This window comes from Metallibacterium scheffleri (assembly GCF_002077135.1).
Classification (GTDB): domain Bacteria; phylum Pseudomonadota; class Gammaproteobacteria; order Xanthomonadales; family Rhodanobacteraceae; genus Metallibacterium; species Metallibacterium scheffleri.
This window is the reverse complement of record NZ_LDOS01000002.1, coordinates 972,497-1,028,691: the sequence shown is the minus strand read 5'-3', so window position 1 is coordinate 1,028,691 and position 56,195 is coordinate 972,497. Positions and strand designations below refer to the sequence as shown.

Here is a 56,195-nt window from a genome sequence, read left to right as displayed (position 1 = left end):
TCGCTCCCCACACCTGCCGGTTGGTGAGCCTCGCGGGTGCTCTTGCTCGTCGTGCGCGCCGGTGTGATTGTCTGGTCATACATGGTGCTGTCCTCGCTGTTGGTTCTGCCGGTTGGAGCCGCCTCACTGAATCGCGAGGCGGCCCGAACCCGACAGGGCGAGCAGGCAGCGGGCATGACAGAGCGCGCGCAGCGCGCGTCCCGCAGGGTTGGCGTGACCGATGCAGGCGCGGGGCCAACGAGCGCGCGGCTTCAATCGGCAGTGGCAGCGAGGAAAGCTGGACCAGCGATCACGGCCTCCAAGCGCGCTTCGCCGTGCGATCCGCGCGTCAATGAAACCCACGTGCAGCCCGCCCGCCCGGCCAGCGATTCGAGCACGCGCAGCGCGCCGCCTGACGCGCGCAATATCAGATAAAAATCGCACCAGTCCGAACCGCTCGCGCGTCGCGGATCATCCGGCGGTCGCAGCGTGATGCCGACCTCCTGCAACGCAGCGGCAACATCTGGCGCTGCGTCGCGATCGCGCTGCAGTTTGCCGCTGCCAGACGTGATCCAGGCGAATTCCGTGCCATCAAGCGCACCATTCGTAAGGGTTAGGATGTGCCTCAACTCGCCCTGTCCGGCAAAGTGATACACGCCGGGTTCGTCCAGCGCGAGCGGCTCGTGTTCGTGATCGTTTTTCATGGTCTGCTCCTGGCTCAGAAAAAATGGCTATGCAGATAAAATCCGGCGCCCAGCGCCGCGCCCACGCCCGCGCATGCCGCCGATGCAAACCCAACAGCGACGCGGTGCCGGTCTGGCAGCACCAAGCCGCCGCCGGCCACCACGGCCAGCGGCACAGCCGCGGCGATCGATGCGGCGACGATCGCGCAGGAGTCGAGGGTCGGCCGCGTGATGTTGCGCAATACGGCGTAGCCAACGATCAGCGCGCTGACGATCAGCAGGCGCATGCGTGCGTCGTCCTCGCCGCTCGCGCGCCCCGCAGCGACGCCTGCGAACGCGGCCGCAATGCCTGCGGCGATCGCGATGCGAAGGCCGCGATCGGGCACACCGGCGAACTCGAGCGCCACGGCCGCGAGAGGCCAAGCCAACAGGATTGCATCAACGCGCATGGCCGCGCGGATCGACGTGCCGCGGTTGGAACCGCCTGCGAGTTCGATCGCGAAAAATGCAACAGCCAGCGCGATCGCGATCGCGACGGGCGCGACAGCGTAGAAAAGCCAGGCGGCAGCGAGGGCAATAGCAAGCGCGCAAACGAAACCGAAAAATGACATTGCATCACTCCAATGTTGGGCCGTCGCGGCCAGTGCCAGGCCTGAAAAACAAGCTGCCGAAATTGTCGGGGTTGTCGTCGTCGTGAGCGGTCTCCGGCTGCGTGTCCGGCTCCTGCTCCGGCTCCGCCTGCGCGGCAGGCTGTACGTCAGGCGCGGCCTGTGGCTGTGCAGCAGGCAATGTGCCCTGGCCCCATGCGAGGCTCGGGATGGCAGCCGGACAGCGCGGCTTATAGGCGGAGAGCACGACGCGCGCGACCAACTGATACAACTCATCACCGGCATGCGCGATGAGTTCGATTGCCAGCACACCCGGCTCGATTTGCGTGGCATTGAGGCCCGTCAGATCAGACGGCATCAGCACAGGCAGCCTGTCATACGTGGACGTTTTGCCCTGCACCGCACCCGCGGTCGCTGTGGATTGGATGCGCAGAATCTCGCGTTCGCCAATCGTCCGCGCGATTTGCTCTGCGGCTGGTGGAGCGCAGCGCAGATACAGGCGCAGACCCTGCATGCTGAGCATTGGCGCAGACGCTTCGCGACCAACCTCGGCGGCGAGCTGATCGGCATCCTGGAGGCCGAGAATGACTCTCATGCCGCGTGAGCGGCCAACCTCTGCGATGCGTTGTACGGCCTCGAGTCCAGCCGGCCCGAGTTGGCGGGCCTCGTCTAAAATCAGCCAGGTCGCGCCTTCCGCGCTGGCGGGTTTTTCAGGCAGCGCCGACGATGCCGCGAGCGCTGCAATCACCGCGAGCATTGCCCCGAAAATCGCGCGCGAGACTTTCTCGAATTGCATGTTGTTGTTGAGCAACACCAGCGCGATTTCTGTATCAGATTCTCCCAGCATCCAGCGACGCAACGAGAACAGTCGCGCGCCCGGATGTGCGCGCTGAACGGCCGCGAGCTGGAGGATGAAGCGGCTCGATGTGCCGAGAATGGAGAGCATCGACAATTCGCCCTGGCCGAGTTCCGCATTCGGATTCGGATTCGCGAAAACGGTCGGTAGCGCCTGTATCACCAGCGCATCGCCGATCGCGGCACGCTTGATCAGATCGCGCGGCGTGGCGCTGATTTCTGCGGCCAAACTCGCCCAGGTCCACGCCGCCCCGCCGGCCATGTTCGCTTTGATCAATCCACCCAACAACAAGGCACCACCCTGATGAAAGCTCAGGTTCTTGCCTGCCGTTTTGCTATCCGCCCCACATACTGTCGAGGCGAATTCATCCACCAGCGAGGCGTCGAAAAAATCGGCCGCGGCATCCCACGTCGATGCGCGTTCGTCCCATGGACCGAGTAGCACGCAGCTCGCTGCGTCGAACCGCGCGGCAGTGACGTCGCCCTTTGGATCATGCGCGATGACCCTGTCGCCGCGCGCTAGCGCCTGATCGAGCGCGGGGTAAATCACCGCCAGCGATTTGCCGCCGCCCGTCCCGCCCAGCAGCAGCGTGTGCTCGGTCTCGGTGCGTCGGGAAATCGGCACACCCGCGATGCTGATTCCGGTTGCGCCGCCCTTGCCGCCATTCCTGGTGCGTCCGGCCTCGCGCGCCGCGAATGCACGCGCCGCCGCTTCTGGATCGCGGTAGAACAGCGCCCCTCTGCGGTGTTGCTCGGATGGCTGGCGCGCGAAAAGCCAACCGCCGGCGATGCCGCCGACAAGCGGGGCGAGCAGTGCCAGCGCATGCAGCGCGAGCTTGAATCGGTCCGGGTCGGCGGGCCAGTGGATCAGCGCGGACCAGCCGCGCGCTGCGCCTGTGGCGAACAGAAACGGGCCGGCGACATACATACAGAGTGTGCTCACGGTCGCCAGGCCGGCGAGCATGCCGAGCAAACCGCCGATGATTATTTCCTCGGCCCTGACCGTGAGATGCGGGATTTTATGCGCGCTCATACGTCACCCCGACAACGCGAACGGCATCGCCGTCCAGTGAAATCGCGACAGCGCTATATCCGGCGTCGCGTGCAGCCACAGCGACGGCAGATGCGGCACGGGCTGGTGCTGGCGCTGTGGCTGCACGGGCTGGCGCAGGCGCGGCGATTGCCGCAGGCGCTGGGGTTGGTGTGGGTGTGGGTGTGGGCGTGATGGCGTCGAGGAGCGTGGACACCGCGACGATGGCACCGCCGACGATCGCGACCCAGCGGATGATGTGCGTGCTGTGGTGGCCGTTCGTGCTCAGTTTCATGATCTTTCTCCGTGTGTAGTTGCCTGCGAGGTCGAAAATGCGGCCCAGGCGTGCGCTGATCCGCGCGCGCGCGGGGTCGATCCATTTTGCGAAGCGCGCGGCGGTGTTCGTGTTCCAGTTCATGTCGATTTCTCCTGCCCTCTCACCCGCGAGGGGCTACCGGGCGATTAGCCCCAGCCCGCGCCTCGATCCCGCGTGCGGTCGCGGTCGGTTGGGGCGTCCTCGGGCGACCACTCGGGGCCGCTGACGTCGTGAGCGGCGGATTTCTCCAGCGTCACGCCGGATTGCGCGGCCGCGCGATCGATGTCCTGGGTATATAGAGTGAGGTCGTCGCGCGCGCGGGTGAGAGATACATACGTCTCCCTGTCGCCGTGCCGGCCGGCCTCAACGTTGTGATGAATCTTCACCGCATCGACCGTCACGCCCTGCGCGCTGTACGACGTGCTCGCATACGCGTGGTCCAGTTTCTGGCCCTCGGCCGTGTCGAGTTTGATTTGCTGGCCGGCATCGGTTCGGAGGTCGATTTGCTGGCCGTCGCTGGATACGGCAACGACGGTCGCGCCGCTGCCGTTTCGCACGCGCAACCCGTCGTCCAACGGGCGATCGGCGTGGGTTGCGCGATGATTCTCGATCCAACGGATGCGGTCGCCGATCGCAAGCGCGCGCACTTCGCGCGTGTACGCCTGGAGCTGGATTTTTGCCGGGTCGATGGTGCGTTCGCGGCCGCTGTTGTCGCGCACGCGGAGCAGGTCGCCCTGAGCCGCAACGACCTGCCATTGGCTACCGCGCGCGAGTTGGGCGCGTGCATAGTCGCAGCGCACTTCCACGATTTGGCCGGGTTCGTAGCTCGATGAGCGTTTGGCCTCGACCGCCGACAGATCGGCCTTGCGCAACGTTGACACCTGCACGTCGTCGCCGAGATCGCCGCGCAGGTGCAGGCCGCCGCGCACGGCCTCGTTGATCGCCACCCTGTCGGCGTTGGTGCTGGTGATAATCAACGCCTTGTCGCGCTGCTCGCGCGGCATCGCCGTGAAGTCGCGCGCAAGGCGCGCGATGACCTGTTGATTATCCGCGCGCGCAGCTTCACGCCGCTGCTCTCGTGTGGCGTCGGCGGGTAGTGACGTCTGCGCCGAACGCACCTCAACTGTGCGCAGACCCCGCACGGCGGAAGCGTGGTCGCCGGCGAGCACTCGCGCGACCGCAGCTTTAGCCTCGTCGGTACGTTGGCGACGGATCGAGGCCGCGCCCAGCGTGGCGACGGGCATATGTGCCTGGCCGCGCGCGAATGCTCGGCCGGCTTCGACGCTCTGGTGCTGGTAGTGATCGCCCAGCGCGATCATTCGCGCGCCGGCGCGTTCGGTGGTTGAGAGCGCGGCCAGGAACTGCCTGGACCCGGCCTGACCGGCCTCGTCCATCACGATCAGAACTTTTTGATCGCCGGCCGCCGTGCTGTCGCGCTCGGATTCGAGTAGCCAGCTCGCCGTCGTGGTGCTCTGTATGCCCGACTCGCGTTGCATCGTTGCCGCTTGCTCCGCGCCCGAGCTGTGCCCGATCACGCGCCAACCCTGGCTCTCCGCGGCTTCGCGAACGAACGCAAGCAAAGTGGTCTTGCCTGTGCCGGCGAGACCTTGCACGCCCTGATAGCGGTCGTCGCCGGTGAGAATCATTCTCGCTGCGCCGCGTTGTTCGTCGGACAGCGCAAACCCGCGCGAACGCTCGAATTTCGCCAGCGCCTGATCGAACTGGCAGCCGGTCATCACTTCGCGATGATCGCCGCGGCCTGACTCAAGCCCTGCGTCGGTTTCGCTCTCCACGGCCAGCGCGTCGCGCGTCGTGATCCGACCGTCCTCGCCCCGGATCAGCTCACCGCGCGCGAGCGCATCGGCCATGGCACTCTCTATATCTGTCCACGTGCAGCGACCCGCGCTCGCGCGCGCAGCCTCGCGGTTGATGTCGGCCGGGCGCATGACTGATTCGCGCTCATTCAGATGCTCCGCTGCCTCGCGCACTGAGTCGCGGGCGATCCGGGCTACGTCCCAGGCGCTCGGGGTGGGCGCAGCCTGGTCGCGGTGGGCGGGTGTGAGGCCGAATGCCTGCGCCTGCGCCTGCCAGCGGGCGGCGTGAGCTTCGCGGGTTTCCGGGGTATTTTTCGGCGCCCGCGTTGCGAGCGCGGCGACCTGGCGGGCCTCCGCGCTTGAGCTTTCGCGGGTTTGGCCGCGGGCAGCTAGCGACGCCTCGATTTCGCGGCTGCGGGTGCTGAAATCGGCCAACTGCTCCGGGGAGTAACTGGCGATTTCGACGTGGCCGGCGCGGTCGTGCCGGACCGAATAGCCCAGCGCCTGGAGTTCGCGGGACAAGGTCGCGTGGTAGACGGCATCGGCGGCCGCGCGGTGCTCGAGCAACCGCTCGTTTGAGACGCTGCGGGCGCGGCCGCCGTGGTCGTGGGTCACGTTGGCGACGAGCAAATGGGTATGGAGCTGCGGGTCGCCGCTGCGACTCGATACGTGGTCGTAGGCGGCAATCGTGAGGTTGCCCGTGGCGACGTGCTGGCCGTTGATTCGGGCTGCCGCGCCGTAGCGCTCGAGGTACGCCACGACGGCCGAAACGGCGCGGCGGTGAGCCTCCTGCACGGCGCCGTTACTATGCACGAGCGATTCAATGCTGACGGATTTAGGCGCACTAACCGCAAAATCCCAGCCGCCGCGGTGTTGAAAATCGCCAGCACGGTTAATGCCGAGCTGGCGCGCATTACAGTCGGCATCGCGGACCTTTCCCGCGAGTTGATCGCGTAGTGCATCGCGACCAACCTCGCCATGCAAATTTTGGAGCACAGCGCCGGCGCCCAGCCAACGCGACGGCACGCGGCCGGCACCGTCGTAGTATTCGGCCGCCTTGGCAAGATCGGCGTAGTAGTCGGCAGCATCCGAGGCCGACGAGATTGCGGAAAACGAGATCATTTGGCACCGCCTTGCGCGCCCGCGGCGCGATCGATTTTGGCGGCCAGGCGCGTGAACGCGGTGGCCATAGCTGGGCCTGTGGGCAGGTTTGGCAGGACGGCTAGCGCCCGCTCGATGCCCGCCAGGCGGTCGGCCAGCGCGAGGGTTTCGAGGCACCGCAGCCGGGCATAAACCGGCACCGTCAGGCCCGCTTTTGTGGCCTCGGATTTGAGCTGCCGGAACTCCGCCTCGGCGAGGCGGAAATGGATTTGGCGACGACGCATGGTGACTCTCCCGCGGGCGCGAAATGCGCCCCTTCCACCCGAGAGGGGCTACGAGACGGCCAGAGGGTCGCGAGGGGTACTCGCCACGCGAGCTGATAGCGCCTGAGAGCTAGGCGTGGCGCGGGTTTGCGGGCAGGTCTGGTAGCAAAGTCGAAAATGGCGCGGTAGCGCCTGAGAGCAAGGCGCAGCGCGGCTTTCACACACCCGCAGGGATGCGTAGTGTGTGCGCCCGCTCTGCTCCTCGGGCCTAAGCCCATGCAATGGGCGGCCCAAGTGCGCTCTGCCCGCCCCACCACGCCGTACCGGCGCGGCGGGACCCTGGGCAGTCGCAGGGGCACCTGGACGCGCAACAAGGGGCCAGGCAGGGCCGGGGCAGCCAGCCAGGGGCCAGAGCGGGGCACCTCTCCCGGTGGCTGCGTCCGGCGGGGAGAGGTCCAGAGCTAGCGACCGGTGCCACCCGATCCGATCCGCGCGGGCGGGTCCAGCAGGCGTCCAGCCTCTTGATTGCGGGGTACGATTCGCGCCCGCGCCAGCCGGTGCGACCGTCCGGCCAGACCTCCGGCGGATCGCCCGGCAGGTGGCCGGGTGGCCCGGCGGCTCGGCGTGCCGGCGATCCTGAAAAGGACATTTTCAGGTAGGGAACATGTCTTTTATCCTGTTTTGTTACGCATAACGCCGTGATTATCAGGCCAGCCCGAATATAATGCGCTCTGCATTATGTCTGGCGGTGATGTTCTCCCGCGCCTTTTATAATCAGTCGCAAGGCCTCTGAGATAATCGCAGCGACCCGGCTCCGGCGGGCGGGCTGGCAGGGCAGAGCCGGGGCAAGGCAGACAAGGCCAAGGGCAAGGGCAAGGGCAAGGGCAAGGCGGCCAAGCCGCCCAATCCCTGCCGCTCCGCGGCGGGCGTGCATCCTGCACAGCGGCGTCGTCCTGGCGCCGGTGCCAGCTCCAAGCTGGCACCCCTCGCTGGCGCTCGGGGCCGCTTCCAGCGGCGGTTGGCGAGGGGTGAATCTGCCTAGCCCAGTACCGGCGCGGAACGGGCTGGCGTGGCGGAGCGGCGGGGTCCAGAGCAGGCCAGAGCAACGGCAACAGCGGGCCTTGAGTCCCAAAGCTGCGGATCGCAGCCCAGTACCGGCACGGTTCAACGGCGAAGCGGCGGCGGGTGCAGCCTCAGAGCAAGGGCAAGAGCCGAAGTTCATTTCGGATGCGTCCGACAAGTCGCGGCATGCTGCCGCACATCCACCTTTCCCTTTCCGGCCGCTCTGGCTCTAGCGCTGGGTCCAGCATGGGCTGATGGCCGTGCCATGTTTCGGATTCAGCCGAGTTTTGGACTCAAGGCCGCCGTTGCTCCGCTCCGCTCTGATGCCCTGTAGTCGGCTGAATCCGGGTGTTCCCAAAATACTATATAGACCCATATAGTATTTTGGGAACACCCCGGCCAGCGGCCCGGCCTCACGGGCCGCCACTGTTGGCCGCGCGCACCGCCGTCACCACCGCTTCGCGCCGCGCGCCGTGTCCAGCCTCGTGCAACGCCGCCAGGACGCCGCGCACGCTGACCCTACCGCCATCAACCTGCACAGCCGCGATCGCAACAGCGATCGCCTCGGCGCCTCCCAGCGCCGGCCTGCCGCGTGCCGTGTTGTGCACTTCATTGGGCCACCGCGATTCAACCTCCAACCCGTGCCGCATCAGCGCCTGATCGATCGCTGGATCGTCAATGCCACCCCACAGTTCTATTCGCACCGTATGTGCCGTTCTGGCCGCCCTGGCGCGGCCGATCGCCTGGATCAGATCACCGGCGTAGCGATCAATCAGCCAAGCCCTTACGCGCGCATCCACGGGCAGCGGCGGTCGCCCTTTTACAGCATCAAACTCGCCGACCGCTTCCGGCCATTCTGCTGCATCACATCCCGCCGTGATCGCCGCCGCGCGCGCGAGCGCCCATTCGGCGACCATCGACCCCTCTGCACCATCACTGCTGGCCTCGTCGGCCACAAGGCCCAACAACGGCAAACCAAAAATGCGAACTGACCGACCGCACCAGTCGTTGTGCCCGCGTTCGTGTCGTCCCCACCAGCCGATCGCAGCGCCGGTTTGCGTCGCAAATTGCGCTGCGCACTGCGCTGCAATTTCAGAGTTTGTCTGCCCCGCCGCGCGCGCGGCCGCGACGTCGATGCCCATTGCGTCGGCACCGGCATGGACCACGTGCGCAAGATGCACTAGATGCGCCCACGCTCCGCCGCTCGACTGTGCCGCTGCTGCACAGTAATCGCGCCAGCATGCCCGCGCGTAGGCGGGAAATCCTTCGCGCCCGGCCAGCCCGCGCGCGTAGCTCGGGCCAACGATGCGCGACACTTGCACGCGCTGATGCGCAACCACGCGCACCACGTTGCCGCCCTGCCGCTCAATGATCGCGCGCAGCGTCGCGGGCAGAGTCGCATCGAGATAAATTGTCGATCCACGTTTCCGCGCCCACTCCAACACCACCGCCGGCTCGTAAAAAGTGATGCCCGCCGCCGACACCCGCGCAACGCCATCGCGCAGCGACGCGGCCAGCGCCACTAATGCGCGAAGCGGCATCGACCAGCTCAATGCATCGCCCGACGCATCCAACGCGATCCTCTCCCAGCGTGCGACGCCGGCGGCGACTTGATCGGCCAGTTTGGCACGCGCGAGTAGCGCGACAAGCGTGCCCGCCGCAGGCAACTGCCGCTGCGCGATTGCCGCGATCGCGCAGCGGAATACTCCATCCGCGATGCCGCACAAATCGATGATGCCCGCCCAGGCTGCACACTCGTCCGCCCGGCTTGGCACGTCGGCCCAGCGGCGGACATATTCCGCCCCGCGCGAGCGCAGCGCGGCGATGTTCGCCAACCATTGATCAATGTCGCCGACCCGCGCCGATACCAGCTTGCCCAGCGGCACGGCCTCGTCCACAACGACCAGCCGCTGCCGCTTGCTGCCATCGGGTAGCACGCGCATTGCGAGCGAATCGCTCATCGCGCCTTGCTGCGCTACGACGACGCGCGCCGATTTCACTGCCGGCAGGCCCTGATACAGAAAGTGGCAGGGTGAGGCGACGAATTGTTGTATCAGCAAATCCTTCGCCTTGAACCACGCCGCCGCGCGTTCCGCGCGAGCGCCGCCCGCCGCGTAATCGACGATGCGACCGTGCGGGCATTCCCGGCACACAGACACTGCCGGCCGGTGATTGCGTTCGCCTGCGCGCTCGACTTCGCCTGCACGGTGGCAAAGCCACGGCGACAGCTCGGGAGCCTCTTGCACAGCGTCGGCACTCTGTCGCGCGATGTACCGCGCCGCCTCGCCGCCGGCATCTCGGATCGCGGCGTCGATGTCGTCGCGCAATTCGAGCGTCCGCGTGAGTATGAGTAAATCGATGTCGAGCGCTTCCGCCTGCGCGCCCAACTCAGCGAGCGCGCGGGTTTTGCCGACGCCGGTTGTGATCTCCGCACCCAGCGCAGCCACCCGGCGTACTGCCGCGCCGACCTCGCCGTCGTCGCCAGCGTCCGCGCGTTCCGGCGATACCGCCGCCGCGTGTCTCGCGGCATAGTCGCGCAGCTCGCTAACGACCCGAGCCGCGGCGGCATCGGATGATATAATTTGCTGATGATGTTGTTGTACATCATCTGCGATGATGATATTCTGCATTTGCATGAGTAGCCCCTCATGTGTGCTCGAACGCCTCGCGCCCCGGATTGCCCATCCGGGGCGCACCTTTTTTGTCGATCAGAGATCGATCGCGCCCGCCCTGGCCGCGCGTTCGGTATGCGGCCCGGTCCTGCGCGTGTATCCGCGCGAGCAACCGAGCACCGCGCGCAGCTCGATCAACCGTGCCTCGCCCGACCCTGCGAACAAATCGAGCTGCTGGCCGACGCCGCTCATGGCCTGCCTCCGCCCAGCGCAACGCGCTCGATCGGGCAGTGCCGAGCTGCGCGCCGGGCGTACCAGCCCCAGTCGTCCGCCACGGCCGGCGCCGGCCCCGAACCCGTGCCGCCCGCGCCGCAATAGACCAGCCGCAGCGCACGCGCTTGCCGCACCATTCGGCGGCGCGTGGTCCGCAACAAATTCGCGGCGACCCGCGCAAGATCAGTCGGATCGCGTGGATCGGGTTCGCGATGCCCACGCGCGGCGCGTGCCGCCCGGTGCTCTGTGTCGCACGTCGTCAGCCAGATCACGGTGGCCATTTCGGCGATGTGCGACCCGCGCGACTCGGGTCGCACCCGGCGCCCCTCGACCGATGCGGCGAGCAGCCGCGCCGCGGCCAGCATGATGTCGCCGGCGATTACCGGCGCCGGTCCGAGCGGGCAATTTTTCGCACGCGATTTCCGCGGGCGCGGCACGCGCGGCTTGGTGACGGCGTTCATGCGCCACCTCCAACGCGTGCGCTGGCCGATTTGCGCGGACGACCTGGGTCACGGCGTGCCGGAGCAGCCGTTTCCGTATGGACGTCTGGACGGCTAAACCCAACCGCGTAACGCGCGATGGCGTGGGCGGGTACGACCCAGCGGCCGGCGATCTTGATCGGCTGGATGCCGAGGCAGCGCAGCGTCGCGACGTCGCGGCCCGTGTGGGCCGGGGAGTGGTTGCCGGCATCAGGACAGCCGGTGACGATGGCGAGCGCCTGGCGTGGGACGTAGCCCACGGCGCCATGCTGCGAGAGGATCGCCGCGGCGGCGGCGGATACAGTTTGAGTTTCCATGTTGTGGTCCTCGTGCTGAGGGCCACCGCGCACCGCGAATACGTATCAATCAGATTGATTGATCAGGCGCCAAAAGGCCGCCACGCAGCGCGCGGCGGCCCGGATGATTGAGTTACATCGGGTTACGCCGCGGTGTGCGCGGCGAAGCGAGGAGCCGGCAGGGTGCGGGCCGACAAGGTGGCGGCGACAATGCCAAGTTGTGCGCGCAGGCGCGCGCAGACGTCACGCGCGGACAACGCCGCGCGGCTGAGTGACACCAGGACAGCCTGCGTGGCCTGGGCGAGTCCAGCCAGAGCCAATGCGGTGAGTGCGCCCAGCGCCAGCAGCGTCGCCCCTGCAATTAGCTCAGAGCAGGCCGCGGCGGCCGTACGGATCGCCGCCAACAGTGCCGTCGCAAGCAGGCCGCCACGTCGGATCGATCCGACGATGCCGGAAACGGTGCCTGCGGGCGCCAGCACGAGTGCGAAAGGGGCCAGCAAAAGCAAGGCGGGCGGCGCGTGCATGCCACACGCGTGTGCGCCGATCGCGCCCAGTGCGATCACGCACAGCGCCATCAGCGCGGCGGCGACGCGCTCGCGCGGTGTGGGTGTTGCTGCAGAGGATGCGGCGTGGTGCATGGGCGGAGTATATGCCACCTGCACACGCATAGCAAGCCAGTGGGATAATACATCAATTAATGTATAATCGCAAGGGTTGTTTATTGTCTGTATTTTCTGGTACCGATCAGACCGCCCCGTATCGCCGTGTCCGCCACGTGTCCAGCGAGGACGGCTCACGGGTGGCGAGTGGATGGTTAACTTAGGGCGGTCGTGTCCACCTTGTGTCCAATCGTGACCAAAAAAAGCCCATGAGCCATCCGAGTTCGTTCGTAAGTTCTTGAAAGTGGCGGCCCCGGCCCGATTCGAACGGGCGACCTTTCCCTTAGGAGGGGAACGCTCTATCCAGCTGAGCTACGGGGCCGCTGTGTGTTGTTCCACGTGCGTCGACGATTCTGCCATGCCACGCGTGTCGGCAGGAGCATCCGCGCGTGACTCGAATCTGCCGGAAAAGAAAAGGCCAGCACCTGGGCTGGCCTTTTCTTGTGTATCAAGTGGCGCGCCCGGAGAGATTCGAACTCCCGACCACCAAGTTCGTAGCCTGGTGCTCTATCCAGCTGAGCTACGGGCGCGCAGCCCGCGGGAAGGCAATGGCACAACCGGCGGGAACCACGGATTATTCCTGCAAGGCGTATGTACGTCAACAGCACAGCGAGAAAAACCAGCGCGCGTGCATTTTATTAAGCGGCCGAATTTCAGGCGTGGTCGGTGGCCAGCGCCGGGTCGAGGCTGTCCAGCCGCAGCCCCCCCACGGATATGCTCAGGCGCGAGCCTTGCGCGTACCAGTCGCCCAGCACGATACGTTCGGCGGGCTGCGCGTCGAGCATGAAACGGTGCACGGCCGGGCGATGCGTGTGTCCATGGATCAGGCGCCGCACGCCGGCTGTGCGCATGGCTCTGGCGACTGCCTCGGCATTGACATCCATCAGCGCCTCGGGCGTGTCATGCGTATGCGCGCGACTGCCGGCGCGGGCCTGCTCGGCGAAGGCGCGGCGCGTATCCATCGTTTGCGCAAGAAATTGCCGCTGCCACTCGGGTGCACGCACCTGGTCACGGAACGCGAGGTAGGCATGGTCATCCGTGCACAGTGCGTCGCCATGCATCAGCAACGTCGGCACGCCAGCGATGGCATGCACGCTGGCGTCAGGCAACAGGCACATGCCGCTGCGCGATGCGTAGTCCCGGCCAAGCAGGAAATCGCGATTGCCGGCGATGAAGAAAATCGGCACATCCGTATCGGCGAGGCCGCGCAACGCGTGCGCGATGCGCGCGGGCAACTCGCTGTCGTCGTCATCGCCGATCCATGCCTCGAACAGATCACCGAGGATGTACACGGCCTCGGCGGTGCGTGCCTCGCCGGCAAGAAAATGCTCGAACAAGCGCGTGATCTGCGGCCGCGCCGGGTCCAGATGCAGATCCGAGACGAACAGGCAGGCCAAGATGCTCAACCTGCCGGATGCATCGCGCCCGGTTTGGCTCGCGCGGGCCTGGCCATTGGCAGCGCCGCGTCGGCGGGCAGTTCGGTCATGCTTTCAATGACGGGCAGCGGCCGCGGCACATCCGCGGTGAACGGCCCTTGCGGTCCGGTGGGCAGATTGCCGATCGCGTCGACCACATTCATGCCCTCGATCACCTTGCCGAACACGGTATAACCCCAGGTGGCACCGCTCTGGTCGCTGATGAAATCCAGGCGCGGGTTGTCCACCAGATTGATGAAGAACTGCGAGGTCTCCGAGTTCGGATCGGCGGCGCGCGCCGCGGCCACGGTGCCACGCAGATTGGAGAGCCCGTTGTCAGCCTCGATCGGGATCGGCGGGCGCGTCGGCTTGGGCTGCAATTGGCGGTCAAACAGTCCGCCCTGGATCAGAAAGCCCTTGATGACGCGCTGAAATACCGTACCGGCATAAAATCCGTCGTGGACGTAGGTGAGGAAATTGGCGACCGTTTTCGGTGCCTTGTCCGGATAAAGCTCGATGACAAAGGAGCCGGAGCTGGTTTTGACCAGCACCCGCGGTGGCGGCGCGATAACCGAGGTCGCGTTGGCGGGAGCGGTTGCCGAAACGGCTTTCGCCAGCGGCGCCGCAGGGCGCGCCACAGGCTGCGCCAGGGACAGACAGGGCAGGGCGAGCAGGCACAGGGCGAGCAGGGCAAGATCCAGCGGGCGGGACAGTCGATGTGACATGGCGATTCTGGTTCGAGAAGTGTGTGCGGATGATAGGCCGCTGGCGCGCCAGCCGGATCAAATGCGTTCGAGTTCCAGCTTGAGACCGAGTTCAGCCAGTAGCGCGCGTTCCAGATCGAGATCGGTGATCGTCAGCGGATGCGCCTCCAGCCATGCCATGGGCAGCGCCAGATGCAGGCGTTCGCCCTGCGCTTGCAGACGCAGTGGCGGCAGTGCTTCGGAACGCCGCGCGCGGCGCATCAGTACCGCCAGACGCAGCAGGCTGGTGATGCGCCGCGCGAACACGCGCAGCCGCGGCGGTAATGCGTTGAATGCGGCCTTGTCGGGCTTGCGCCGGTGCGATTCGACAATGCAGGCCAGCAATTGCTGTTCGTCGCGCGAGAAACCCGGCAAGTCGGCGTGGCGCAGAATGTAGCCTGCGTGGCGATGGTGCTGGCTGTGCGCGATGGCGAGTCCGATTTCGTGCACGCGTGCGGCCCAGTCCAGCCATTCGGCGGCGTCCTCACCCAAGTCCCACTGCCCATCGATGGCTTGCAGCAGCGCCTGCGCGGTGGAGTCCACGCGCGCGGACTGGGCTTCGTCCACGCCATAGCGGCGCGCCAGTGCCTGAATGCTGGCTCGGCGCGGATCACTGCCGGCGGCGCGGCCCATCAAGTCCCATACGATGCCGTCGCGCATTGCGGTTTCCACCGCCAGCATGCGTTCCAGGCCGAGGTTCTCGAAGGCAGTTTCAAGAATCACCGCGCCGCCCGGGAAGATCGGCATGCGCTCCTCGGATAGCCCGGGCAGGCGCAGGCGATCGATGTGTCCGGCCTGCAGCATCACTTCGCGCAGTCCCACCAGCGCGGGCAGGGTGATGCCGTGTTCGCTCAGGCCCAGCCCCGAGACCACGGCTTCGATGACCTTGATCGTGCCGGACGATCCAAAACATTCCTGCCAACCGGTTTCGCGATAGTCCATCGCGAATTGCTGCAGCAACACGCCGATTTCCTCGTGCGCGTGCTGCCAGCGCTTGCGCGTGATCTTGCCGCCCGGGAAAAAGCGCAGGCTCGAGGCAACACAGCCCACCTGGATGCTTTCCGCGTGCAACGGTTCGAGCTGATGGCCGATGATGAACTCGCTGCTGCCGCCGCCGATGTCCACCACCAGCCGGCGCTGGCGCGAAGCCGGCAGGCCGTGTGCGACACCGAGAAAGATCAGACGCGCCTCCTCGCGGCCGGAGACGATCTCGATGGGCTGCCCAAGTGCGCGCTCGGCCGGGCGCAGAAATTCCTGTGGATGCAGCAACTGGCGCAGTGCGTTGGTGCCGACCGCGCGTACATGCTGGGGGGCCACCCCGGCCAGACGCTGGCCGAAACGGGCCAGGCAATCCAGGGCGCGCTGCCGGTGTTCCGCATCCAGGCTGCCGTTGGCATCCAGCCCGGCGGCCATGCGTGTGGTCTCGCGCAGACGGTCGATCAGGCGCGGCACACCGTGCTCGTAGCGCGCGACGACCATGTGGAAGCTGTTGGAACCGAGGTCCACTGCCGCCAGGAGTTCGCCTTCCTGCATCTCACCGCCGGGGTGTCGGCTCACCAAGGATCTCCGGATCGGTCACTGGCGAATTCTGGCATGGACGCAGCGCCAGCGGTCGATTGGCCGTCGTGCAAGATGGAGCATCGATGGTGCATCAGGGTCGCTACATGACTTGCGGCCGGTTCGATGCGCACGGGGTTTCCTGTACCCTACGGTACGCGACATCCCGTCGCACGGTTCAAAGACAGCGCAGGCCGGATCAGCGCGGAACATCTTCAGCGGGGAGCGGGCCCGGATGGGCGAAAACGAAACGGATCGCATGCTGGTGGAGCGTGTCCAGCAAGGCGATACCCGTGCCTACGATTTGCTGGTGCGCAAGTATCAGCACAAGATCGTGGCGCTGGTTTCCCGCTACATCAACGACTGGACCGAGTGCGAGGACATCGCGCAGGAAGCGTTTATCCGCGCGTATCGCGCCATTGGCTCATTCCGCGGCGAAAGCCAGTTCTATACCTGGCTTTACAAAATCGCGGTGAACACCGCCAAGAACCACCTGGTGTCGCAGGGTCGGCGTCCACCCACCGACGATATCGCGATCGAGGATGCGCAACATGTGCACAGCGCCGAAGCGCTGCGTGATTGCGCCACGCCGGAACATGAGTTGCTGCGGCAAGAAATTGAACAAACGGTGTTTTCCACGGTCCAAGCGTTGCCTGAGGATTTGCGCATGGCCATTACTCTGCGTGAAGTCGAGGGCATGAGTTACGAGGAAATCGCCGAGGTGATGAACTGCCCGATCGGCACCGTGCGTTCGCGCATTTTCCGTGCGCGCGAGGCGATCGAGCAAAACCTGCGACCGCTGCTCGACGATCGTTGATCGATTGCAGCGGCTTGCCGGCCCGCCGCGGTGATTCGCAACCGGATTTGCACATGCATCACCACTTTCACGACCCGATTCAACAATGTCCAGCCATAATTCGATGTCAGGTGCCGTCATGAGCCATGATCCTAGCCACGAGGAGTTGTCTGCCTTCATGGATGGTGAACTCGGCCGCGAGCCCGCGCGGTTCCTGTTGCGCCGCCTTGATCGCGATGGCACCGCCATGCGACGTTGGGACGGTTACCACCTCGCCCAGGCCAGCATGCAGCGCAGCCTGCCGTTGCTGGCCAGCGCGGGTTTTGCAACGCGCGTCGCTGCGCACATCGCGGCACAACCGCTGCCCGCGTCGTCGGGAGCCCCGTGGTTGCGCTGGTCTGCGCGTGGTGCCATCGCCGCTGCGGTCGCCGTGGCGGCCCTCGTGCTGATGCCGCCGCAGTCCGAACTCGGCACGATCGCCACGGATGCCCAACTTGCGGCAGCGCCCGCGCCAGCCTGGCTCAGCGCACGGGCGGAGTCCCACATCGATGGTTCCACCACTTATCGCATGACGGGAGCACGTCGCGACACCATGGCGATGGCCGACCCGCTGGCTGCCAGCATGGATACCAGTGCCTTGCCGCAGGATGACGGCGTGCTGCCATATCTGCTTTCGCCGCAAGAACATCGTCGCTATCAGCCGGTCGACGCAGCCGATCGCTGAGCGTGTTTTCACGCACGGCAACACAATCCGGGCCCGCGCAAGCGGGCTCGTTCGTTTGGGCAGTTCTTTGCCGCATGCGCAAGGGTGCACAGGGCCGCTTGGTGCAAGGGTCAAAAAAAAGGGTATCCAAAAGATCTGGTTGAGCACCGCTCTGCAGCATCGCGCCCGAATCTCGAAGAATGTGGTTGACTTCGTGACGTGGTGAGCAATGGGCGGCCATGCTGCGGTACCGGCAGGCACACCAACCATCGCCCGTTCATCAATCTCACGCAATCGTATGGCTTCGGGTAGTATTTATGTGGCCGAGGGGGGGAGTAAATCGCTCCGCACGACCACTTGCGCAGGGACTCTCGGATGAGTGCGGCAGGTTCGGCAGCGGGGTTTCGTCTGTTTCGGCCCGAGGCGCTGGAGGCGCAGCGTCAGGCGCTGCTGGGTCGCATCCTGATCAACACACCGCTGGCGCACTGGCTGGTGGCCGCCACGGCGGCGGTACTGGTCGCGGCCTTGTTCTCTTTCCTCTGGTTCGCCCATTACACGCCGCGCATTCATGCGCACGGTGTGCTGGTCGTTGCGGCGTCGCCCGCGAGCCCAGCACTCGACGCCCAGTTGCTCGTCCCGGCCGGCACCATCGCCGCCGTGCGGCCCGGTCTGCGCGTGCGACTGCACTATGACGTCTATCCGGACACGGATCTGCGTCAACTGGGCACCGTGGCGCGCATCGATCCGGTACCGGTCGGCGGCGCCGAGGCATCCGCGCTGGCTGCTGGACGCGGCGCCACGTTTTATCGCGTGGTGGTGCGCCTGCTGCGCCCTGCGGCGAGCAGCACGCTCGGCGCCACGCTGACGCCGGGCATCGTGCTGCGCGCGCAGATCGCGCTGCCGCGCCGGCGCCTGTTGGCGTGGCTGGTGCAGGGCGATGACCCGTCCGCCGCGCACCCCAAGGCGCCGCACATATCGCCGCACCCCGCGGGCGCGGCGACGCCATGAGCGCGACCGCCGCCGACTCGGCCCTGCCCGGGCACGGTTTCGGCCGTCGCCGACGGCTGCCGATGCTGCTGCAAACCGAAGCGGCCGAGTGCGGGCTGGCCTCCGCCGCCATGGTCGGCTGTTTCCACGGCCACGACATCGATGTGCCCAGCCTGCGCCAGCGCGAGTCGCTGTCATTGAAGGGCATGACGCTGACCCAGTTGATCGCCGTGGCCGGGCGCCTGGATCTGGCCGCGCGCCCGTTGCGCGTGGAGATGGAACACCTGCGGCACCTGCGCACCCCGTGCATCCTGCACTGGGACTTGAATCACTTCGTGGTGCTGAAGCAGGCGACAGCCAAGATGCTGGTGATCCACGACCCGGCGCAGGGCGTGCGCCGCATGCGCATCGAGGAAGCCTCCAAACACTTCACCGGCGTGGCCTTGGAGCTGTGGCCGGCAGCCCAATTCAAGGCGCAGAAGGCGCGCCAGTCGATCTCCATCCAGGGCCTGATGGGCGACGTCCACGGCCTCAAGCGCGGCCTGACCCAGGTGCTGCTGCTGGCCCTGGCGCTGGAAGGCCTGGTGCTGGTGGGCCCGTTCTACCTGCAATGGGTGATCGATCAGGTGCTGGTGACGCACGATGCCAGCCTGCTGGGCGTGCTGGTGCTGGGCTTTCTGCTGCTGACCGTGTTCCAGGTGGCCGTGACCGCGATGCGCGCGTGGTCGATCGTCTGGATCAGCGCCACGCTCAGCGTGCAGTGGGTGGGCAACCTGTTCGGGCACCTGCTGCACCTGCCGCTGGCATTCTTCGAGAAGCGCCACATCGGCGATGTGGTTTCGCGCTTCGGCTCGGTGCAGACCATCCAGCAAACCCTGACCACGCAGTTCGTCGGCGCGGCGCTGGACGGACTGATGTCGATCATCACCCTGGTGGTGATGGCGTTCTACAGCGTCTGGCTGACCGCCTTGGTGCTGGGGGCGTTCGTGCTGTACGCGCTGCTGCGCTGGGGCATCTTCCGCCCGCTGCGCCGCGCCACCGAAGACCATCTGGTCTATGCCGCGCGCCAGCAGAGCGATCTGCTGGAATCGATCCGCGGCATGCAGCCGCTGAAGCTGGCCAACCAGCAGGATCAGCGCCGCGCGCGCTACGCCAACACGCTGGTGGACACCACGCAGCGCGCGATCGCCATCCAGCGCTGGAACATCGCCTTTCAGGCGGGCAACGGCTTGGTCTTCGGCGCCGAACGGGTATTGGTGATCGGCCTGGCGGCACTGCTGGTGCTCAGAGGCGAATTCAGCGTCGGCATGCTGGTGGCCTTCGTCGCCTATGCCGACCAGTTCACGCAGCGCGCGGGCAACCTGATCGACCACTGGAACGAGTTCAGGATGCTGGGTCTGCACGCCGAGCGCGTGGCCGATATCGCCCTGACGCAACCCGAAGCCCAACTGCACGGCACGTACACCGGCCCGGAGCCCGAGGCCCGGCTCGAAGTGAAGAACCTGAGCTTCCGCTACGCCGAGGGCGAACCGTGGGTGATCAAGGACCTGAACTTCAGCATCGCGCCCGGCGAGAGCGTGGCCATCGCCGCGCCCTCGGGCACCGGCAAGACGACCTTGGCCAAGCTGGTGCTGGGCCTGCTGGAGCCGACCGAGGGCACGATCCTGTACGGCGGCATCGACCTCCGCACGCTGGGCTTGGCGCGCTATCGCAGCTTGGTGGCGGCGGTGATGCAGGACGACACACTGTTCGCCGGTTCCCTCGCCGACAACATCAGCCTGTTCGATCCCGAGGCCACGCCGCTGAAAGTCGAGGCCGTGGCGCGGCAGGCACAGATCCACGACGAGATCGTGGCGATGCCCATGGGCTACCAGACCCTGGTGGGCGATATGGGATCGAGCCTGTCCGGTGGGCAGAAGCAGCGCGTGTTGCTGGCGCGGGCGCTGTACCGCAAGCCGCGCTTTCTGGTGCTGGACGAGGCGACCAGCCACCTCGATGTAGCCAAGGAGCGCGAGGTCAATGCCCTCGTCAAACGCATGCAGCTCACCCGGTTGGTGTTGGCGCATCGGCCGGAGACTTTGGAAAGCGCTGAACGCATTATAGCGTTGAAGCGACGAAGGTGAGCACAAATCAGTCGCCTTAAGCCGAATCAGGCTAGGTGAGTGAGGCCTAGATCCCAGGGGCCAAAATCTGGGTTTAATTCTAGAGGATTATGAATATGAATAGCAATAAGATATCGAAAGAGTTCATCGACGACAAGCGGCTGCGTCCGTTGACACGATCTCAAGGCGTGGTACTTACTGAAGAGCAAGTTGAGCAAATAGCTGGAGGCTGTGATTCTCACACGCAATTATCCATCAAGTACTCGGGTGGTCAATGGACTTTCGGGCCGGATGGGTCCGGCGATTGCTAGGAATTTCCGAACACATCCAACGTGAAAATAGGTAAGTATTCCCCGACTCTGTCGGGGAATACTTACCTTGGTTAAAGCGTTTATTGAACAATATGAAAACATCATCTGACTGCTGCTATTTGAAGCGAGAGAATTCGCTTGGAACAGCCGGATTACTTCTCACCCGTCAGGGGTCGATCCACGCTTATCCGATTAATTGTCAGGGCAACAACTGACAGTGTTCACTGAGCACAGGGAACAGCAACATGTGCTGGTCGCGGCAAGCGTTTGGCAGCAAACGGGATAAGCATGGTTCGATCATAAGATTCAGCGAGATGAAAAAGTTGACCGATAAGCTGCATTCCGCCCAAATGCCGAGGTTAGAAAATAAAGATGGCTCCAATGCGTACAGTCCTAATATTTGGACAACTGGAAATGGCTTCGGCTGCAGTGGCGTGGGGCTTGCGTCAATGCGGGGTGGATGTTTTGTTACAAGAAACAGTGTCGAATGGCGATCTAAATTCCTTTTCAATATGGATAAGAGCAAACGAAGTTAGACGCACGATTTCGCCGAATGCAGTTTGGTGGTATCGTCCAAGTTATCCAATAGTCCCACTCAATGTCGAGCAAAGTGATATTGATTTTGTTAAAAGAGAGTGGGTAGCCTACCATCAATGCGTAGTTCGTGACCTACTCAATAAATCAGCATTCTGGGTTAACCCTCTAGATAATGCATTTGTATCAGAGAACAAGGCTTATCAACTCCATATTGCAAATAAGGCGCAAATGCAAGTTTTGCCAACATTAATATCTACCGATTACAAGGATATTATATCTTTTGCCAGAAAGCATAAAGAAATTATTTTTAAACCATTTACGCCTCATTTATGGATAACACAAAAATCCTTTGTCGCTGCATCCGTCGCCGCATCGCCAGGTATACTTGATCTTAAAACGTTTAACGCAGAAATCGCATCGTTGTGTCCTGCAATATATCAAAAAAAAATTGATGCCTGCGCAGATATCCGTATAACGGTGATTGGTAATCATTATTTTGGAGTCAGAATTGAGGCAGTACACCCGCTTATTCGTTCGACGCCCGGTATGTGGCGGCAATTTTTCGGGTCTAGAGGAGTCAAGTTGTCCGTATATTTAGTGTCTAGTTCTTTGCGCAAAAAGATAAGGACATACATGAACGCAATGGGCATTGTCTATTGCGCTTTCGATTTCATTGAAGACTCAATCGGCACCTTGCATTTCCTTGAAGGGAATCAATCGGGCCAGTTCTTGCCCTGTGAACTGGCACTTCCGGAGCTACCAATGTTGGCGGCTTTTGTGGCGATGTTATTTGCAAGTAGTAAGACTTTTGACTACGACTCAATAGCAAGTAGAATATCGCTAGAAAAATTTATAGCGTCCGTCGACACGCAAGAAATCTCCAAGGGAACGAAATTATCGCCGGAATATATTTCGCGTGAATGACACGGAATGTTTTTTTAACACAATTTTGAATTTTTATCAGTTATCGCCTATCGGAAAAGAAGAGTATGACTGCTATGCAGCGCTACCCTTGGGTTCAAATTGTTGCATACGCGCTGCTAGCGGTAGCTGCGGCGAGTACCTCATTGGCGCTTTCCAGTTTGGGGGTGATGAACAATCCGCACGTCTCAGGCGCAGGTCCCGGTTATCGTTACGGCTCACTTGGCATTGAACGCAGAACTGGACCTGACTTTAGACTCGGAACAACACTTATCGATCAGCTGTCCCGCGTGTTACCTGGAAGTATAGGTATTGGCGGTGCATTAGGGGATAGCCTAGACTTTAAAATCCATAAATCTAGGGCAACTACGACTAAGATTAGCATCCAGTATATTGCTGGTAATTACATGCAGATGCTGCATCTTCAGCCGCAAGCAGGACACCTTTTGACTACTGCCGACGTGCGCGATGGTTCGCGCGTCATCGTTATAAGCGATAAAATGGCGCGACACTTGTTTGGCGGCGCAGCCAAAGCGATCGGGCACACACTCGAATCTATAGGCTCTGGGTCTACACCAGGTGTTGGTCTTCGCGTAGTGGGCGTACTTCCAGATACATTTGGTGGGATATGGATCCACCACGATACTCAGGCGTGGGTACCGTTTACTCTAATGCCCGCTTTTCACGGATTTGCACTCCCGTCTATCCGTGGTAAAACCGCAGACGAGATGTTTTCCCTTAGCGGGATGGCGGTGATGTTCAGTGCACCGAAAAATTGGACTCGGATTGAATTGCAGTCGAAGTTGCAACAAGCATGGCTTCGCCTTCCTGCTTCTGTTGTTCCTAATGGCGCACTAGGCTTGCTTGCTTGGCATCCATATTCAGTGTTTCCTTATGCTCGCCTCGCTGCGGCCCGACGTATTCACCTCTATCTCGAACTAGCAATTGCAGCGCTATTTTTGGCAACGATTAACGTATTCACATTAAATTGGCTGATGTTAATGCGGCGGCGTGATGCGTTGCAGATGGAGATTATCTTGGGTGCGACACGCTTGCATTTGCGTCGGCGCTTTTTGCAATCTACTGCAATCATTGCTTTGTTGATGTTGGTGTTAACAACATTGCTAGCAGCATCGGGGTACTTATTGACTAAGCATTTATTGCCGGTTAACTCACTTTGGTCAATGTTCACGGCGCAAGCGGTACTTGTGCGGCTAATTTGGATACTGCCATTGCTAGTTTTGATTGTGGTAATAGCACAGGCTTTTCCTCTAGCGCCGTTTGTTTTTCGCCCGCGGTTCAGTAGGTTGCAAAACGCGAGCACGCCGCTGGCAGATCGCTACATTGGTGTGGTCATATTGATAATGGAAATGCTGTTAGCAGCGGTGATGAGCTGCGCTGCAGCGTGGGCTCTCGTCAACGCGTGGCAAATGCAGCACGCAGAGTTGGGCATGCTCAACGCTCCAACGAGCGTTGTGTCAATTACAGCTAAGCCTGAAGCCGCACCTTTCAAGTTATCAATAGGATCGGCTGCTGAGAACGCTAATAACTTGGCGTTAATAGCTGTAGAACAGGCAGTAAATGGGGTATGGCCTAAAGCTAAGGTCGGTATCGGACCATTACCATCCAACCGCAAAGAAGGTTTGATGCACACAATACATGCCGGCAGTCGCGCTACGGCGGTATGTCAGCATTATGCAACCCGTGGCTGGATCGATGCTGCTGGCGTGCATTTGCTCGCAGGCGTCAATTTCAACTCTGTTGTTGCGCAGCCTGATGCGTTGCTGATAGACTCTCACGTCGCACGCAAACTATTTGGCAGTGCCCAGGTTGCCATTGGAAAGGCGATAGACGGTGTGGAGTTCACCGACAGGCCGCAGCGAGTGCTCGGTGTTTTTTCGCCTTTGCGATTAAATGGCCTGAACCATGCTCCGTGCCCTCTGGTTTTGTTGAATTTGCGCAGCGAGCGCGGTGCAGGTTTCCATTTATTCGGTGGCAATTTATTTATCCGCCCTGAGGTGCCGTTATCGCGCCAGGCGTCGTTACGCTCAATGCTTGATGCTGCATTTACCCGCTCCGCTCCGTCGTTAGAAATTAAGTCGATCCAGAGCGACAGCGCTATTCATGCTCAACTTGCTGCCCCGCAAACCCGCCAAGCCGAGATTTTCGCATTTATCGCACTGTTCGCTTGGGCGATCGCGCTCTCGGGCGTGGCCTCGCATTTGCGCCTGTATCTGGCGATGCGCAAGCGCCTGGCCGCGATCCGCTCCGCGCTGGGCGCCGGCCCGCGCCGACTGTATGGCGAGGTTCTGGGCGGCACGCTGGCCTTGGCTCTGGCCGGTATCGTACTGTCGCTGCTGGCCGCGCCGTGGTTGGCGCAGCAGTTCGCGTTCCTCTCCGGCGCGCAGATTTCACCCTTCGGCGCGGCCACCTGGATCGCCTTGGCCGTGCTGCTGCTGGCGGTGTTCCTGGTGGCGCACTTCCCCGCGCGCCGCGCCGCGCGCGCCGAACCGGCGGCGAGCCTGCATGAGCTGTGAGGGCGCCCGCTTGACGTTGCCGCCGCGCCGCGCGAGGGTGCGCGGCAGGCCCGCCTGGGGCGGGCGCCGCAGGGACTGCCCGTGCCGATGAACCGCGACCTGCGCCCCGACCTGTTCGAGACCATGGACGTGCGCCGCGCGGCGGTGGCGCGGCCGTGGTGGCGGCGCCGGCTGACCTGGGCGCTGGTCGCGGCCGCTGCCTTGATCGTGCTGGCGGTGTGGGCGTGGCGCTTGACCACGCCGGGCGTGGCGCAGGTGGCGCGTTCCGAGGTGTGGCTGGGCACGGTGACGCGCGGGCCGTTCGTGGTGCAGGTGCAGGCCGCGGGCAAGCTGGTGCCGGCCGAGTCGCGCTGGGTGGCGGCGCCGGCGTCCGGCATCGTCGAGGCCAGGTATGTCGAGCCGGGGCAGGCCGTGGCGCTTGGCGCGCCGTTGCTGAAACTATCCAACCCGCAGGTGGCCAACGCCGCGCAGAGCGCGCTGGCCGACTACGCCGCGGCGCGGGCCGACCTGCTGGCCAAGCAGCAGTCTCAGGAAAGTACGGTGCTGGCGCAGCGCTCCAGCATCGAGGCGATGAAGGTCAATGTGGAAAGCGCGGCGATGCACCTGAAGGCGGATGCCACGCTGGCCGCGCAGGGCATCGTGCCGAAGTTCACGTACGACGACGAGCAGCTGAAGTTCAAGCTCCTGCAGCAGCAACTGGCGTTCGAGAAGGAGCGCCTGGCCAGGCTGCAATCGGGCAATGCTTCGCTGATGGCCGCCGAGCGCGAGCGCGTGCGCCAGGACAAGGCGCTGGCCGATCTCAAGCAGCAGGAGCTGGCGGGCTTGACCGTGCGCGCGCCGGTGGCCGGGCAGGTCGAGCAGCTCGATGCCGAGACCGGCGAGGAAGTGGCGCAGGGCAAGAACCTGGCGCGGGTGACCAACCCGGCCGCGCTGATGGCGCAGGTGCAGGTCAGCCAGTACGACGCCGCCAGCGTGCAGCCCGGCCTGCCGGCGCTGATCGATCCGCGCCAGGACAAGATCCCCGGCCGCGTGCTGCGCGTCGATCCCAAGGTCAAGGATGGTCTGGTCACCGTGGACGTGCGTTTGCTCAAGCAACCGCCCGGCGGCCGCGTCGATCAGAGTGTCGACGCCGCGATCCGCATCGCCCAGTTGCCCGATGCGCTGAGCGTGCCGCGCCCGGCCAACGTGCACGCCAACAGCACCGCCGCGGTGTTCGTGCTGGCGCCGGGATCGAATCGCGCCATGCGCCAGAACGTGCGCTTCGGCCTCGGCTCGGTGGACCGCATCCAGGTGCTGTCCGGTTTGGCGCCGGGCGAACAAGTGATTCTGTCCGACACCTCGGCGTATGCCGGGGACCATGCCCTCGAACTGCACTGAAGGAGTCCGCCATGAACGCCACGCCACCCGTGATCGACCTGACCGGCATCAGCAAGCGCTTCAGCACCGAGGAGGTGGACACGTACGCGTTGCGCGGCGTGGACCTGCGCATCGAGAAGGGCGAGTTCGTCGCGGTGTCGGGGCCGTCGGGTTGCGGCAAGTCCACGCTGATGGCGGTGCTGGGGCTGCTGACCGGCTTCGAGCAGGGCAGTTACCGGCTGGCCGGGCGCGATGTCGGCACCTTGAACGGCGACGCGCGCGCCACGGTGCGCAACCAGCACATCGGCTTCGTGTTCCAGAGCTTCAACCTGATCGGCGATCTGAGCGTGCTGGACAACGTCGGCCTGCCGCTGAAGTTTCGCGGCGGCGTGAACAAGGCCGAGCGGCACCGCCGCGCCGAGGAGTCGCTGCAGCGCGTCGGTCTGGCGCAGCGCCTGAAGCATTTCCCGCACCAGCTCTCCGGCGGTCAGCAGCAGCGCGTGGCGATCGCGCGCGCGCTGGTCGGGCAGCCCGACCTGATCCTGGCCGACGAGCCGACCGGCAATCTGGATTCGCAGAACGCCGAGACGGTGATGCAGCTGTTCGCCGAGCTGCACCAGGGCGGCGCGACGATTTGCATGGTCACCCACGATGCGACCTTGGCCGCGCGCGCGCAGCGCATCGTGCACATGCTCGATGGCCGCGTGCAGGCGGCGGTGCAGCAGGCGGCGTGACGCGCCATGAAGATCGTGATGGCGCCCAATCGGGTGTTGCCTGCAACCCCTCGGACGGCAGCATCGCATGGTTGATGCGCTGGATTTACCGGGACTCCGCGTCATTCAGATTCACCCCGCAACGCTGGCGTCCGCGAGCGAAGGAGGACGTGTCCGGCGTGTGGAAGTCGAACCGACCTTCATCCCAACGGCCTGCCCGAAGTGCCAGTCAACCCGGCTCTACAGGCACGGCCTGCGCCGGCAGAGCTATGCGGATGCCCCTCACTTCGGTGAGCCCACGGTGCTGGAGGTCCATCGTCGCCGGTGGCGATGCCGTGACTGCAAGACTCTGTTTCCGGACCCGCTGCCGGAAATGGACGAGAACCGCAGGGCCACCGGTCGATTGATCCGGTTCGTCCAATCCCGCACGCTCGAGCACACCTTCGCGTCGATCGGTCGGGACGTGGGGATTTCCGATGTCAGCGTGCGACATATCTTCGATGACATGGTGCGCGATCTGGAACGCCGGTATCGGTTTGCAACGCCGCGTTGGCTGGGCATCGATGAGGTCAAGATCATCGGCAAGTACCGGTGCATCCTCACCAACGTCGAGAAGAATACGGTCTACGACTTGCTGGACTCCAGGGTCATGGCGGACCTGCGGACGTACTTTCGCCAATTCCCCAACCGCAAAGACGTCGAGCTGTTCTCGACCGACCTGTGGAACAACTACGCCACGGTCGCCAAGGAGTTCTTCCCCGATGCCATCGTGGTGGCGGACCGCTTCCACATCCAGCGCATGGGCACGAACGGCATGGAAGCTGCCCGCAAGGCGATCCGGAAAGGCTTGACCCGCAAGGTGCGGTTGCAACTCAAGGATGAACGTCACGTCATGTTGAAGCACGGATCCCGGCTGAACGACCGCGGGCGCGAGATCCTCGGCGCCATCCATCGTGACTTCCCTTCCCTGGCGCTGGCTTGGCGTTGCAAGGAGCGCTTCTTCGCCATCTGGGAGCAGACGGATCGCCAGTCCGCGTCCGAAGCGATGGATGCATGGATCGCCTCAGTGCCACCGGAGATGGCGGTGTTCTTCAAGGAGGCCCTGAGCGCCCTGGCCACCCGCCGGAACCACATCCTCAACTATTTCGACCACCGCATCACGAACGCCTACACTGAGTCCATCAACCGACTGGCGAAAAGCATCAATCGAATGGGCCGCGGATACTCACTTGAAGTGATCAGGGCCAAGATGCTCTATGACACCAACGCCCTGAAAAAAGGGACGATGGTGGAGCGTGTCGCGACGCCGGTACTGGATGATGACGCGGGCGGCCTTGGCGTTGGGTACATGACGTACACCACGGCCCGATCAGTTCGCTCAAGGGTCCGTTACGACACCCGACTGGTTTGCTACGGCGCGCATATCCCCACCCTGTGCGACAAGCTGGAAGCCGGAGCCTTCGAGGATCAGCCCGCAGGTATTCAACTACCGAACACGTGTTCGTCTAACTGTGCCCTGCAGAATGGCAATTGATTTCCGAGCATCTCAGCGAGCCACCTCTTTTTCTGGGTTGCGTGTTATCGCGTTGAGCACGGCATTCGCTTTGCACTTGTGTCTGTGGATCTTGATTTCACTGCCAGCGACCGTACTACCGCATCGTCAGCGAGCATATGATTACAGGGGAGCGCTGCTTGTTGAGCTATCCAGCAACCGAAGAAAGACCATCTTGCCAACTCCGATAGCCATTAGCTTTAATTCGGGTACAAACTTGCCGACAAGACAATTCACTGCTGATATTCATCGTAAAATAATCCTCCCCACTCCAAAGATCAGAACTGCGATAAAGCCAAATCTAGCCGCTCCGACAGTTCGGTTACCCTCAATAATCAGTCTAATCGCATCGAGAGCTATAAGGTTGCCGCCGGGCGAAACTTGGGCTGAGCGACTTCCAGGCAGCAGATTTGTTCCAGGTAGTTCGCGCGTGATTGCGCACGGTTTTCATTTTGAACCACCGGGGTCTAACACGCTTGGCGGCAAGGTTCACTTGGCCATGGAAGCGTTGCGGGGTATGCTTTTTTGTTCGCAGATTGGCCTTTACGCGAACCTGCCGGCGGCCGAAAGAGATCGTCATGGGCTCACTGCACACGAGCTTCATTTGATTCAGGCCGAGCATTATTGCAATTGAAGGCTACAACCCGCTACGACACCGGACTTGCCTGCTGCGGCGCGCATAGCCCAACTCTGTGCGACAAGCCGGAAGCCGGAGTTTTCGAGCGTCGGCCCACTGGCTTTCAACCACCGAACACGTAACAGTGGTATCGAGAAGTGGCCATTTTCAACCAGCTAATTCGGATACCCCAAAAAAAACCAACCATGCAATGACAATGGTTGGGATTTGCGGATGGTGGAGCGGCGGGGGATCGAACCCCGGACCTTCGCATTGCGAACGCGACGCTCTCCCAGCTGAGCTACCGCCCCACGTGAGCGGCGCAGTTTACTTGGCCAGGCCGATGTCGCCAAGCCCCATTGCACCTGCGTATCGCTGCCGGACTCCCGTATCACGGGAACAAGCGTGAACAGTGTCCTGCAGCGGCACCCGCCGTGCGGATTCAAGGCAACAGCGGCGCCAATTGCGTTTGCAGCAAACCTTGGCGCCAGCCGTGCAGCTCTGCTGGCCAATCGTGCGCGGCGATGTAGCGTTCCAACCCGCGGCGCGGGCACAACAAGCTGGCAGGCAGATCGAGGCGGACGGCTTCACGGTCGATGTACTCGCGCATGGCGTCGAAAGCGCGCTTGGCGTTGCCTTTGAGGAAATCATCGGGGCGCTGCGTTGCCTCGATAAATGCCGCTTCAATGGGCTGTTGCAGGTGCTCCCACAATTCGGCACGCACGGGTTGGCGCAGCGCGCGCTGGCCGCGGGTACGGGCTTCCAGCGTGGCGAGGCCGGCCGGCGGGTCGAGGGCGAGATCCGCGCAGTGTTCGTCGCGCAGCAGCCAAGTACGCGGCACGTCCCAGCGGCGCGCGGCGGCATCGCGCCAGAGCAGCAGGGCACGCAAACGCGCGAGGCTGCTTTCGGGCCAGTGCGCAGCAGCGCGGAAGCTGCGTTGCGGTTGTGCATCAGCGGGCGCATCAGCACGGCGCAGCAAGCGCACGCAGTCTTCCATGAACCAATCCACATAGCCACGCGCGCGCAATTTGTTTTCGAGCATCTCGCGCAACGCATGCAAATGCAGCACGTCCTGCACTGCGTAGGTGTGCTGCTGCAGGCTGAGCGGGCGGCGCGTCCAGTCGGAGCGCGTGGCGTCCTTCGGCAATTCGACGGCGAGCAAATCGGACACCAGGCGCTGATAGCCGACACCAGCGCCCAGGCCGGCGAAAGCCGCAGCAATCTGTGTGTCGAAAAGTTGCGGCAGACCACGCGGCAACAGGTCGCGCAGCACTTCGATGTCTTCGCTGGCGCTGTGCAGCACGCAGATGCGTGGCGCGGCCTCGAGCCAGACGCGCAGCGCCCGCGCGTCGAATGCCAGTGGATCGATCAGCGCGATGGCCTCATCCACGGCGATCTGCAGCAGTGCCAGCCGCGGATAAAAAGTCGACTCGCGCACGAACTCAGTGTCGATCCCGACGCTGGGCGCATTCATTGACAGTTGCGCCAACCAGTCATCGAGACCGGCTGGCGTGTCGATCCATTGCGCTTCTCTCACAGTGCTCCGATTCCGGCACGCAGGCATTGCTCCGCGGCGCCGCTTTGCCTAAGGTGGCGCGCACCCTAGCAGGGAACCTCGAAAAACCCCATTGCGGAGTTTTCGAAGTGCACAACCCTTTATCGAACCGGACCGCAGTCTCATGGCAGGACAATCCGCAACTGGCTGGCAACGCAAGGCGGGTATCGGCGCCGCGGTGGCGCTGCTGCTGTTCGCACTCGTTTACCGGTTTTTGCCGGGATGGCTGATGTTGCCTCCGACCGTGCCGGCTGCGAGCGTTTCGAGCGGCAGCAGTTCAATATCGCTGGGTAACGCGGCCATGAGCCTGGGCAGTACACCCGCCAGCGCCGGCACATCGATCTACAACGCCGGTCCACCGCTGGCGCTGGCACCGCTCACGGCGCGCATCGTGTCGACGCCGCAGTATGCCGGTCCACCCGCCGTGGTGGATCTGCTCAAGCAGGCACACGCGGCTGAACTGGCTGAACGCTGGGTCGGCACGCCGGATAGCGCGGCGGCACTGTATCAGCGCGCCCTGGCGCTGGCGCCCGGCAATGCCGATGCGCGCGCCGGGCTCGGCGCGCTGAGTCAGCGTCTTGCCAGCAATGCGCGGCAGGCCATCGATGAGGGTGATGCCAAAGCCGCGCAGGCACTGCTGAACCTGCTGCGCAAATTGCCTGGAGGGCTGACCGCGACGACGCCGCTACAGGCGCGTCTGTTTGTGCTGGAACACGTGCAGCCGCTGCTGCGCGAGGCCGCCGAGCAGGCGCGTGCGGGGCATGCGCTGAATCCTGCGGGCTCCAGCGCACTGGATCTGTATCGGCGTGTGCTGACGCTCGATCCAGGCAACGTTGTGGCCGCGCGCGGAGTGCGGGATCTACAACACGGCGTGTTGCTGCAAGCACGGGCAGCACTGGCCAGTGAGGATTACCCACGCGTGAGCCGCTTGCTGGCGCAGGCGCAAAGCGTGGCCCCTGACAGTCCGGAATTGATCGCCATGCGCGCGCAGTTCCGGCAGACGCGTCGTCAACATGCGCGTGCACTGGTTGCGCGCGCGGATGCCGCGCTGCAGGCGCGGGCGCCGCGACTGGCCGAACAACTGGCTGCACGGGCCCGGCTACTGGACCCGACACTGCCGCAACTGGCGAGCTACGCAGCGCGCATGCGCGATGCGAAGCTGTATGACGGTTACCGGCCGGGTCAGGTATTCGCGGACAACTTCATCGACCGCGCCGGCAGCGCGCCGACCATGGTGGTGATTCCGGCCGGGACATTCATGATGGGTTCGCGGCCCGGCCAACCTGGCTTTCGCAGTAACCAGGCGCCTGCGCACACGGTGACTTTCAGCAAGGGTTTTGCGCTGGCGCGCAGCGAGATCAGCGTGGCCCAATTTCGCGCGTTCGTGCGTGCCACCGGTTATATAACCGATGCCGAACGCCAGGGTGGCGCCATGGTCTACGACGAGCTCAGCGGCCGCATGCGCATGGATCCAGGCGCCACTTGGCGCGATGGTTACAACGGCCAACCCGCCACCGGCGACATGCCGGTGATCAACATCAGCTGGGACGATGCCGAGGCTTACTGCGACTGGCTGAGCAAGGCTACTGGCAAGGAATACAGCCTGCCCAGTGAAGCCGAATACGAATATGCCGAACGCGGCGGCACCACCACCCCGTACTGGTGGGGTCAGGGCAGCCCGAAGCAGCGCGTGGAGAATCTGGCCGGCTCGCTGGATCGCTCACCCAAGGGGCGCCGCTGGGACAACAGCTTCAAAGGTTACGGCGATGGCTACTGGGGTACGGCACCAGTGATGAGTTTCCTGCCCAATCCCTTCGGCTTGTTCGATATCGACGGCAATGTGTCGGAATGGACCGAGGATTGCTGGCACGACAACTATGTGCGCGCACCCGACAACGGCAGCGCCTGGGTCAATCCGGGTTGCCAGAACCGCGTGGTGCGGGGTAGCTCATGGGCGAGCACCCCCGATCAGGCGCTGAGCGCATGGCGCATGGACATGCCGGCTGATCTGCGCAGCGCGCGCATCGGCTTTCGCGTCATGCGCAGATTGTAGGAAATACTCAGCGATGCGCTTGTTGTCGCGATGAGCGTACAGGTACTTATCGCGGCAACGATGGCGAGACTTTGCCGATAGCGCGTTGCGCGCGAACCATGGCGGAAAGTCCATTCTACAAGGTGGGTACGCCTCAGCCCCGCGCCAGTGTGCCACCGGTCGCGGCCCAGGCCGTGACGCCACCCATCACCGAGGCGGCGGTTGCGCACCCGGCATGGCGCAAGGCCATGGCGGCATGCCGCGAACGCCCGCCACTGGCGCAGATGCACAGCACATCGTTGGCAGCGGGGTCGATACCATGACGCGCCAACGTCGCGGCGATATCACCCGCGAGGGTGCCCAACGGGATGTGCAGGCTGCCCGGCACCTTGCCGTGCGCGACCTCGTGCGCCTCGCGCACATCGATCATCTTCGCGCCCTGTTGCAGGCGCTGCCGCGCGGCCGTGCAGTCGATATCAAGCGGGTGCTTGCTGCCGGTGTTAGTACCGAACATGGGATTCTCCAAAAAAGGTGGGGTTTATAATTGAAGTACTGCGTGCAACGCGTGGCAGTGGCGTATGCGGCTCATGATTTGGCAGCCACGATATGCGGCGCATGACTTCTTCCAGTGCACGCGCTCCCTGACTCGTGCGCACTGACGCCAGCCACTTCGCGGTTGCGCATGTGCTCGGCAAATGCGGCGATCTGCGCGTACGCTTCCGCGCGCAGCGTCGAATCGGCGACTACTTCATCCAATGCGCGCTGCATGCAGGCCAGCCATGCGTCGCGCTCGCCGGGGCCGATCGCGAAAGCGAGGTGACGGCGCCGCATCATCGGCTCACCGTAACGTGCGCGGTATTCGTCCGGTCCGCCGAAAAAAGCACTGAGAAACGCCCGCAGGCGTGCCTCAACCTGATCCAGGCTCATCTGATGCATGGCGTGCACTGCCGCGGCTTCCGGCAACTCGCACATCCACACATAGAAACGCGCGGCGAGTTGATCGAGCGTGGCCGCGCCGCCCAGACGCGCATAAAGGCCACTTGTGTTGCTCATGCTGATTGCCTCGGCTGTGCGTGCAGCGGCACTTTCAGATACACGTGACCATTGCTTTCCGCGGGCGGAAATTCTCCACCGCGCACGTTGACCTGCACGGATGGATACAGCAACGCGGGCATGCCCAAGCTGCGATCACGCGCGCCACGCATGCTGATGAACTGACTGCGGCTGATGCCCTCGTGTATATGAATGTTGCCACGGCGCTGTTCGCCAATACTGCTCAGGCAGCGATGCGCGCGACCGCCCGGTGCATAGTCGTGGCACACGAACAGGCGCGTGTCCTCGGGCAATTCGTAGAGTTTGTGGATCGAGTCGTACAACAGCCCGGCATCGCCACCCGGGAAATCGCAGCGCGCGGTGCCGCCATCGGGCATGAACAGGGTATCGCCCACGAACAGCGCATCACCGATCAGATAGCTGACCGAGTCGCGGGTATGCCCAGGCGTGGCGATGACGCGCGCATCGAGCTGGCCGATATGGAAGCGTTCGCCGTCCTTGAACAGATAGTCGAACTGCGAGCCGTCGCTGCGGAAGCCTGCCTCGAAGTTCAGCTCCGCGCTGAAATGCGCCTGCACCTGACGGATGCCTTCGCCAATGGCAATGCGCCCGCCAAGACTGTCACGGATCTGGGGTGCCGCGGACAAATGATCGGCGTGCGCATGGGTTTCGAGGATCCATTCCAGCTTCACGTCCAGCGCACGCATGTCAGCGATGATCCCGGCGGCGCTGTCGGTGGTGGTGGCTCCGGATGGATAATCGAAATCCAGCACCGGATCGATCAGTGCCGCTGCTTGCGTCGCCGGGTCGATGACCAGGTGGGTCCAGGTCGAGCTGGGCGCATGCAAGAAGCTCTTGATGACTGGATTCATGCGGACTCCTGAAGAAATCTAAATTAGTTATATATGATATATAGTGAGGCCCCGATGCCTTGTATACAAGTCCCCGTGCGTGCGGCAGTCAGCAGCATCGTGCGTCAAGCCAGCCCACCGAGACAGGAATCGATATGACCACTTGCGCCCCCCGATGCATCGAAGGACGTCTGTACTGCATGGGCCAACCCGAACATGCAGACCTGCAGGCGCTGGCGCGCAAGGGTGTGCGGCGTGTGATCAATCTGCGCCCGCACAGTGAGCTCGATTGGGACGAAGCCGCCTGCGCGGCCACCTGCGGGCTGGAGTACGTCAACATTCCGGTCGCCACGCCGGCGGACCTGGACCGCGCCCATGCCACGGCGCTGCACGAGGCGTTGCAAGGCGACGCGCCCGTGCTAGTGCATTGCGGTTCGGCCAATCGCGTCGGCGCGCTGCTGGCGCTGGTGGCGACATGGGAGTGGGGTCATCCGCCCGAGGTCGCGTTGGAACTTGGGCGCAGCGCTGGGCTGGCTGCGCTGGAACCCGCAGTGCGCGTGCGCCTGGGCCTGCCGCTCGATTGAAGCTCTTGCCACGACTCGGCGCGGCGGCGGGATGTGGCCGCAGCCACATCCCGCCAGCACGGTGCCGGGTCAGGCGAGGTCGAAGCGGTCGAGGTTCATCACCTTGCCCCAGGCGGCGGCGAAGTCGTGCGCGAACTTCGCTTGCGCATCGTTCGTCGCGTAGACCTCGGCCAGCGCGCGCAGTTGCGAGTTGGAGCCGAACATCAGGTCCACCGTGGTGGCCGTCCACTTCGTTGCACCGGTCTTGCGGTCGCGGCCTTCCATCACGCCTGCGGTTGCGGTGCGCTCCCACTTCGTGCCCATGTCCAGCAGGTTGACGAAGAAGTCGTTGCTCAGCGTCCCGGTGCGCTGCGTGAATACGCCGTGCTTGCTGCCGCCGACGTTGCCGCCCAGTACACGCAGGCCGCCGACCAGCACGCTCATCTCCGGTGCGGTGAGGTTGAGCAGTTGCGCCTTGTCCACCAGCAACTCGGCGGCATTCGCTTCGTAGCCCTTGCGCGTATAGTTGCGGAAGCCGTCGGCTTTGGGCTCGAGCACGGCGAAGGATGCGGCATCGGTCTGTTCTTGCGTGGCATCGCTGCGACCCGGTGCGAACGGCACCTTGATCTCGACGCCGGTGTTTTTCACCGCCGCTTCCACTGCAGCGCAACCGCCCAGCACGATCAGATCGGCCAGCGAGACTTTCTTGCCGCCTGAAGCCGCGGCATTGAACTCCTTCTGGATGGTTTCGAGCTTGGCCAGGACCTTGGCCAGTTCGACCGGTTGATTGACCTCCCAGTCTTTCTGCGGGGCGAGGCGAATGCGCGCGCCGTTGGCGCCGCCGCGCTTGTCGCTGCCACGGAACGTGGACGCTGAAGCCCAGGCCGTGGCGACCAGCTGCGCGATGGACAAGCCGCAGCCCAGCAGCTTGGCCTTGAGCGCGGCGATGTCTTTTTCATCGATCAGCGCGTGATGCACCGCAGGGACGGGATCCTGCCAGATCAGCTCTTCTTTGGGCACGAGCTTGCCGAGGTAGCGCGTGCGCGGTCCCATGTCGCGGTGGGTGAGCTTGAACCAGGCGCGGGCGAAGGCGTCGGCGAATTCGTCCGGGTGCTTGTGGAAGTGGCGCGAGATTTTCTCGTAGGCCGGGTCGACGCGCATGGCCATGTCGGCGTCCGTCATCATGATCGGCACCTGCTTCGATGGGTCCGCCGAGGACGGAGCCATGTTCCTGGCGGTGTTCTGCTTCGGCGTCCACTGGTGCGCGCCCGCCGGCGTCGTGACCTGCTCCCACTCGTTGCCGAACAGCACGTCGAAGTAACTCATGTCCCACTGCGTCGGCGTCGGCGTCCACGAACCCTCGAGGCCGCTGCCGGTCTGATCGCCACCCGTGCCACTCTTGTAGGTGCTGATCCAGCCCAGGCCCATGGCTTCGACCGGTGCTGCCTCGGGCGCGGGCCCGACATGGCTGACCGGGCCGGCGCCGTGGCACTTGCCGAAGGTATGGCCGCCGGCGGTGAGCGCCACGGTCTCGTAATCGTTCATCGCCATGCGCGCGAAAGTTTCGCGCACCATTTGTGCCGACACCAGCGGGTCGGACTTGCCGCCGGGGCCTTCGGGGTTGACGTAGATCAGGCCCATCTGCACCGCAGCCAGCGGATTCTCCAGCTCGGTCTGCCGGGTGCCATGGCGCTGGTCGTCGAGCCAGGTGGTCTCGGCGCCCCAGTACACGGCGGCGTCCGGCTCCCACTGGTCCACGCGGCCGCCGCCGAAGCCGAAGGTCTTCAGGCCCATGCTCTCCATGGCGACCGTGCCGGCCAGCACCATCAGATCGGCCCAGGAAAGCTTGCGACCGTACTTCTGCTTGATCGGCCACAGCAGGCGCCGCGCCTTGTCGAGGTTGACGTTGTCCGGCCAGCTGTTGAGCGGAGCGAAGCGCTGCTGGCCGCCGCCGGCGCCGCCGCGCCCGTCGCCGATGCGATAGGTGCCAGCGCCATGCCAGGCCATGCGGATGAACAGCGGACCGTAGTGGCCGTAATCGGCCGGCCACCAGTCCTGCGAGTCGGTCATCAGCGCTTTCAGGTCATTGACCACGGCATCGAGGTCGAGGGTCTTGAACTCGGCGGCGTAGTCGAAGGCTTCACCCATCGGGTTGGACTTGGCGGAATGCTGGTGCAGGATCGCCAGGTTGAGCTGGTTGGGCCACCAGTTTGCATTGCCCATGGCGCCGGCAACGGCTTGGCTGTGCGCTACCGGGCATTTCAATTCAGCGGACATGATCGTTTCTCCGTCGTGGCGCGCAGGACGCGCGGGATGCACGGAATCGTGCAGACGGAGCGCAGCTTGCGCCACGGTCTTCAATAGTTGAAATCGTTTGTTTCTAGCGCAGCGATAGCCTGCGACTTGCTCAGGCCGCGCGGCGCGCCAGCAATCGCAGCACCTGGCCGGGACCGCGGTGTCCAGGACCCTCGTCGAGCACGACTTCGCCGCTGAGCAGCTCGATCAGTTCCAGTGCGGTGAAGTCTTCGCGCAGCTGGGTTTCGCTGTACAGCAGGGCAGGGTCGCGGGGGCCGCCGGATGCGCAGGCCAGTTGCGCGGGTGTGAAGGCTTCCAGAATCAACAGTCCGCCGGGGCGCAGCGCGCGCGTGATGCCGGCGTGCGTGCGGCGGCGCAAGGCTTCAGGCAGGTGCACGAAAATGCTGGCAACCACGTCAAAAGCCGCCACCGGCCAGTCCCAGTCCGCGAGATCCGCCTGCACGGTGTGCAGTGCGACGCCGCGCTCGCTGGCCAATTTGCGCGCCTTGGCCAGCCCGGCGGCGGATTGATCCAGGCTCGTGGTCTGCAGGCCTTGCTGGGCGAGCCAGACGCCGTTGCGGCCCTCGCCGTCGGCCAGTGCCAGCGCCGCCCCGGATCGCGGCAGTCGCCAGGACTGGCTGATCAGCCAGGCGTTGGGCGCGGTGCCGTAGTGGTAGTGCTCGTCCGCGTAGCGCTGATCCCACTGTGTTGCGCTCATTGCTGCACGACCTTGTCGATGACGATGCTGATGGGCTGTGTGCGGCTGACCGCGACCGGGCCGGCGCTGCCCTCCAGATCGCCCGCCTGCGCCAGTGCCTGGCCTTGCGCGGATAAACGCGCGCCGACGATCACCTGTTGCGCTGATGACAGGTTCATGCCGGGCGCCATGCTCATCGCATCGGTCAGTGTCACCGTGGCCGGTAGCGCACTGGCTGGCAGCCGTGCCACGGCCAGCGGGATCGATGGCCCGCTGGAATTGCGCGCATACACGAACAGCACCGAATCGGCGGCGAGCCTGGCCGTCAGTTGCGGCGCGAGCGACACCTTCACTATGAGGCGTGGCGCGCTGCTGCCGGCCGTCGCGGGGGGCGGAGCGCCGGCTGCGGTGGCTGCCGATAACACCTGCGCTTGCGCGTGGCTGAGCTTGAGCGAGCCGCGCGTAGCGGCCAGTTCAACTTGTTTGGCTACACCACGCGCGACATCGGAATCCGGCGGCAGCAGCTTGAGCAGGCGCGTCCATGTGGCGATGGCCTCGCTGTAGTGCTGCAACTGGAAATCGCTGATGCCCAGTAACCACAGTCCGCGCTGGTGCGTTGGATCGACGGCCAGTGCCCGTTCGAGGCGCGCGCGCGCCTCGCCGACGATCATGTGCTGCGGTTGCGCAAGAGAATCGGCCTGCGCCCAGGCAACCAGAAGATCGGCATCGTCAGGGCGATATTTCAGCGCATGTTCGAAAGCACTCGCGGCAAGAGCGGGTTCGTTCTTGGCGCCATAGGCTTGGCCAAGCAGTGTCCACAGATTCGGATCGGCGCTGTCGTGCCCAAGCTGGGCTTTGATCTTGGTGATCGCCTGATCCAGCGTCAATGGTTGTTTGGCGGCGGCAGGATTCAGCGCGGCCGGATTGCCGACCATTTCATACAAACCAGCGCTGGCCAGAGGCAGGCCGAAGATGAACAGCACCGCGAGGGCAATCAGGCCGCGACGACGCGTTTGTCGTCCGGCTTGGCGCAGCAGCGGCCACAACACGAGCGCCAGCGCCAGCGCCACCATCAGGCCACTGGCGGTCAGGAACATAACATTCACCAGTCTTCATCCTCATCAGGCGCGGAGGCCACTTGCGGCTGCGCACGACGGCGCAGATAAATCACGACCCCGAGCGCACCCAGCAACAGCACCACGAAAGGCCCGAACCACAGTGCGTAGTTCGATGGCTTCAACGGCGGCTTGTACAGCACGTAATCGGAGTAGCGGTCGACCAGCCATTGCTTGATCTGCGCGTCGCTGCGCCCGGCCTGCATCTGCTGGAAGATCACCAGACGCAGATCCTGCGCCAGCTTGGCGTTGGAATCGGCCAGATCTTCGTTCTGACAAACCAGGCAGCGCAACTGGCGGGTGAGATTCTGGAAGCGCACTTCCTGCGCCGAGTTCTTGAATGGCAACGCGTCGATGGCCGTGGCGGCAAAAGCCGTCCCCAGCAACAAGCCAAGCACCGCGTACCGCAGCCAGTGCGTCATGCGGCCGCCTTGGGGCGCACGCCCAGTTTATGCAGTTGCGGCAATAGCTCGTCGCGGATCACCCCGGGCGTCAGCGGGCCGATGTGCTTCCAGCGAATGATGCCCTGCGCATCGATCAGGTAGGTTTCGGGCGCGCCATACACGCCGAAATTAAGCGCCGTTCTCCCGCTTTCGTCGGCGACCACCTGCGTGTAGGGATCGCCATGCCTGCCCAGCCAAGCCAGCGCATCAGCGCGCCGATCCCGGTAGTCGTAACCGATCAGAGGCACGCCCAGATCCTTGCCCCATGCCATCAGCACCGGCGCTTCATCGCCGCATACGTAACACCAACTGGCAAATACATTGATGACGTAGGGGTGCCCGAGCATGGCTGTCTTGTCCAGCGTCTGCGTGGGTTGGTAAAGCAGTGGCAGTTTCCAGTCGGGGGCCGGCTTGCCGATCAATGGCGAGGGCACCAGCGTGGTGTTGTGGGCGCTGTTCCACCACAGGCCGAAACCGAACAACCCGATGACCGCCAGAAATCCGAGCAACGGCAGATACAGCTTCATGCGTCGGCCTCGCGCAGCCTGCGCGGCGCCGATGTCAGCTCGTCACCTGCGTCTGCGTCTGCGTCGGCAGCGGTAGCGCGCACGCGGAAGCGGCGGTCGAGCAGGGTCACGAATCCACCCAAGGCGATGAACAGGCCGCCCAGCCACACCCAGCGCACGAAGGGTTTGTCGTACAAACGCAGTGCCCAGGCACCGTGCGTGCCGAGGCCTTCGCCCAGGGCCACATACAAATCGCGGAACAAGCCGGCGCTGACGGCGGCCTTGGTTTGCACGATGCCGCCGGAATACTCGCGCTTTTGCGGGTGCAGGACGGCCACCTTGTGTCCGTCCTGGCTGACCACGACAGTGCCTTGATGTGCGATCCAGTTGGGACCGCGCACGTCGATGACCCCATCGAATTGATAACTGTAGCTGCCGATTTGCGCGCTTTGTCCGGGCGCCAGGCGCACGTCGCGCTCCACGCTCAGGCTGTTGGTGAGCAACGCGCCGGCGAGAAACACGCCAACACCGAAATGGCCCAGCAGCATGCCCGCGAGTTCAGCCGGATAGCGACGCCCGGCGCGCACTGCGGTCCAGCGCTTCCACGCATATTGCGCCACACCGGCGAAGACCCACGCCGAGGAAATCCCGCCCAGCCATGCCTGCCAGGTCGGCATGCCGCCGCTGGCCGCCCACGCGAACAGGCCGCCACCGAAAATCGCCGCCAGTGCGCTGATGATGCCGACGCGCTTCCATTCGCGCAGATCCGCGCGGCCCCAGCGCGCAAAAGGTCCGAATGGCAACAGGAGCACGATCGGCGCCATCATCACGATGAACAATGGCCCGAAGTAAGGTGGTCCGATCGACACCCGGCCCAGATGCAGCGCGTCGCCGATGATGGGATATAGCGTGCCGATCAGCACCATGGCGCCGCTGACCACGAACATCAGATTACCGATCACGATCAGCGTTTCACGCGAGGCCAGCGCGAAAGGCTTGCCACCGACGACCTTGGGCGCGCGCAGCGCATACAGCAGCAGTGAGCCGCCGATGGCGATCGCCAGCAGGATCAACAGGTAGGCACCCTGACGTGGATCCGAGGCGAAGGCGTGCACGCTGGTCAGCAGACCCGAGCGCACCAGGAACGTCCCCAGCAACGACAGCGAGAATGCGAAGATCGACAACAGCAAGGTCCATGCGCGCAGCCCGCCGCGCTTTTCGGTGACGGCTTGCGCATGGATCAGCGCCGCGCCGACCAGCCACGGCATGAAAGAAGCATTCTCAACCGGATCCCAGAACCACCAGCCGCCCCAGCCCAGTTCGGCGTAGGACCACCAGCTGCCCATCACGATGCCGGCCGAAAGAAATCCGAACGCGGCGTTGGTCCATGGTCGTGCCCAACGCACCCAGATGTCGTCGAGAGCGCCGCCCAGCAATGCCGCGATGGCAAACGCAAAAGCCACCGAAAAGCCGACATAACCCATGTACAGCATGGGCGGGTGGATCACCAGGCCGGGATCCTGCAACACCGGGTTGAGGTCCATGCCGTTGGCCGGTGCCGGCAGCAGGCGCAGGAACGGATTGGATGTGATCACCATGAATGCAAGAAAACCCACGCTCACCATGCCCATCACGCCCAGCACGCGCGCGGCGAATACCTCAGGCAGGCGCCGCGAAAAAAACGCCACGGCCAGCGTCCAGAAATTCAGGATCATCACCCACAGCAGCAGCGAGCCGGAATGCGCTCCCCACACCGCCGACAGGCGGTAGTACCAGGGCAGGGTCAGGTTGGAGTTCTGCGCGACATAGGCCACGGAAAAATCATTCACCAGGAACGCGTGCGTGAGCACGGCATAAGCCAGTGCCACGAACACGAACTGGCCGGTCGCCGCCGGGCGCGCCATGCGGATCAGCGCCGGCGAGCCGCGCCACGCGCCCAGCAGCGGGAACACGGCCTGCACGCTGGCCAGCAGCAACGCCAGGATCAGGGCCACCTGGCCAAGTTCGGGCATCATGGCACGGCCTCCGCAGCAGGCATGGCGATGTGATGCTTGAGGTGGGCTTGCGCCATGGCCTGCTTGAGCTCACGCGGCATGTAGGTGGCATCGTGCTTGGCTAATACTTCGCTGGCCACGAACACGCCATCGCGCATGCGCCCGGTGGCGATGACCGCCTGATTGGCGCGGAACAGGTCCGGCAGGATACCGGTGTACTGCACAGGCATCGTATGGTCTCCGTCGGTCACGCTGAAATCGACCAGCAGCGAATGTTGATCGTGTTTGATCGAGCCATCCACGACCATGCCACCGAGCCGGAAACTGCGGTAAGCGTGTGCTTTGCCGGCCAGCACCTGGCTGGGCGTGAACAGGTAGTTCATGTTCTGCGAGAGGCCATAGACCATGGCGCTGGTGGCCAGCGCCACGGCACCCAGAATCAGTGCAACCAGAATGATGCGGCGGCGGCGCAGCGGTCTCATGCGGATGTCCTCGGACGGCGACGGGGGCCTTGACGGGCGAGGCGGCCGCGCAGTTCGCGCAGCACGCGGCGGCGGCGCACGACGGTGGCCAGCACATCGCCCGCAAGAATGACGAAAAACGCGGCATAGGCCGGCCACACATACATGGCGAAGCCGCCCATGGCCAGGAACCTATCCATGCGCATCGCCTCCACGAACTTCATCGGCCACCCAATCCTTGCCACGCTCCAGATTCAGCAGTGCCACGCGCGAGCGGCCCATCAGGCTGGCGCCATAATAAAACTTGGCGGCAATGGTCATCAGCAGCAGCGGCCACAGCATCGAGGGGGCGATCGAGGACGGCCCGAAATAACGCACTGTGGTGCCCTGGTGCAGCGTATTCCACCACACGACCGAGTAATGCACGATGGGCAGGTTGACCGCGCCGATCATGGCCAGGAAGGACGCAGCGCGCGCACCCTGGCGCGGATCATCAAAGGCGTGATAAAGGCCGATGACGCCGAGGTAGATGAAGAACAACACCAGTTCCGAGGTCAGTCGCGCATCCCAGGTCCAGTAGGTACCCCACATCGGCTTGCCCCACAGCGACCCGGTAATCAGCGCGATCAGGGTGAAGGCCGCGCCGATCGGCGCCGACTCCATGGCCAGCACCTCGGCCATTTTCGGACGCCAGATCACGGCAACGAAGGCCGACACCGCCATCACGCCATAGACGAACAAACTCATCCACGCCGCCGGCACATGCACGAAAATGATGCGGAACGCATCGCCTTGCAGGGCATCGGGCGGCGCCAGCACCAGTCCGCCATACAGGCCCAGTAGCGCGAGCACGATCGCAATCGTCCACAGCCACGGCTGGATATAGCCCGCGAACACGTAGAAATACGGTGGCGAGCCGAGCTTGTGGTACCAGAGCTTGAAGGCGTTCATGTGTCCAGCGCGATACGCAATGCCGTGGCGCAGGCCAGCGGAGCCAGAACCAAGGCGAGGGCGAGCGCCGCCGCCAACCAGGCCAGGGGCGCGATCCACGGCAAGCCCTGTTGCGCGGCGCCCACGGCACCGGCGGCAAAGATCACGATTGGAACGGCCAAAGGCAACAACATCAATGATAAAAGCATACCAGAGCGACGCGTCCCGGCCGTGAGCGCGGTCAATACGATTCCGAGCAGCGCCAGTAAGGGCGTCGCTAGCAGCAGCGCCAGCAGCAGCACCGGTTGCGCTGCGGGTTCCAGGCCGAGCATGTAGGCCAGCACGGGCGCCACCAGCAGCAATGGCAACGCGGTCACCAACCAGTACGCCAGCATGCGCGCTGCCAGCAGCACGGACAGCGGCTGGGGTGACAGCAACATTTGTTCCAGTGCGCCATCGTCCAGATCGCCACGAAACACATTGTCCAGTGCCAGCAACATGGCCAGCAATACCGTCACCAGCACCACGCCGCCGGCGATGCGTGCCAGGAGCGCGTGCTCCGGCCCCAGCGCGAAGGGGAATAGCGTGGCCACGATGATCGCGTACAGCACCGGCAGCATGGCATCGCCGCGCCGGCGCCAGGCCAGCAACAGATCGCGCACCAGCATCGTGCGAAATGCGCTGCCGAGACTGGCTGTGCTCATGCCGCCAGCCGTATGGTGCAAGTCACGCCCTGATGGAAATTCACCGCGCCGTGGCTGGTGACCAACGCCGCGCCACCGGCTGCGGCATGTTGGGCGAGCAGGTCATTCACCAGACTGATGCCATGTCGATCGAGATTGGCGTAGGGCTCGTCAAGCAGCCACAGCCGCGCCGGCAGCAGCGCCAGCCGCGCCAGCGCGACACGCTTTTTCTGCCCTGCCGAGAGGCTGCGCACAGCCTCGTCTGCGTAACCATCCAAACCGACCCTGGCCAGCATGGCGCGCGGGTCGGATGCGGCCGCATGGCCGTAAAGCCCCATGCCGACGCGCAGGTTTTCCAGCGCGCTCAAATCGGCTTTCAAGCCCAGCAGATGGCCCATGCTGATCGTGCTTGCACGCGCTTCTTCACTGCCGGGTTGCGCACCGAGCACCTGTGCCTTGCCGAAGCTGGGTCGCAGCAGACCCGCCAAGACGCGCAGCAGCGTGGTCTTGCCGCTGCCGTTGTCGCCTTCGATCAACCCGATCTCACCGCCACGCAAGATGAAGTCCAGCGGTCCGAACACGTTCTCATCCCGGCGCGCGAAACCCAGTCCATGGGCGTCGATCATCGGGGACGTGCTGCTGGCGGGGGCGGGGCTCATGCGAATGCGGATTCTGCCCATGCTGCGGCATCGCTGTCCATGCGCGCGAGATGCGCATCGTGTATTTCGGCATGGTGTTCGGGCAAGCGGCAAGCTGGTGATTGCGGGTTCCATCCAGATTGCGGGTTCCATCCAGCAAGCATGACCCGGGAGTTCCATGCGCCCCGCCGCGAACACGGCAATGCCGGAGATGCGACATCAGGCCGCAGTGCGATGGGCGCGTCATCGGCATGCGCATCAGGTCGATACCAGGCGCGATCTGCTGAGCACAGCACCGGCATCCCCCCGGTCATGATGATTCCGGCTTGGACGCATAGTCGATCCTGCACACTTCGAAGTGATGCATCCCGCTGGGCAACATGGCTTCAGCTTGATCATCGACGTGCTTGCCCAGCAGCGCCCTGGCCAACGGTGAGTCGATGCTGATCCAGCAGCGCGCAGGGTCGATCTCATCGGGCCCGACGATGCGGTAGTCGTGACGCACCCCGTCATCGTCCCTGACGCACACCCATGCGCCGAAGTAGACGGTGTCGGTGCGCGTCGGCGGGTGTTCGATGACGCGCAGCGCGGGCAGGCGCTTGCTCAGGTAACGCACGCGCCGGTCGATTTCACCCAGTTGTTTTTTGCGGTAGACGTACTCGGCGTTTTCCGAGCGGTCACCCTCGGCGGCCGCTGCCGCCAGTGCCCGCACGACCTCGGGCCTGCGCTGATGCCAGAGAACGTCCAGTTCAGCGCGCAGCGACTCGAATCCGGCGCGTGTGATCACCGCAGTGGAACCAGGTTGTGGTGGGCGCCAGCGACTCATGCGCGCGGGTCAATGCTGCCCGTCGCCCGTATGCGGGCGACGCCCGCAGGCCACGCGGCAATCGTCAGTCGGACACGTTTCAATGGGACCCCCATTCATCTTTGCTGCCATGATTCTTCCAACCCGGCGTCGATTCTAGTCGCGCATGCAGGGGTGGCACGTGTCCGCGCGCCACTTCGGCGTTGCGCAAAACACCCATCGGGAGCTTGAGCTAAATCGCGCACACGGCTAACGTGCGCGCATCGCATCTGCTGTGGAGAGAAACGACGTGGCAATCCGATACGGCAGTTCCGGTTTTGCAATCACGTTGGCGGCACTCATCGCAGTGGCTCTATCGGGATGCGCCAGCATCAACGGCCCGGCCCAGGGCCTGAGCGCGGGCAGCGACGCGGCACAATCCGGCACGGGCCGGGCCGGCGCCATCTACACCGCGCTGCATCAAGGTGCGCAGTCGTATCAGGATGCGCTGGCCGCGCAGCATCGCGACGATCCTGGCGCCGGGCAGGCCATTCTCAACGCGCTCAATCAGGTTTCCGCCGCGGCGCAATCCTGTGCCCGCACGCCGGGATGCGACATGCGGCGCGTCAGTGCCACCTATGACCGCATGATGCGTTTGCGCGAGCACGTCGGCGGCGATCGCGCTGCGCTGGTCGGCACCAATGCCGATGCGCTGGCCGGAGAATCCTCGCCGGTACTGCAGATCGTGCCGCAGTCGCAGCGCGCGGTGGCGCTGCTGAAGAACGGCGGATTGTCCGCTCTGGTCGCCAACAACGATGCGGTCAAGGCCGCCATCGAGGAATGGTTGACACAGATGCGCAGTCAGTTGATGTCGAGCTACGTCAATTACCAGTTCCTGCGCGCCGAGATGGAGCCTGCGTACCGCAAAGCTGGGCTGCCCGAGGCGCTGTTGTTCGGCATCATGGCCAAGGAATCGGCAGGCAAGGTGCACGCGGTGTCGCGCGCCGGCGCCGCCGGGCCGCTGCAATTCATGCCGGCAACAGCGCAGCAATATGGCCTCAGAGTGGTCGATGGTTTCGACCAGCGTTTCGACCCACGCCTGGAAGCGCTGGCCAATGCCGAGTTCATCAACCAGCAATTGAAGGCGTTCAATGACAATCTCGAATTGACGCTGGCGGCTTACAACGGCGGCCCCGGTTTCATCGGACGTCTGGCCGGTCCCGCAGACGCCAGTTTCTGGTCACCGCAGGTCTACGATGCGCTGCCGCCGGAAACCCGCGAATATGTGCCGATGGTGCTGGCCGCGGCATGGCTGTACCTGCATCCGGATCGCTACAACCTCAAGTTTCCGCGGATCGACGGCGTGCCCGGCCATGTCAGCCTGCTGGCTCCGGCGTCGCTGTCCGAGCTGACGGTGTGTCTGGGGCAGACTGGTGGCATGCAGGACGGCTGGTTTCGCACCTTGCGCAACCTCAATCCGCAACTCGACCCGCAGGCGGTGCAGCCGGCCGGCACGAAGCTGCGCATACCCAAGCAACTGGAATCCGCGTATGCCGCCGAATGCGCGCCGGACAGCCGTTGGACAGCATTGGCCGATACCTTGCATGCGGCTGCGCCACCACCGGTCTGGGCTGCGTCACCGCCGCCGCGTCGCGAAGTCGCTGCGCTGCAACGCTATCAGGTGCGTCCAGGCGACACCTTGAACGGCATCGCGCAACGGTTTGGCTGCGCGGATCCGCTGGATATCGCGCGCGCCAATCATTTGCGTGCACCCACATACATGATCAAACCCGGCATGGACCTGCGCGTGCCGGCCTGCTCGAGCATGCCGCAGCGCGATGTGGCAGCTGCACGCAGCTACCGCGTGCAGCCGGGTGACACCCTGAATGGCATCGCGCAGCATTTCGGGTGCACCGATCCGCTGGACATTGCACGCGCCAATGACCTCAGCGCTCCGGCATACATGATCCGGCCCGGCATGGACCTGCGCGTGCCGGCATGTGGCGCCATGGCACAGCGCGATGTTGCCACCGCGCGCACTTATCATGTGCAGCCTGGTGACACCTTGAGTGGCATCGCCCAGCGCTTCGGCTGTCAGGATGTGGCGTCGATCGCGCAGGCGAATGGTCTGGGCATGCCTTACGTGATCACCGCCGGCATGGAGCTGCGGTTGCCTGCCTGCCGTCGCGGCTGAGAGCACTTCGCGCGCCGAGGAGGCGACATGCGTGCGGACACATGCTTGAAGCAATGGCGAGCGGCTCAGGCCGCTTCGCCGCGCCCGTCGGTGCCCCACTGTGCATAGACTTCGGGCTTGGCTCCAGCGGATTCCTTGATCACGCGCAACAGGCGCAGCACCTGCTTGTGCAGGCTGGTCAATGTCGCGTGGTCGGCATTTTCAGTCTCGTGGTAGACCACCGCGATCCACAGCGCGATCCCGCGCATCCGCACCTGCGCGTTGTCCGAAAGCGCGCGCTCCAGGCCGACCTCGGCGCCTTCGCCCCAAGTCTGGTAAATCCTGTCCGGCGGTGAGCCATACAAATGCGGAGACTCCGCACGCGCGGCGTTGGCCAGCTCCTTCACTGTCAACATGGCCAGGCTGTCGCGCAAGGGTGCGGACAATGTCCCGATCGCGGATTCGATTTGGCGCAATTGGCGGCTCAGGCGCAGCGCCCGGCCCATGGCAACGATTCGTGCGACTAGCTGCATGATGTCTCCCGATCGCGGCGCCGCAATGTGGCGCGCGTCAGCCTAGATGGCTCGGTTGGAAGTATATGCGCTTGAGGTCACAAAGTGACGCACTGGGTCAGTTGTCCTGGCTGGACAGCGTACCCAGGCGCTCACCCATGCGTACGGCCAGTTCAGCGACCAACCCGACCCGCAGGGTCGCGGCGCCAGCAGGCAACACGATGATCACCGTTGAGCCCATGTGGAAACGCGCCATTTCCGCCCCCGCTGCAAGTTGCGGTCCGGATGGGCGCAGGCGTTGCGGCACGCGCGCATAGGGTGGCACGACGGCGCCGGCCCAGACCGTGGAGATGCCGGACACCAGCAGGGCGCCGACCATCACCACGACAAAGGGTCCATGCACGCCATCGAAGTGGCACACCAGCCGCTCGTTGCGCGCGAACAGCCGATCGACCCCGGCCACCGCAGCTGGAGCAACGCTGAACAAGCGCCCTGGGATATGCAGCGTTTCGACAAGCCGCCCGGCACAGGGCATGTGCACACGGTGGTAATCGCGCGGCGACAGGTACACGTTGACGAAACTGCCTTGGGCGTAACGCTGCGCGGCGGCGCCATCTCCCAGCAATTCGGCCAGGCTGTAGTCGCGACCCTTGGCCTGCACGATACGTCCGTCGCGGATCGCGCCTGCCTGGCTGATGCGCCCGTCGGCGGGGCACAGCAGACTGCGCGGATCGGCATCCAGCGGCCGCGCGCCGGGCCGCAGCGCACGCGTGAAAAAGGCATCGAAATGCGCGTACTGGGTTGGGTCGGGATTCTCCGCCTCGGACAGATCCACGGCATAGCTGCGCACGACGTGTTGGATCAGCCAGTTTTTCCAGGGCCGCCAGCGCCAGCGCGTGGCCGCGCGCACCAGCGCACTCAGCGTGTGCTGCGGCAGCACGTGGCTCAGCGCAACGGTAAAGCGCATCAGGACTTCCAGGCCAGCAGGCGTTTCAGGTCCGCGGCCATCGGCGCGGCGTGCAATGGTGGCATGAACACGCCGATCTCGCGTGCATCGGGACCAATGATTGCCAGCGTGGCGCTGTGATCCACGCTGTAGCCGCCGTGCGCGCCCGGTACGATCTTGAACGGCAGCATCAGCGCCTTGGAGATTTTGTCCAGCTCGGCAGCGCTGCCGGTGGCGCCAGTGAAGGCCGGATTGAACCAGTGCACGTACTCGGCCAGGCGTTTGGGCGTGTCGCGCCCGGGGTCCACCGAGATGAACTCGACCGCGACCCGGTCGGTGAGGCCAGCCTTGCGCAACGCTCCCCACAGACTGCGCAGCGTCAGCAGCGTGGTCGGGCAGATGTCCGGGCAGTGCGTGTAGCCCATGAAGACCAGTGTGTAGCGGCCCTTCCAATCGGCGTGCATCAGCGGCTGGCCGTCGCTGCGCGTCAGCGTGAACCCGGGCACGGTGCGTGGCACCGGAAACAACTGTGCGACCTCCAGTGCGGGTGGCGGCGCGGAGTGGATATTGCAGCCGGCAAGGGTCAACGCGATCAGCGCCAGTGCGAGACGGGCGATCCGCGGATGAAATCGCTTCATTGCGCAAGTATAGCGATGCCATCGCGCGCGATCGGACCATGCGGCACCACCAACATCGAGCCGCGGGCGCCGCGTCAATCCACCTTATACTGGCGCACCCATCGCAGCGACCCGATGTGACCGACGCGCTCACCACCTTGCTTGATTTCATCCGCTACGCGGCAAGCCGCTTCGATGCGGCCGGGCTCACCTTCGGCCACAGTCACGACAACGCACTCGACGAAGCCACGCATCTGGTGCTGGCCAGCCTGCACCTGCCGCCGGACCTGCCGCCGACGTATGCCCTGGCGCATCTGACCCAGGCCGAACGCCTGCATCTGCTGGCGCTGATCGAACGCCGCATCAGCGAGCGCATCCCGGTTGCGTATCTGGTCGGCGAGGCCTGGTTCGCCGGACTCAAGTTCAAGTCCGATGCGCGCGCGCTGGTGCCGCGCTCGCCGATCGCCGAACTCATCGAGAATGGTTTCGTGCCCTGGCTGGACGGGCGTGAGGTCACGCGCGCGCTGGACCTGTGCGCCGGCTCGGGGTGCATCGGCATCGCCATGGCCGCGCACAACCCGGACTGGCAGGTGGATCTGGTCGACATCAGCGACGCCGCGTTGGCGCTGGCGCGCGAGAACATCGTCTTCCAGCATGTCGAAGACCGCGTGCATGCACTCAAGTCCGATCTGTTCGCCGCGCTGGCCGGGCAGCGGTACGACCTGATCGTGTCCAATCCACCCTACGTCACCGAGGCCGAATACGCCGCCATGCCCGGCGAGTATGCGCACGAACCCAGACTCGGCCTGACCGCCGGCAAGGATGGCCTCGACATGGCGCTGCGCATCCTGAGCGATGCGCCCGCGCACCTGAATCCGGATGGCCTGCTGATCGTCGAAGTTGGCGAGAGCGAACGCGCACTGGGGCAGTTGCTGCCCAAGCTGCCGTTGGTCTGGCTGGATTTCAAGGTCGGCCCGATGGGCGTATTCGCCATCGAGCGCACCACGCTGCTCGAGCACGCCGCCGTCATCCGCAGCGCTGCAGCCGCGCGCCGATAATCCACCTCTTTCCATTTCCGACCGACTCGCCCGTGTCCAGCAATACCTTCGGCAAACTGCTCAGCGTCACCACCTTTGGCGAAAGCCACGGCCCGGCCATCGGTTGCGTGGTCGACGGTTGCCCGCCGGGGCTGGTGCTCGATGCCGCCGATTTCGTCGCCGATCTGTCGCGCCGTGCCAGCGGGCGCACGCGGCATACCTCGCAGCGGCGCGAGGACGACACTGTCGAGATCCTCTCCGGCGTGTATCAGAGCCTGACTACAGGCACGCCGATCGCGCTGCTGATCCGCAACACCGACGCGCGCTCGCGCGACTACGACGATCTGCTGGAAACGTTTCGCCCGGCACATGCCGATTACACCTACTGGCACAAATACGGCATCCGCGATCCGCGTGGCGGCGGGCGCAGCTCGGCGCGCGAGACCACGATGCGCGTGGCCGCCGGCGTGATCGCGAAAAAGTGGCTGCGCGAGCGCCACGGCGTGCGCGTGCGTGGCTATCTCGCGCAGTTGGGCGCGATCACGCCGCATGTTTTCGATTGGCAAGCCGTCGAACAGAATGCGTTCTTCTGGCCCGATGCGGCACAGGTGCCCGAACTCGAAGCCGCGATGGACGCGCTGCGCAAGGCCGGCGATTCCACCGGCGCACGCGTCAACGTGGTCGCCGAGGGCCTGCCGCCGGGCTGGGGCGAGCCGATCTACGGCAAACTCGATGCCGAGCTGGCGTCGGCGCTGATGAGCATCAACGCGGTCAAGGGCGTGGAAATCGGCGATGGTTTCGCGGCCGTCGCGCAGCGCGGCAGCACACACCGCGACGAGCTGACGCCGCAGGGCTTCGCCTCGAACCATGCCGGCGGCATCCTCGGCGGCATCAGCAGCGGACAGGACATCACCTGCTCGATCGCGCTCAAGCCGACCTCGAGCATCCGCATCCCGGGGCGCAGCGTGAATCTGCGCGGCGAGCCGGTGGAAGTGGTCACCAGCGGGCGCCACGACCCTTGCGTGGGCATCCGCGCCACGCCCATCGCCGAAGCCATGGTGGCGCTGGTGCTGATGGATCATGCGCTGCGCCACCGAGCGCAGTGCGGCGACGTGGTGCCGCAGGCACCGCGCATTCCCTGATGTCACTACCCCAAGGCAAATGACCCAACAGCCGAGCGTCTGGATTTCGCGCCCTACTTTCCCGGAAGTGACCGTCCGGCTGGAACCGTATTTCCGCGTCCTGGCCGAGCCGCGGGAAGCGAAGTTCACCCCGGCAGAGCTGGCCGCGAAACTGGCAGATTGCGATGCCGCCATCGTGGGCCTCAAGGAGCGTGTGGGCGTGGCAGAAGTGGCGGGGGCCCGACGTCTGCGCATCGTCGCCAATCTCGGCGTCGGCTACGACAACCTCGACTTGGCCGCGCTCACCGCCGCCGGCATCGCCGCCAGCAACACCGCCGACGTGCTCAACGAGAGCGTGGCCGACTACGCCTGGGCACTGCTGCTGGGCGCCGCACGTCGCGTGGGCGCCGCCGAGCGCTGGCTGCGCGCGGGACAGTGGCGTGCCACCGAATTCAAGGGCTGGCTGGGCGCGGAGGTGCGCGGTCGCACGCTGGGCATCCTCGGCATGGGTCGCATCGGCCAGGCCATCGCGCGGCGCGCGCAGGGTTTCGGCATGCCGGTGCTCTACCACAACCGCTCGCGCCTGCCGGAAACCACCGAGCGCGAATGTCGCGCCCGATTCGTCGACAAGGGCATGCTCATGCGCGAGTCCGATTTCCTCGTGCTGGTGCTGCCGCTGACGTCGCAGACGCGCCATGCCATCGGTGCCGCCGAGCTGGCGCAGATGAAGCCCACCGCAGTGCTGGTGAACGTGGCGCGCGGCGGCATCGTGGACGACGCGGCGTTGGCTGCCGCGCTGCGCGAAGGTCGGCTCGCTGCCGCCGGCCTGGACGTGTTCGAGGGCGAGCCGAATGTGCATCAGGACCTGCTGGCGTTGGACAACGCGCTGCTCAGCCCGCACATCGCCAGCGCCACGACCGAAACGCGCCGCGCGATGACCGCAGTGGCCGTGGACAACGTGCTGGCCCTGTTCGGCCATGGCGCGCACGCCGGGCATCCGCCGAACCTTTTGAATCCCGAAGCGCTGGCTGTGGGCCGCGCCCCTTTCCTCACCCGCGAAGAACCCACCCGATGAGCAAGAAGAACAGTTACAAGATTGCGATGGTCGGCGCCACTGGAGCGGTTGGCGAGGCACTGTTGCAGATCCTGCACGAGCGCGCCTTTCCGGTGTCGGAGTTGGTACCACTGGCCAGCGAGCGCTCGGCGGGCGACACGGTGACGTTCGCCGGCAAACAGCTGACGGTACGCAACCTTGCCGACTACGACTTCGCCGACGTCGATATCGCCTTCTTCTCCGCGGGCGGATCGGTCAGCCGCGTGCATGCGCCGCGTGCTGCAGCGGCGGGCGCGGTGGTCATCGACAACACCGCGGAGTTCCGTTACCAGGACGACATCCCGTTGGTCATCAGCGAGGTCAATCCGCACGCCATCGCGCAGCACACCGCGCGTGGCATCATCGCCAATCCGAACTGCTCGACCATGCAGATGCTGGTGGCGCTGGCGCCGATCCACCGCGCGGTCGGCATTGAGCGCATCAACGTGGCCACGTATCAGTCGGTATCCGGCGCCGGGCGCTCGGGGCTGGATGCGCTGGGCCGCGAGACAGCGCAACTGCTCAACTTCCAGGAGCCAGAGCCCGGGCGCTTCAGCCAGCGCATCGCGTTCAACGTGATTCCGCACATCGACGTGTTTCTGGATAACGGTTACACCAAGGAAGAAATGAAAATGGTCTGGGAGACGCGCAAGATCCTCGAGGACGTGCGCATCCAGGTGAACCCCACCGCGGTGCGCGTGCCAGTGTTCTACGGTCATGCCGAGGCGGTGCACATCGAAACGCGCGAGAAGATCAGCGCCGACGCTGCACGTGCGTTGTTGCAGCAGGCCCCGGGTGTGGTGGTGATCGACGCGCGCAATGATGGCGGTTATCCCACGCCTGCCGTGCATGCGCAGGGCACCGACCCGGTCTACGTGGGCCGCATCCGCGAGGACATTTCGCATCCGCGCGGACTGGATCTGTGGGTGGTGGCCGACAACATCCGCAAAGGCGCCGCGCTGAATGCGGTACAGATTGCTGAAATCTTGGTGAAAAGCTCAATCTGATCTAAAGTTGCGCCACTTTGCTCAGGCGCCATCGCATGTCGGCGCCGACATCCACCGATTGGGGGCTTGACGATGAAACGAGTGGCATCGCTGGCTGTTGCAGTTGCACTGGCGCTGGGCACGCAACAGGCCATGGCGCTGGGTCTGGGGCAGATCCAGGTCAAATCGGCGCTGGGGCAGCCGCTGCTGGCCGAGATTCCGCTGCGCTTCGACAGCGCGGAAGAGGCCAAGAGCCTGCATCTGGCCATTGCTTCGCCTGCCGATTATCAGCGCGCCGGCATCAGTACCAACCAGATGGCGATACCGCTGCAGTTCGCCGTGGTCACCCTGCCTGATGGCGGCAAGGCCATCCGCGTGACCACGGCGGATCCGGTACGCGATCCCTACATCGATTTCCTGCTGGATGCCGGGTGGGCCAACGGCAGCCTGATCCGCGAATATACGGTTCTGCTCGATCCGCCGGGCTTCGCCAGTAACGCGCCCGTGATGGCACCCCGCGCGGCGCGCTTGCGCACCACGACCGTGCCGCCGGCCGCGACCCCGGCGACACCTGCAACCACAAGCAGCATGAGCGCGCCGGCGAACGTAACCGCGAGTTCCGCCAGCGGCGGCAGTTACACCGTGCACGGCGGCGACACGCTATACGCCATCGCCCAGCAACACTTGCCCGTCGGCGTCAGCATCGACCAGATGCTGCGTGCGCTGCAACAGGAAAACCCGCAGGCTTTCATACACGACAACATCAACGAGCTCAAGCGCGGTGCAATCCTGCGCATCCCGTCTGCAGCCACGGCCGGCGCGATTCCGCCCGCAGTGGCGCGCGCCGCGGTGCGCCGGCAGATTGAGGACTGGCAGGGCCGCGCCCCGCAACCTTTGCTGAATGCTTCCAATGCCGCCGTCACGCACATCCCGGCGGCGGGCGCACGGGCGCCCACTGGGGGACGCCTTGAACTGGTGCCACCAGCTCATGGCCATGGTGCGACCACGCGTGCCGGGGTCAAGGGTGGCACCGGTGATGCCGTCGTGTCCGGACTCAAGCAGGATCTGGCACGCACCGAGGAGAGTCTGGCCAGCGCAAAAATGAATAGCGCAAATCTGAAGGCGCGCGTCGAGCAGTTGCAGCAGCTCAGCACCAACAATGCCAGGTTGCTGGCTCTGAAGAACGATGAAATCGCGCAATTGCAGGCCAAGCTGGCCCAGGTCGAGTCCGCCGCAGCCGCCAAGGCAGCCTCGGTCGCCGCTCCCTCCAGTGCTGCCCTTGCCATGACCGGCGCGGTTGCCACGGTTGCGGTCAGCAGCAGTGCGACCGCGCATGCGACCAGCGTGGTCGCCGTGCCGGCAGCAGCCAAGGTTGCTGTCACGCCGCCTGCCGCGAAGGCCGAGCCGGCGCCCAAGCCCATGCCGCAGCCCGAGACGGAGATCCCGTTTTACATGCAGCCCTGGGTGCTGGGTGGAGCGGCCATTGTGATCGTGCTCGGCCTGTTGGGCTTGGTGTCGAGCCGTCGCAAGCGCAAGTCCGCGCTCGCGCCGCACGCCTCGCTGGCTGATGACTTCGCGCCTGGCGCGCCCGTGTTCGCAGACACCGGCGCAGGAACGCCGGCGGATGCCGGGCACGCGGGCGAGGACGAAGCGGAACTGCAAAGCGAATTGCAGCAGCATCCGCACGATCCGGGCCTGTACCTCGAGCTGGCCTCGCTGCAGTATGCGCGCGGCGATGCCGACTCCTTCGTCGCCACCGCCGAAGCGATGCACGCGCACGTGGATGATGCGGGCGCCGACGAGTGGCAGGCGGTGATGGCCATGGGCGCCGAATTGCGCCCCCGGCATCCGCTTTTCGCCAGGGCAGCATCTGCCGAAGCACAGGCAGAATCTTTCGACGCCGGGCTTGACTTGGCTGAAACCGCTCCCGAGCTCGCCGAGCCGGGCATGGCCGCGCCGCAGCCGCCCCTGCACGAGTATGACGCGCAAGTCGAGCAGGGCTTCGAGGATCCCTATGCCCCAATGACAGGAACCAGTCTCGGTCTGGATGGCGATCCGATCGATACCAAGCTCGATTTGGCGCGCGCCTATCTCGATATGGGCGACCGCGAAGGCGCGCGCTCGATGCTTGAGGAAGTGCTCGCCGAAGGTAGTCAGCTGCAGAAGGACGAAGCGCAGCGGCTGCTGGACTCCGCGCATTGAGTGAGACTTGTGGGTGGGGTCCGTGCGCGCGT

General features: G+C 64.5%; 52 protein-coding genes and 3 tRNA genes (1 of these 55 cut by a window edge). 19 read left to right on the top strand and 36 right to left on the bottom strand.

Annotated features, from left to right (window positions below; genetic code table 11):
- The 10 genes from Mschef_RS09870 to Mschef_RS09835 form a co-directional block, all read right to left on the bottom strand.
- On the bottom strand, positions 1 to 83 hold the beginning of the coding sequence (locus Mschef_RS09870) for an ArdC-like ssDNA-binding domain-containing protein (RefSeq protein ID WP_081128014.1). 838 nt of this gene lie to the left of the window's left edge; 83 of the gene's 921 nt are visible here — the first part of the coding sequence; its start codon is at positions 81 to 83; its stop codon lies off the left edge, out of view.
- 168 nt (positions 84 to 251) lie between these two features.
- Positions 252 to 683 (bottom strand): hypothetical protein, encoded by a 432-nt coding sequence (locus tag Mschef_RS09865; RefSeq protein ID WP_081128012.1) that lies wholly within the window; start codon positions 681 to 683, stop codon positions 252 to 254.
- A 14-nt stretch (positions 684 to 697) separates the two neighbouring features.
- Positions 698 to 1,111: a hypothetical protein gene (locus tag Mschef_RS09860; RefSeq protein WP_136256498.1), complete on the bottom strand. Its 414-nt coding sequence runs from the start codon at positions 1,109 to 1,111 to the stop codon at positions 698 to 700.
- 166 nt (positions 1,112 to 1,277) lie between these two features.
- Positions 1,278 to 3,089: a type IV secretion system DNA-binding domain-containing protein gene (locus Mschef_RS09855; protein ID WP_176212439.1), complete on the bottom strand. Its 1,812-nt coding sequence runs from the start codon at positions 3,087 to 3,089 to the stop codon at positions 1,278 to 1,280.
- Between the two features lie 55 nt (positions 3,090 to 3,144).
- Positions 3,145 to 3,573, bottom strand: a complete 429-nt coding sequence (locus tag Mschef_RS17970) for a hypothetical protein (protein ID WP_136256497.1) — start codon at positions 3,571 to 3,573, stop codon at positions 3,145 to 3,147.
- A gap of 44 nt (positions 3,574 to 3,617) precedes the next feature.
- Positions 3,618 to 6,407: a MobF family relaxase gene (mobF, locus tag Mschef_RS09850; protein WP_081128006.1), complete on the bottom strand. Its 2,790-nt coding sequence runs from the start codon at positions 6,405 to 6,407 to the stop codon at positions 3,618 to 3,620.
- Complete coding sequence (locus Mschef_RS09845) at positions 6,404 to 6,670, bottom strand: plasmid mobilization protein (protein WP_081128004.1); 267 nt, start codon at positions 6,668 to 6,670, stop codon at positions 6,404 to 6,406. Before Mschef_RS09845 ends, mobF begins: the two co-directional genes overlap by 4 nt.
- Positions 6,671 to 8,124: 1,454 nt before the next feature.
- Entirely contained in the window at positions 8,125 to 10,347 is a 2,223-nt protein-coding gene (locus tag Mschef_RS09840; protein ID WP_136256496.1) for a hypothetical protein, read from the bottom strand.
- 72 nt (positions 10,348 to 10,419) lie between these two features.
- A complete protein-coding gene (locus Mschef_RS17705; RefSeq protein ID WP_168708944.1) occupies positions 10,420 to 10,575 on the bottom strand; it encodes a hypothetical protein in 156 nt (51 codons plus the stop codon).
- Positions 10,572 to 11,057: a hypothetical protein gene (locus tag Mschef_RS09835; protein WP_136256495.1), complete on the bottom strand. Its 486-nt coding sequence runs from the start codon at positions 11,055 to 11,057 to the stop codon at positions 10,572 to 10,574. The genes Mschef_RS17705 and Mschef_RS09835 overlap by 4 nt, the downstream gene beginning before the upstream one ends.
- A 77-nt stretch (positions 11,058 to 11,134) precedes the next feature.
- Between Mschef_RS09835 and Mschef_RS09825 the strand changes: the two genes are divergently transcribed.
- The gene (locus Mschef_RS09825) at positions 11,135 to 11,503 is read left to right on the top strand and encodes a hypothetical protein (protein WP_081127996.1); all 369 of its coding nucleotides are present in this window, start codon (positions 11,135 to 11,137) and stop codon (positions 11,501 to 11,503) included.
- 11 nt (positions 11,504 to 11,514) lie between these two features.
- On the opposite strand, the gene Mschef_RS09820 is transcribed toward Mschef_RS09825, so the two are convergent.
- The 6 genes from Mschef_RS09820 to Mschef_RS09795 all read right to left on the bottom strand — a co-directional run bounded on the left by Mschef_RS09820 (position 11,515) and on the right by Mschef_RS09795 (position 15,721).
- Complete coding sequence (locus Mschef_RS09820; protein ID WP_081127993.1) at positions 11,515 to 12,009, bottom strand: hypothetical protein; 495 nt, start codon at positions 12,007 to 12,009, stop codon at positions 11,515 to 11,517.
- A gap of 266 nt (positions 12,010 to 12,275) precedes the next feature.
- Positions 12,276 to 12,352 (bottom strand) — tRNA-Arg (locus Mschef_RS09815).
- Between the two features lie 131 nt (positions 12,353 to 12,483).
- Positions 12,484 to 12,560 (bottom strand) — tRNA-Arg (locus Mschef_RS09810).
- Positions 12,561 to 12,683: 123 nt separating this feature from the next.
- Positions 12,684 to 13,427 carry a UDP-2,3-diacylglucosamine diphosphatase gene (locus tag Mschef_RS09805; protein WP_081129948.1) on the bottom strand — a complete coding sequence of 248 codons (744 nt, stop codon included), beginning with the start codon at positions 13,425 to 13,427 and terminating at the stop codon, positions 12,684 to 12,686.
- Positions 13,428 to 13,432: 5 nt separating this feature from the next.
- Complete coding sequence (locus Mschef_RS09800; RefSeq protein ID WP_081127991.1) at positions 13,433 to 14,170, bottom strand: peptidylprolyl isomerase; 738 nt, start codon at positions 14,168 to 14,170, stop codon at positions 13,433 to 13,435.
- Between the two features lie 57 nt (positions 14,171 to 14,227).
- Positions 14,228 to 15,721, bottom strand: coding sequence for a Ppx/GppA phosphatase family protein (locus Mschef_RS09795; RefSeq protein ID WP_081127988.1), 1,494 nt, complete (start codon positions 15,719 to 15,721; stop codon positions 14,228 to 14,230).
- 259 nt (positions 15,722 to 15,980) lie between these two features.
- Here Mschef_RS09795 and rpoE point away from each other — a divergent pair, with 259 nt between their 5' ends.
- The 10 genes from rpoE to Mschef_RS09755 all read left to right on the top strand — a co-directional run bounded on the left by rpoE (position 15,981) and on the right by Mschef_RS09755 (position 28,242).
- Positions 15,981 to 16,562 carry an RNA polymerase sigma factor RpoE gene (rpoE, locus tag Mschef_RS09790; protein WP_081127986.1) on the top strand — a complete coding sequence of 194 codons (582 nt, stop codon included), beginning with the start codon at positions 15,981 to 15,983 and terminating at the stop codon, positions 16,560 to 16,562.
- A 118-nt stretch (positions 16,563 to 16,680) separates the two neighbouring features.
- Complete coding sequence (locus Mschef_RS09785) at positions 16,681 to 17,265, top strand: sigma-E factor negative regulatory protein (protein ID WP_168708943.1); 585 nt, start codon at positions 16,681 to 16,683, stop codon at positions 17,263 to 17,265.
- A 354-nt stretch (positions 17,266 to 17,619) separates the two neighbouring features.
- Positions 17,620 to 18,252 carry an HlyD family secretion protein gene (locus Mschef_RS09780; protein WP_081127980.1) on the top strand — a complete coding sequence of 211 codons (633 nt, stop codon included), beginning with the start codon at positions 17,620 to 17,622 and terminating at the stop codon, positions 18,250 to 18,252.
- On the top strand, positions 18,249 to 20,354 hold the full coding sequence (locus Mschef_RS09775; RefSeq protein WP_081127978.1) for a peptidase domain-containing ABC transporter: 2,106 nt from the start codon (positions 18,249 to 18,251) through the stop codon (positions 20,352 to 20,354). The genes Mschef_RS09780 and Mschef_RS09775 overlap by 4 nt, the downstream gene beginning before the upstream one ends.
- Before the next feature lie 95 nt (positions 20,355 to 20,449).
- A complete protein-coding gene (locus Mschef_RS17265) occupies positions 20,450 to 20,644 on the top strand; it encodes a hypothetical protein (protein WP_136256494.1) in 195 nt (64 codons plus the stop codon).
- Positions 20,645 to 21,016: 372 nt separating this feature from the next.
- Entirely contained in the window at positions 21,017 to 22,105 is a 1,089-nt protein-coding gene (locus tag Mschef_RS17260; RefSeq protein WP_136256493.1) for an MvdC/MvdD family ATP grasp protein, read from the top strand.
- Positions 22,106 to 22,170: 65 nt separating this feature from the next.
- Positions 22,171 to 24,639, top strand: a complete 2,469-nt coding sequence (locus tag Mschef_RS09770) for an ABC transporter permease (protein WP_081127976.1) — start codon at positions 22,171 to 22,173, stop codon at positions 24,637 to 24,639.
- Between the two features lie 87 nt (positions 24,640 to 24,726).
- Positions 24,727 to 26,016: an efflux RND transporter periplasmic adaptor subunit gene (locus Mschef_RS09765; RefSeq protein WP_081127974.1), complete on the top strand. Its 1,290-nt coding sequence runs from the start codon at positions 24,727 to 24,729 to the stop codon at positions 26,014 to 26,016.
- An 11-nt stretch (positions 26,017 to 26,027) separates the two neighbouring features.
- The gene (locus Mschef_RS09760; protein WP_081127972.1) at positions 26,028 to 26,729 is read left to right on the top strand and encodes an ABC transporter ATP-binding protein; all 702 of its coding nucleotides are present in this window, start codon (positions 26,028 to 26,030) and stop codon (positions 26,727 to 26,729) included.
- A gap of 67 nt (positions 26,730 to 26,796) precedes the next feature.
- Positions 26,797 to 28,242 carry an ISL3 family transposase gene (locus Mschef_RS09755; RefSeq protein ID WP_081127970.1) on the top strand — a complete coding sequence of 482 codons (1,446 nt, stop codon included), beginning with the start codon at positions 26,797 to 26,799 and terminating at the stop codon, positions 28,240 to 28,242.
- A gap of 869 nt (positions 28,243 to 29,111) precedes the next feature.
- Here the strand turns inward: Mschef_RS09755 and Mschef_RS09750 are convergent.
- Positions 29,112 to 29,187: transfer RNA gene (locus Mschef_RS09750), tRNA-Ala, on the bottom strand.
- Positions 29,188 to 29,318: 131 nt separating this feature from the next.
- A complete protein-coding gene (locus Mschef_RS09745; RefSeq protein ID WP_081127968.1) occupies positions 29,319 to 30,440 on the bottom strand; it encodes a ribonuclease D in 1,122 nt (373 codons plus the stop codon).
- A 115-nt stretch (positions 30,441 to 30,555) separates the two neighbouring features.
- Here Mschef_RS09745 and Mschef_RS09740 point away from each other — a divergent pair, with 115 nt between their 5' ends.
- Positions 30,556 to 32,484, top strand: a complete 1,929-nt coding sequence (locus Mschef_RS09740) for a formylglycine-generating enzyme family protein (protein ID WP_081127966.1) — start codon at positions 30,556 to 30,558, stop codon at positions 32,482 to 32,484.
- Between the two features lie 133 nt (positions 32,485 to 32,617).
- Here Mschef_RS09740 and Mschef_RS09735 read toward each other — a convergent pair whose 3' ends face one another.
- The 3 genes from Mschef_RS09735 to Mschef_RS09725 form a co-directional block, all read right to left on the bottom strand.
- Positions 32,618 to 32,977 (bottom strand): rhodanese-like domain-containing protein, encoded by a 360-nt coding sequence (locus Mschef_RS09735; protein WP_081127964.1) that lies wholly within the window; start codon positions 32,975 to 32,977, stop codon positions 32,618 to 32,620.
- A 71-nt stretch (positions 32,978 to 33,048) separates the two neighbouring features.
- Complete coding sequence (locus Mschef_RS09730; RefSeq protein WP_081127962.1) at positions 33,049 to 33,516, bottom strand: group II truncated hemoglobin; 468 nt, start codon at positions 33,514 to 33,516, stop codon at positions 33,049 to 33,051.
- Positions 33,513 to 34,388, bottom strand: coding sequence for an MBL fold metallo-hydrolase (locus Mschef_RS09725; RefSeq protein WP_081127960.1), 876 nt, complete (start codon positions 34,386 to 34,388; stop codon positions 33,513 to 33,515). The genes Mschef_RS09730 and Mschef_RS09725 overlap by 4 nt, the downstream gene beginning before the upstream one ends.
- Positions 34,389 to 34,522: 134 nt before the next feature.
- Here Mschef_RS09725 and Mschef_RS09720 point away from each other — a divergent pair, with 134 nt between their 5' ends.
- On the top strand, positions 34,523 to 34,951 hold the full coding sequence (locus Mschef_RS09720; protein ID WP_081127958.1) for a protein tyrosine phosphatase family protein: 429 nt from the start codon (positions 34,523 to 34,525) through the stop codon (positions 34,949 to 34,951).
- 69 nt (positions 34,952 to 35,020) lie between these two features.
- Here Mschef_RS09720 and katG read toward each other — a convergent pair whose 3' ends face one another.
- The 12 genes from katG to greB form a co-directional block, all read right to left on the bottom strand.
- Positions 35,021 to 37,207, bottom strand: a complete 2,187-nt coding sequence (gene katG, locus Mschef_RS09715; protein ID WP_081129947.1) for a catalase/peroxidase HPI — start codon at positions 37,205 to 37,207, stop codon at positions 35,021 to 35,023.
- 130 nt (positions 37,208 to 37,337) lie between these two features.
- A complete protein-coding gene (locus Mschef_RS09710; protein ID WP_081127956.1) occupies positions 37,338 to 37,943 on the bottom strand; it encodes a class I SAM-dependent methyltransferase in 606 nt (201 codons plus the stop codon).
- Positions 37,940 to 39,019 carry a tetratricopeptide repeat protein gene (locus Mschef_RS09705; RefSeq protein ID WP_081127954.1) on the bottom strand — a complete coding sequence of 360 codons (1,080 nt, stop codon included), beginning with the start codon at positions 39,017 to 39,019 and terminating at the stop codon, positions 37,940 to 37,942. Before Mschef_RS09705 ends, Mschef_RS09710 begins: the two co-directional genes overlap by 4 nt.
- A 5-nt stretch (positions 39,020 to 39,024) precedes the next feature.
- Complete coding sequence (locus tag Mschef_RS09700) at positions 39,025 to 39,459, bottom strand: cytochrome c-type biogenesis protein (RefSeq protein ID WP_081127952.1); 435 nt, start codon at positions 39,457 to 39,459, stop codon at positions 39,025 to 39,027.
- Positions 39,456 to 40,007: a DsbE family thiol:disulfide interchange protein gene (locus Mschef_RS09695; RefSeq protein WP_081127950.1), complete on the bottom strand. Its 552-nt coding sequence runs from the start codon at positions 40,005 to 40,007 to the stop codon at positions 39,456 to 39,458. Before Mschef_RS09695 ends, Mschef_RS09700 begins: the two co-directional genes overlap by 4 nt.
- Positions 40,004 to 42,001 carry a heme lyase CcmF/NrfE family subunit gene (locus tag Mschef_RS09690; protein ID WP_081127948.1) on the bottom strand — a complete coding sequence of 666 codons (1,998 nt, stop codon included), beginning with the start codon at positions 41,999 to 42,001 and terminating at the stop codon, positions 40,004 to 40,006. Before Mschef_RS09690 ends, Mschef_RS09695 begins: the two co-directional genes overlap by 4 nt.
- Positions 41,998 to 42,462 carry a cytochrome c maturation protein CcmE gene (gene ccmE / locus Mschef_RS09685; protein ID WP_081127946.1) on the bottom strand — a complete coding sequence of 155 codons (465 nt, stop codon included), beginning with the start codon at positions 42,460 to 42,462 and terminating at the stop codon, positions 41,998 to 42,000. Before ccmE ends, Mschef_RS09690 begins: the two co-directional genes overlap by 4 nt.
- Positions 42,459 to 42,641 carry a heme exporter protein CcmD gene (gene ccmD, locus Mschef_RS09680; RefSeq protein WP_081127944.1) on the bottom strand — a complete coding sequence of 61 codons (183 nt, stop codon included), beginning with the start codon at positions 42,639 to 42,641 and terminating at the stop codon, positions 42,459 to 42,461. The genes ccmE and ccmD overlap by 4 nt, the downstream gene beginning before the upstream one ends.
- Positions 42,634 to 43,392 (bottom strand): heme ABC transporter permease, encoded by a 759-nt coding sequence (locus Mschef_RS09675; protein ID WP_081127942.1) that lies wholly within the window; start codon positions 43,390 to 43,392, stop codon positions 42,634 to 42,636. Before Mschef_RS09675 ends, ccmD begins: the two co-directional genes overlap by 8 nt.
- A complete protein-coding gene (ccmB, locus tag Mschef_RS09670; RefSeq protein ID WP_081127940.1) occupies positions 43,389 to 44,075 on the bottom strand; it encodes a heme exporter protein CcmB in 687 nt (228 codons plus the stop codon). Before ccmB ends, Mschef_RS09675 begins: the two co-directional genes overlap by 4 nt.
- On the bottom strand, positions 44,072 to 44,713 hold the full coding sequence (ccmA, locus tag Mschef_RS09665; protein ID WP_081127938.1) for a heme ABC exporter ATP-binding protein CcmA: 642 nt from the start codon (positions 44,711 to 44,713) through the stop codon (positions 44,072 to 44,074). Before ccmA ends, ccmB begins: the two co-directional genes overlap by 4 nt.
- Before the next feature lie 289 nt (positions 44,714 to 45,002).
- Positions 45,003 to 45,518, bottom strand: coding sequence for a transcription elongation factor GreB (gene greB, locus Mschef_RS09660; protein ID WP_081127936.1), 516 nt, complete (start codon positions 45,516 to 45,518; stop codon positions 45,003 to 45,005).
- Positions 45,519 to 45,786: 268 nt separating this feature from the next.
- On the opposite strand from greB, the gene Mschef_RS09655 reads away from it, so the two are divergent.
- On the top strand, positions 45,787 to 47,670 hold the full coding sequence (locus Mschef_RS09655; protein WP_081127934.1) for a LysM peptidoglycan-binding domain-containing protein: 1,884 nt from the start codon (positions 45,787 to 45,789) through the stop codon (positions 47,668 to 47,670).
- Positions 47,671 to 47,735: 65 nt separating this feature from the next.
- Here the strand turns inward: Mschef_RS09655 and Mschef_RS09650 are convergent, their stop codons facing one another.
- From Mschef_RS09650 to Mschef_RS09640, 3 genes are all read right to left on the bottom strand, one after another.
- Complete coding sequence (locus Mschef_RS09650) at positions 47,736 to 48,182, bottom strand: hypothetical protein (RefSeq protein WP_242426507.1); 447 nt, start codon at positions 48,180 to 48,182, stop codon at positions 47,736 to 47,738.
- Positions 48,183 to 48,279: 97 nt separating this feature from the next.
- Complete coding sequence (asd, locus tag Mschef_RS09645) at positions 48,280 to 49,128, bottom strand: archaetidylserine decarboxylase (protein WP_081127930.1); 849 nt, start codon at positions 49,126 to 49,128, stop codon at positions 48,280 to 48,282.
- On the bottom strand, positions 49,128 to 49,745 hold the full coding sequence (locus Mschef_RS09640; protein ID WP_081127928.1) for an SCO family protein: 618 nt from the start codon (positions 49,743 to 49,745) through the stop codon (positions 49,128 to 49,130). The genes asd and Mschef_RS09640 overlap by 1 nt, the downstream gene beginning before the upstream one ends.
- A 116-nt stretch (positions 49,746 to 49,861) precedes the next feature.
- Between Mschef_RS09640 and prmB the strand changes: the two genes are divergently transcribed.
- The 5 genes from prmB (at position 49,862) to Mschef_RS09615 (ending at position 56,163) form a co-directional block, all read left to right on the top strand.
- On the top strand, positions 49,862 to 50,782 hold the full coding sequence (gene prmB / locus Mschef_RS09635) for a 50S ribosomal protein L3 N(5)-glutamine methyltransferase (RefSeq protein ID WP_081127926.1): 921 nt from the start codon (positions 49,862 to 49,864) through the stop codon (positions 50,780 to 50,782).
- 32 nt (positions 50,783 to 50,814) lie between these two features.
- The gene (aroC, locus tag Mschef_RS09630) at positions 50,815 to 51,903 is read left to right on the top strand and encodes a chorismate synthase (protein WP_081127924.1); all 1,089 of its coding nucleotides are present in this window, start codon (positions 50,815 to 50,817) and stop codon (positions 51,901 to 51,903) included.
- Between the two features lie 19 nt (positions 51,904 to 51,922).
- Complete coding sequence (locus Mschef_RS09625; protein WP_081127923.1) at positions 51,923 to 52,957, top strand: 2-hydroxyacid dehydrogenase; 1,035 nt, start codon at positions 51,923 to 51,925, stop codon at positions 52,955 to 52,957.
- On the top strand, positions 52,954 to 53,982 hold the full coding sequence (locus tag Mschef_RS09620; RefSeq protein WP_081127922.1) for an aspartate-semialdehyde dehydrogenase: 1,029 nt from the start codon (positions 52,954 to 52,956) through the stop codon (positions 53,980 to 53,982). The genes Mschef_RS09625 and Mschef_RS09620 overlap by 4 nt, the downstream gene beginning before the upstream one ends.
- A gap of 72 nt (positions 53,983 to 54,054) precedes the next feature.
- Positions 54,055 to 56,163, top strand: coding sequence for a FimV/HubP family polar landmark protein (locus Mschef_RS09615; protein WP_081127921.1), 2,109 nt, complete (start codon positions 54,055 to 54,057; stop codon positions 56,161 to 56,163).
- The last annotated feature ends 32 nt before the right edge of the window (positions 56,164 to 56,195 follow it).

What these genes read in the sequence shown, in the direction of transcription:
- Mschef_RS09865 (WP_081128012.1), bottom strand. Translation starts at nt 683, where the DNA reads ATGAAAAACGATCACGAACACGAGCCGCTCGCGCTGGACGAACCCGGC.
- Mschef_RS09860 (WP_136256498.1), bottom strand. Translation starts at nt 1,111, where the DNA reads ATGCGCGTTGATGCAATCCTGTTGGCTTGGCCTCTCGCGGCCGTGGCG.
- Mschef_RS09855 (WP_176212439.1), bottom strand. Translation starts at nt 3,089, where the DNA reads ATGCTCGCCGGCCTGGCGACCGTGAGCACACTCTGTATGTATGTCGCC.
- Mschef_RS17970 (WP_136256497.1), bottom strand. Translation starts at nt 3,573, where the DNA reads ATGAACTGGAACACGAACACCGCCGCGCGCTTCGCAAAATGGATCGAC.
- mobF (WP_081128006.1), bottom strand. Translation starts at nt 6,407, where the DNA reads ATGATCTCGTTTTCCGCAATCTCGTCGGCCTCGGATGCTGCCGACTAC.
- Mschef_RS09845 (WP_081128004.1), bottom strand. Translation starts at nt 6,670, where the DNA reads ATGCGTCGTCGCCAAATCCATTTCCGCCTCGCCGAGGCGGAGTTCCGG.
- Mschef_RS09840 (WP_136256496.1), bottom strand. Translation starts at nt 10,347, where the DNA reads ATGCAAATGCAGAATATCATCATCGCAGATGATGTACAACAACATCAT.
- Mschef_RS17705 (WP_168708944.1), bottom strand. Translation starts at nt 10,575, where the DNA reads ATGAGCGGCGTCGGCCAGCAGCTCGATTTGTTCGCAGGGTCGGGCGAG.
- Mschef_RS09835 (WP_136256495.1), bottom strand. Translation starts at nt 11,057, where the DNA reads ATGAACGCCGTCACCAAGCCGCGCGTGCCGCGCCCGCGGAAATCGCGT.
- Mschef_RS09825 (WP_081127996.1), top strand. Translation starts at nt 11,135, where the DNA reads ATGGACGTCTGGACGGCTAAACCCAACCGCGTAACGCGCGATGGCGTG.
- Mschef_RS09820 (WP_081127993.1), bottom strand. Translation starts at nt 12,009, where the DNA reads ATGCACCACGCCGCATCCTCTGCAGCAACACCCACACCGCGCGAGCGC.
- Mschef_RS09800 (WP_081127991.1), bottom strand. Translation starts at nt 14,170, where the DNA reads ATGTCACATCGACTGTCCCGCCCGCTGGATCTTGCCCTGCTCGCCCTG.
- Mschef_RS09795 (WP_081127988.1), bottom strand. Translation starts at nt 15,721, where the DNA reads ATGCAGGAAGGCGAACTCCTGGCGGCAGTGGACCTCGGTTCCAACAGC.
- rpoE (WP_081127986.1), top strand. Translation starts at nt 15,981, where the DNA reads ATGGGCGAAAACGAAACGGATCGCATGCTGGTGGAGCGTGTCCAGCAA.
- Mschef_RS09785 (WP_168708943.1), top strand. Translation starts at nt 16,681, where the DNA reads ATGAGCCATGATCCTAGCCACGAGGAGTTGTCTGCCTTCATGGATGGT.
- Mschef_RS09780 (WP_081127980.1), top strand. Translation starts at nt 17,620, where the DNA reads ATGAGTGCGGCAGGTTCGGCAGCGGGGTTTCGTCTGTTTCGGCCCGAG.
- Mschef_RS09775 (WP_081127978.1), top strand. Translation starts at nt 18,249, where the DNA reads ATGAGCGCGACCGCCGCCGACTCGGCCCTGCCCGGGCACGGTTTCGGC.
- Mschef_RS17265 (WP_136256494.1), top strand. Translation starts at nt 20,450, where the DNA reads ATGAATAGCAATAAGATATCGAAAGAGTTCATCGACGACAAGCGGCTG.
- Mschef_RS17260 (WP_136256493.1), top strand. Translation starts at nt 21,017, where the DNA reads ATGGCTCCAATGCGTACAGTCCTAATATTTGGACAACTGGAAATGGCT.
- Mschef_RS09770 (WP_081127976.1), top strand. Translation starts at nt 22,171, where the DNA reads ATGACTGCTATGCAGCGCTACCCTTGGGTTCAAATTGTTGCATACGCG.
- Mschef_RS09765 (WP_081127974.1), top strand. Translation starts at nt 24,727, where the DNA reads ATGAACCGCGACCTGCGCCCCGACCTGTTCGAGACCATGGACGTGCGC.
- Mschef_RS09760 (WP_081127972.1), top strand. Translation starts at nt 26,028, where the DNA reads ATGAACGCCACGCCACCCGTGATCGACCTGACCGGCATCAGCAAGCGC.
- Mschef_RS09755 (WP_081127970.1), top strand. Translation starts at nt 26,797, where the DNA reads ATGGTTGATGCGCTGGATTTACCGGGACTCCGCGTCATTCAGATTCAC.
- Mschef_RS09745 (WP_081127968.1), bottom strand. Translation starts at nt 30,440, where the DNA reads ATGCCTGCGTGCCGGAATCGGAGCACTGTGAGAGAAGCGCAATGGATC.
- Mschef_RS09740 (WP_081127966.1), top strand. Translation starts at nt 30,556, where the DNA reads ATGGCAGGACAATCCGCAACTGGCTGGCAACGCAAGGCGGGTATCGGC.
- Mschef_RS09735 (WP_081127964.1), bottom strand. Translation starts at nt 32,977, where the DNA reads ATGTTCGGTACTAACACCGGCAGCAAGCACCCGCTTGATATCGACTGC.
- Mschef_RS09730 (WP_081127962.1), bottom strand. Translation starts at nt 33,516, where the DNA reads ATGAGCAACACAAGTGGCCTTTATGCGCGTCTGGGCGGCGCGGCCACG.
- Mschef_RS09725 (WP_081127960.1), bottom strand. Translation starts at nt 34,388, where the DNA reads ATGAATCCAGTCATCAAGAGCTTCTTGCATGCGCCCAGCTCGACCTGG.
- Mschef_RS09720 (WP_081127958.1), top strand. Translation starts at nt 34,523, where the DNA reads ATGACCACTTGCGCCCCCCGATGCATCGAAGGACGTCTGTACTGCATG.
- katG (WP_081129947.1), bottom strand. Translation starts at nt 37,207, where the DNA reads ATGTCCGCTGAATTGAAATGCCCGGTAGCGCACAGCCAAGCCGTTGCC.
- Mschef_RS09710 (WP_081127956.1), bottom strand. Translation starts at nt 37,943, where the DNA reads ATGAGCGCAACACAGTGGGATCAGCGCTACGCGGACGAGCACTACCAC.
- Mschef_RS09705 (WP_081127954.1), bottom strand. Translation starts at nt 39,019, where the DNA reads ATGTTCCTGACCGCCAGTGGCCTGATGGTGGCGCTGGCGCTGGCGCTC.
- Mschef_RS09700 (WP_081127952.1), bottom strand. Translation starts at nt 39,459, where the DNA reads ATGACGCACTGGCTGCGGTACGCGGTGCTTGGCTTGTTGCTGGGGACG.
- Mschef_RS09695 (WP_081127950.1), bottom strand. Translation starts at nt 40,007, where the DNA reads ATGAAGCTGTATCTGCCGTTGCTCGGATTTCTGGCGGTCATCGGGTTG.
- Mschef_RS09690 (WP_081127948.1), bottom strand. Translation starts at nt 42,001, where the DNA reads ATGATGCCCGAACTTGGCCAGGTGGCCCTGATCCTGGCGTTGCTGCTG.
- ccmE (WP_081127946.1), bottom strand. Translation starts at nt 42,462, where the DNA reads ATGAGACCGCTGCGCCGCCGCCGCATCATTCTGGTTGCACTGATTCTG.
- ccmD (WP_081127944.1), bottom strand. Translation starts at nt 42,641, where the DNA reads ATGGATAGGTTCCTGGCCATGGGCGGCTTCGCCATGTATGTGTGGCCG.
- Mschef_RS09675 (WP_081127942.1), bottom strand. Translation starts at nt 43,392, where the DNA reads ATGAACGCCTTCAAGCTCTGGTACCACAAGCTCGGCTCGCCACCGTAT.
- ccmB (WP_081127940.1), bottom strand. Translation starts at nt 44,075, where the DNA reads ATGAGCACAGCCAGTCTCGGCAGCGCATTTCGCACGATGCTGGTGCGC.
- ccmA (WP_081127938.1), bottom strand. Translation starts at nt 44,713, where the DNA reads ATGAGCCCCGCCCCCGCCAGCAGCACGTCCCCGATGATCGACGCCCAT.
- greB (WP_081127936.1), bottom strand. Translation starts at nt 45,518, where the DNA reads ATGAGTCGCTGGCGCCCACCACAACCTGGTTCCACTGCGGTGATCACA.
- Mschef_RS09650 (WP_242426507.1), bottom strand. Translation starts at nt 48,182, where the DNA reads ATGCAGCTAGTCGCACGAATCGTTGCCATGGGCCGGGCGCTGCGCCTG.
- asd (WP_081127930.1), bottom strand. Translation starts at nt 49,128, where the DNA reads ATGCGCTTTACCGTTGCGCTGAGCCACGTGCTGCCGCAGCACACGCTG.
- Mschef_RS09640 (WP_081127928.1), bottom strand. Translation starts at nt 49,745, where the DNA reads ATGAAGCGATTTCATCCGCGGATCGCCCGTCTCGCACTGGCGCTGATC.
- Mschef_RS09625 (WP_081127923.1), top strand. Translation starts at nt 51,923, where the DNA reads ATGACCCAACAGCCGAGCGTCTGGATTTCGCGCCCTACTTTCCCGGAA.
- Mschef_RS09620 (WP_081127922.1), top strand. Translation starts at nt 52,954, where the DNA reads ATGAGCAAGAAGAACAGTTACAAGATTGCGATGGTCGGCGCCACTGGA.
- Mschef_RS09615 (WP_081127921.1), top strand. Translation starts at nt 54,055, where the DNA reads ATGAAACGAGTGGCATCGCTGGCTGTTGCAGTTGCACTGGCGCTGGGC.